This is a genomic window from Curtobacterium luteum (assembly GCF_014646995.1).
GTDB lineage: Bacteria > Actinomycetota > Actinomycetes > Actinomycetales > Microbacteriaceae > Curtobacterium > Curtobacterium luteum.
Genome location: NZ_BMOI01000018.1, coordinates 1 through 57671, shown reverse-complemented (window position 1 = coordinate 57671; position 57671 = coordinate 1). Strand labels below are relative to the sequence as shown.

At 72.2% G+C, this 57671-nt stretch carries 44 protein-coding genes, 2 tRNA genes and 3 pseudogenes (1 of these 49 running past the window's edge); 20 read left to right on the top strand and 29 right to left on the bottom strand.

From position 1 onward, the window contains the following. Nucleotides 1-784, top strand: the 3' portion of a protein-coding gene (locus IEY20_RS16075) for a LacI family DNA-binding transcriptional regulator (RefSeq protein WP_175328580.1). The gene continues 233 nt to the left of window position 1, outside the view; the window shows 784 of its 1017 coding nt (coding positions 234-1017); its start codon lies off the left edge, out of view; it ends in the stop codon at nt 782-784. Between the two features lie 128 nt (nt 785-912). On the opposite strand, the gene IEY20_RS16070 is transcribed toward IEY20_RS16075, so the two are convergent. Together IEY20_RS16070 and IEY20_RS16065 are read right to left on the bottom strand one after the other, a co-directional pair. Further along, nucleotides 913-1566, bottom strand: coding sequence for a spermidine/putrescine ABC transporter substrate-binding protein (locus IEY20_RS16070; protein WP_175328579.1), 654 nt, complete (start codon nt 1564-1566; stop codon nt 913-915). A 442-nt stretch (nt 1567-2008) separates the two neighbouring features. Further along, entirely contained in the window at nt 2009-2956 is a 948-nt protein-coding gene (locus IEY20_RS16065) for a DUF3097 domain-containing protein (protein ID WP_031273537.1), read from the bottom strand. 83 nt (nt 2957-3039) lie between these two features. Between IEY20_RS16065 and IEY20_RS16060 the strand changes: the two genes are divergently transcribed. The 7 genes from IEY20_RS16060 to IEY20_RS16030 all read left to right on the top strand — a co-directional run bounded on the left by IEY20_RS16060 (nt 3040) and on the right by IEY20_RS16030 (nt 11445). Continuing rightward, a complete protein-coding gene (locus IEY20_RS16060) occupies nt 3040-4089 on the top strand; it encodes a zinc-dependent alcohol dehydrogenase family protein (protein ID WP_175328578.1) in 1050 nt (349 codons plus the stop codon). Nucleotides 4090-4271: 182 nt separating this feature from the next. Further along, nucleotides 4272-5525: an ROK family transcriptional regulator gene (locus IEY20_RS16055; RefSeq protein ID WP_022903719.1), complete on the top strand. Its 1254-nt coding sequence runs from the start codon at nt 4272-4274 to the stop codon at nt 5523-5525. Nucleotides 5526-5699: 174 nt separating this feature from the next. Continuing rightward, complete coding sequence (locus tag IEY20_RS16050; RefSeq protein WP_175328577.1) at nt 5700-7040, top strand: extracellular solute-binding protein; 1341 nt, start codon at nt 5700-5702, stop codon at nt 7038-7040. Further along, nucleotides 7040-8095 carry a carbohydrate ABC transporter permease gene (locus tag IEY20_RS16045; protein WP_204620480.1) on the top strand — a complete coding sequence of 352 codons (1056 nt, stop codon included), beginning with the start codon at nt 7040-7042 and terminating at the stop codon, nt 8093-8095. The genes IEY20_RS16050 and IEY20_RS16045 overlap by 1 nt, the downstream gene beginning before the upstream one ends. Next, a complete protein-coding gene (locus IEY20_RS16040; RefSeq protein WP_175328576.1) occupies nt 8095-9015 on the top strand; it encodes a carbohydrate ABC transporter permease in 921 nt (306 codons plus the stop codon). The genes IEY20_RS16045 and IEY20_RS16040 overlap by 1 nt, the downstream gene beginning before the upstream one ends. Before the next feature lie 7 nt (nt 9016-9022). Then, complete coding sequence (locus tag IEY20_RS16035) at nt 9023-10387, top strand: 6-phospho-beta-glucosidase (protein WP_175328575.1); 1365 nt, start codon at nt 9023-9025, stop codon at nt 10385-10387. Beyond that, entirely contained in the window at nt 10384-11445 is a 1062-nt protein-coding gene (locus IEY20_RS16030) for an N-acetylglucosamine kinase (RefSeq protein ID WP_229728124.1), read from the top strand. Before IEY20_RS16035 ends, IEY20_RS16030 begins: the two co-directional genes overlap by 4 nt. A 206-nt stretch (nt 11446-11651) precedes the next feature. Here IEY20_RS16030 and IEY20_RS16025 read toward each other — a convergent pair whose 3' ends face one another. From IEY20_RS16025 to mnmA, 9 genes and pseudogenes are all read right to left on the bottom strand, one after another. Then, nucleotides 11652-12371, bottom strand: coding sequence for a methyltransferase domain-containing protein (locus tag IEY20_RS16025; RefSeq protein WP_268239171.1), 720 nt, complete (start codon nt 12369-12371; stop codon nt 11652-11654). Continuing rightward, the gene (locus IEY20_RS16020; protein ID WP_175328574.1) at nt 12368-13522 is read right to left on the bottom strand and encodes a type III polyketide synthase; all 1155 of its coding nucleotides are present in this window, start codon (nt 13520-13522) and stop codon (nt 12368-12370) included. Before IEY20_RS16020 ends, IEY20_RS16025 begins: the two co-directional genes overlap by 4 nt. 100 nt (nt 13523-13622) lie before the next feature. Continuing rightward, nucleotides 13623-15128, bottom strand: a complete 1506-nt coding sequence (gatB, locus tag IEY20_RS16015) for an Asp-tRNA(Asn)/Glu-tRNA(Gln) amidotransferase subunit GatB (RefSeq protein ID WP_175328573.1) — start codon at nt 15126-15128, stop codon at nt 13623-13625. Beyond that, on the bottom strand, nt 15128-16672 hold the full coding sequence (gatA, locus tag IEY20_RS16010) for an Asp-tRNA(Asn)/Glu-tRNA(Gln) amidotransferase subunit GatA (RefSeq protein ID WP_175328572.1): 1545 nt from the start codon (nt 16670-16672) through the stop codon (nt 15128-15130). The genes gatB and gatA overlap by 1 nt, the downstream gene beginning before the upstream one ends. A 12-nt stretch (nt 16673-16684) precedes the next feature. Further along, nucleotides 16685-16984 (bottom strand): Asp-tRNA(Asn)/Glu-tRNA(Gln) amidotransferase subunit GatC, encoded by a 300-nt coding sequence (gene gatC / locus IEY20_RS16005; RefSeq protein WP_175328571.1) that lies wholly within the window; start codon nt 16982-16984, stop codon nt 16685-16687. A 171-nt stretch (nt 16985-17155) separates the two neighbouring features. Continuing rightward, the gene (locus IEY20_RS16000; protein ID WP_175328570.1) at nt 17156-19528 is read right to left on the bottom strand and encodes a transglycosylase domain-containing protein; all 2373 of its coding nucleotides are present in this window, start codon (nt 19526-19528) and stop codon (nt 17156-17158) included. A gap of 230 nt (nt 19529-19758) precedes the next feature. Beyond that, nucleotides 19759-21051 (bottom strand): alpha/beta hydrolase, encoded by a 1293-nt coding sequence (locus IEY20_RS15995; RefSeq protein ID WP_175328569.1) that lies wholly within the window; start codon nt 21049-21051, stop codon nt 19759-19761. A 251-nt stretch (nt 21052-21302) separates the two neighbouring features. Next, the gene (gene ligA / locus IEY20_RS15990) at nt 21303-23678 is read right to left on the bottom strand and encodes an NAD-dependent DNA ligase LigA (RefSeq protein ID WP_175328568.1); all 2376 of its coding nucleotides are present in this window, start codon (nt 23676-23678) and stop codon (nt 21303-21305) included. Between the two features lie 101 nt (nt 23679-23779). Continuing rightward, nucleotides 23780-24886, bottom strand: a pseudogene (gene mnmA / locus IEY20_RS15985) (tRNA 2-thiouridine(34) synthase MnmA). Nucleotides 24887-24924: 38 nt separating this feature from the next. Between mnmA and IEY20_RS15980 the strand changes: the two are divergent. The 3 genes from IEY20_RS15980 (at nt 24925) to IEY20_RS15970 (ending at nt 27244) form a co-directional block, all read left to right on the top strand. After that, on the top strand, nt 24925-26235 hold the full coding sequence (locus IEY20_RS15980) for an MFS transporter (protein WP_175328567.1): 1311 nt from the start codon (nt 24925-24927) through the stop codon (nt 26233-26235). A gap of 106 nt (nt 26236-26341) precedes the next feature. Continuing rightward, a tRNA-Leu gene (locus IEY20_RS15975) sits at nt 26342-26421 on the top strand. Nucleotides 26422-26548: 127 nt separating this feature from the next. Beyond that, nucleotides 26549-27244 carry a DedA family protein gene (locus IEY20_RS15970; protein WP_175328566.1) on the top strand — a complete coding sequence of 232 codons (696 nt, stop codon included), beginning with the start codon at nt 26549-26551 and terminating at the stop codon, nt 27242-27244. A 167-nt stretch (nt 27245-27411) separates the two neighbouring features. Here the strand turns inward: IEY20_RS15970 and rdgB are convergent, their stop codons facing one another. The 3 genes from rdgB to murI are packed head-to-tail and all read right to left on the bottom strand — an operon-like array spanning nt 27412 to nt 29581. Continuing rightward, the gene (rdgB, locus tag IEY20_RS15965) at nt 27412-28008 is read right to left on the bottom strand and encodes an RdgB/HAM1 family non-canonical purine NTP pyrophosphatase (protein WP_175328565.1); all 597 of its coding nucleotides are present in this window, start codon (nt 28006-28008) and stop codon (nt 27412-27414) included. Continuing rightward, nucleotides 28005-28739, bottom strand: a complete 735-nt coding sequence (gene rph / locus IEY20_RS15960; protein WP_175328564.1) for a ribonuclease PH — start codon at nt 28737-28739, stop codon at nt 28005-28007. The genes rdgB and rph overlap by 4 nt, the downstream gene beginning before the upstream one ends. Beyond that, nucleotides 28736-29581 carry a glutamate racemase gene (murI, locus tag IEY20_RS17210; protein ID WP_031273766.1) on the bottom strand — a complete coding sequence of 282 codons (846 nt, stop codon included), beginning with the start codon at nt 29579-29581 and terminating at the stop codon, nt 28736-28738. Before murI ends, rph begins: the two co-directional genes overlap by 4 nt. A gap of 535 nt (nt 29582-30116) precedes the next feature. On the opposite strand from murI, the gene IEY20_RS15950 reads away from it, so the two are divergent. Further along, a complete protein-coding gene (locus tag IEY20_RS15950) occupies nt 30117-31367 on the top strand; it encodes a nicotinate phosphoribosyltransferase (RefSeq protein ID WP_217504345.1) in 1251 nt (416 codons plus the stop codon). Between the two features lie 24 nt (nt 31368-31391). On the opposite strand, the gene IEY20_RS15945 is transcribed toward IEY20_RS15950, so the two are convergent. From IEY20_RS15945 to IEY20_RS15935, 3 genes are all read right to left on the bottom strand, one after another. Beyond that, the gene (locus IEY20_RS15945) at nt 31392-31652 is read right to left on the bottom strand and encodes a DUF3039 domain-containing protein (protein ID WP_022904204.1); all 261 of its coding nucleotides are present in this window, start codon (nt 31650-31652) and stop codon (nt 31392-31394) included. Between the two features lie 239 nt (nt 31653-31891). After that, a complete protein-coding gene (locus tag IEY20_RS15940; protein WP_175328561.1) occupies nt 31892-33463 on the bottom strand; it encodes an ABC transporter permease in 1572 nt (523 codons plus the stop codon). Beyond that, nucleotides 33439-34773: an ABC transporter ATP-binding protein gene (locus IEY20_RS15935; protein WP_229728121.1), complete on the bottom strand. Its 1335-nt coding sequence runs from the start codon at nt 34771-34773 to the stop codon at nt 33439-33441. Before IEY20_RS15935 ends, IEY20_RS15940 begins: the two co-directional genes overlap by 25 nt. Before the next feature lie 322 nt (nt 34774-35095). Here IEY20_RS15935 and IEY20_RS15930 point away from each other — a divergent pair, with 322 nt between their 5' ends. The 4 genes from IEY20_RS15930 to IEY20_RS15915 all read left to right on the top strand — a co-directional run bounded on the left by IEY20_RS15930 (nt 35096) and on the right by IEY20_RS15915 (nt 37845). Beyond that, the gene (locus tag IEY20_RS15930; protein WP_022904207.1) at nt 35096-35791 is read left to right on the top strand and encodes a phosphocholine cytidylyltransferase family protein; all 696 of its coding nucleotides are present in this window, start codon (nt 35096-35098) and stop codon (nt 35789-35791) included. A gap of 86 nt (nt 35792-35877) precedes the next feature. Next, entirely contained in the window at nt 35878-36657 is a 780-nt protein-coding gene (locus tag IEY20_RS15925; protein WP_022904208.1) for an ABC transporter permease, read from the top strand. Further along, entirely contained in the window at nt 36657-37427 is a 771-nt protein-coding gene (locus tag IEY20_RS15920; protein ID WP_175328560.1) for an ABC transporter ATP-binding protein, read from the top strand. The genes IEY20_RS15925 and IEY20_RS15920 overlap by 1 nt, the downstream gene beginning before the upstream one ends. 115 nt (nt 37428-37542) lie before the next feature. Beyond that, a complete protein-coding gene (locus IEY20_RS15915) occupies nt 37543-37845 on the top strand; it encodes a hypothetical protein (RefSeq protein WP_175328559.1) in 303 nt (100 codons plus the stop codon). Nucleotides 37846-37983: 138 nt separating this feature from the next. On the opposite strand, the gene IEY20_RS15910 is transcribed toward IEY20_RS15915, so the two are convergent. The 5 genes from IEY20_RS15910 to IEY20_RS15890 form a co-directional block, all read right to left on the bottom strand. Next, nucleotides 37984-39216 carry a CDP-glycerol glycerophosphotransferase family protein gene (locus tag IEY20_RS15910; protein WP_188889308.1) on the bottom strand — a complete coding sequence of 411 codons (1233 nt, stop codon included), beginning with the start codon at nt 39214-39216 and terminating at the stop codon, nt 37984-37986. Nucleotides 39217-39224: 8 nt separating this feature from the next. Further along, entirely contained in the window at nt 39225-40130 is a 906-nt protein-coding gene (locus IEY20_RS15905) for a glycosyltransferase family 2 protein (protein ID WP_175328557.1), read from the bottom strand. Then, nucleotides 40130-40948, bottom strand: a complete 819-nt coding sequence (locus IEY20_RS15900) for a CDP-alcohol phosphatidyltransferase family protein (protein WP_175328556.1) — start codon at nt 40946-40948, stop codon at nt 40130-40132. The genes IEY20_RS15905 and IEY20_RS15900 overlap by 1 nt, the downstream gene beginning before the upstream one ends. A 5-nt stretch (nt 40949-40953) precedes the next feature. Then, nucleotides 40954-41997 (bottom strand): glycosyltransferase family 2 protein, encoded by a 1044-nt coding sequence (locus tag IEY20_RS15895; RefSeq protein WP_175328555.1) that lies wholly within the window; start codon nt 41995-41997, stop codon nt 40954-40956. Nucleotides 41998-42150: 153 nt separating this feature from the next. Continuing rightward, nucleotides 42151-44226, bottom strand: coding sequence for a S1C family serine protease (locus IEY20_RS15890; protein ID WP_188889306.1), 2076 nt, complete (start codon nt 44224-44226; stop codon nt 42151-42153). A gap of 185 nt (nt 44227-44411) precedes the next feature. On the opposite strand from IEY20_RS15890, the gene IEY20_RS15885 reads away from it, so the two are divergent. Beyond that, nucleotides 44412-45614, top strand: a complete 1203-nt coding sequence (locus IEY20_RS15885) for an aminotransferase class I/II-fold pyridoxal phosphate-dependent enzyme (protein WP_188889304.1) — start codon at nt 44412-44414, stop codon at nt 45612-45614. A gap of 48 nt (nt 45615-45662) precedes the next feature. On the opposite strand, the gene IEY20_RS15880 is transcribed toward IEY20_RS15885, so the two are convergent. The 5 genes and pseudogenes from IEY20_RS15880 to IEY20_RS15865 all read right to left on the bottom strand — a co-directional run bounded on the left by IEY20_RS15880 (nt 45663) and on the right by IEY20_RS15865 (nt 51126). After that, a complete protein-coding gene (locus tag IEY20_RS15880; protein WP_175328553.1) occupies nt 45663-46478 on the bottom strand; it encodes a carbon-nitrogen hydrolase family protein in 816 nt (271 codons plus the stop codon). Nucleotides 46479-46589: 111 nt separating this feature from the next. Continuing rightward, nucleotides 46590-46666, bottom strand: a tRNA-Met gene (locus IEY20_RS15875). A 64-nt stretch (nt 46667-46730) separates the two neighbouring features. Further along, a complete protein-coding gene (locus tag IEY20_RS17205; RefSeq protein ID WP_229728119.1) occupies nt 46731-46877 on the bottom strand; it encodes a hypothetical protein in 147 nt (48 codons plus the stop codon). A gap of 458 nt (nt 46878-47335) precedes the next feature. After that, nucleotides 47336-49732: pseudogene (locus IEY20_RS15870) on the bottom strand (UPF0182 family membrane protein); the annotation flags it as partial. 284 nt (nt 49733-50016) lie between these two features. Next, complete coding sequence (locus IEY20_RS15865) at nt 50017-51126, bottom strand: YlbL family protein (RefSeq protein ID WP_175328552.1); 1110 nt, start codon at nt 51124-51126, stop codon at nt 50017-50019. A gap of 104 nt (nt 51127-51230) precedes the next feature. Between IEY20_RS15865 and IEY20_RS15860 the strand changes: the two genes are divergently transcribed. Together IEY20_RS15860 and IEY20_RS17200 are read left to right on the top strand one after the other, a co-directional pair. Further along, nucleotides 51231-52628, top strand: coding sequence for a zinc-dependent metalloprotease (locus IEY20_RS15860; RefSeq protein WP_175328551.1), 1398 nt, complete (start codon nt 51231-51233; stop codon nt 52626-52628). 120 nt (nt 52629-52748) lie between these two features. Continuing rightward, a pseudogene (locus tag IEY20_RS17200) lies at nt 52749-53552 on the top strand (TOMM precursor leader peptide-binding protein); the annotation flags it as partial. Here the strand turns inward: IEY20_RS17200 and IEY20_RS15855 are convergent. Together IEY20_RS15855 and nudC are read right to left on the bottom strand one after the other, a co-directional pair. Further along, on the bottom strand, nt 53533-55281 hold the full coding sequence (locus IEY20_RS15855) for an ATP-dependent helicase (protein ID WP_175328550.1): 1749 nt from the start codon (nt 55279-55281) through the stop codon (nt 53533-53535). The pseudogene IEY20_RS17200 and the gene IEY20_RS15855 sit on opposite strands and share 20 nt — an antisense overlap. Next, nucleotides 55278-56213, bottom strand: coding sequence for an NAD(+) diphosphatase (gene nudC, locus IEY20_RS15850; RefSeq protein WP_175328549.1), 936 nt, complete (start codon nt 56211-56213; stop codon nt 55278-55280). The genes IEY20_RS15855 and nudC overlap by 4 nt, the downstream gene beginning before the upstream one ends. 95 nt (nt 56214-56308) lie before the next feature. On the opposite strand from nudC, the gene IEY20_RS15845 reads away from it, so the two are divergent. Further along, the gene (locus IEY20_RS15845; RefSeq protein ID WP_188889302.1) at nt 56309-57307 is read left to right on the top strand and encodes a phosphotransferase; all 999 of its coding nucleotides are present in this window, start codon (nt 56309-56311) and stop codon (nt 57305-57307) included. Nucleotides 57308-57671: the final 364 nt, after the last annotated feature.

The window sequence follows — 57671 nt, the reverse complement described above, 5'->3', positions numbered from 1 at the left end:
GATGGTCTACACCGCGCTGCACGCCGTGATGGAGCGCCGCGCGTCGGAGCTCGGGTACCGCGTCGTCACCACCACCGGCGTCGGCCGGGTCGAGGACGAGAAGTCCGCCCTCGCAGCACTCGTCTCGATGCGTGTGGACGGCCTCGTGGTGTGCTCCGGACTGCTGCCCGCTGCCGAGATCGCCGAGTTCGCTCCACGCATCGCGACCGTCGTGGCCGGCCGGCCGGAACTGCACCCGGCGCTGTCGAGCGTCTACTGCGACGAGACCGACGGTGGCACGCAGATCGCCGACACGGTCGCCGCCGCCGGGCACGAGACAGTCGTAGTGCTGACCGTCCCACAGGACAACGCCCTCACGCAGTACGCCCGGTCGCAGGCGATGGTCGCGCGGCTCCGCGGCCGGGGCGTGGCCGTCGTGGACATCGACGCGAGTTTCGTCCGACCGCCGGCGGACGTCGCCGCGGACGTCGCCGAGGTCGTGCGGGAGTCCGGGGCCACGGCGCTCATGTGCCCGACGGACCGTCTGATGCTCGACGTCTGCGACGCGCTGCACCGGCTCGGGGTCGAGGTGCCCCGTGACGTCTCGGTCACCGGCTTCGACGGCGTCTACCCCCTCGCGAACGACTGGATCGGGTTCACGACGCTGGCGCAGCCGATCGAGCGCATCGGGCGCGAGGCGATCGACCTCGTCGTCGGGCGCATCGACGACCCCACGAGTGCGGTCGAGCACCGGTCGCTCCGCGGCACCGTGATCTCCGGTCGGACGCTGCTCCCCCGGCGCTGACCCCGGGCGCAGCACGCCGGCGCTGACCCCGGCCCCGTCGCCCGTCAGGACGGCGCTCGCCGCACGTCAGAACGATCCGGGCTGCGCCGGCCGCACGTCAGAACGGTCCGGGCTGCGCCCGCCGCACGTCAGAACAAGCCGTCGCGCCGCTCCTCGCCGAAGCCGTCGAAGCCGCGGAACATGTCGGACACGAGGGCCTCGATCTGCGGCTCGACCAGCCGTTCGACCGCCTCCGCGATCCGTGGCCGGTGCTCGACGAGCGCCAGGCAGACAGCCGTGCCGGTCGCTCGGGCGCACTCGTCCGAGAGCTCGATCTCGTGTCGGAGCGCCGCCTTCGCCTCGTCCGAGAGGGGCTCCCGGGGCGCCTGCTCCCCCGCCCCCGTGCCGGTCAGTTCCCCGAGGGTGAACAGGAACGGCGACCCGGGCGACGGCTCCGGGTCGACGTCGAGGCCCTGGAACTCCGGCGACAGCCCCTCGGTCGGTTGGTAGCCCGCCTCCCGCTTGCGCGCAGCCGCCCGTTCGAGTTCCCGCTGCAGCAGGGGCAGGTTCTTCGCCGTGTAGTCGTCGACGGCGTCCTCGATGATCGTCGAGATCCGGCCGATCAGTGCGTGCTGGACGGCGTGCGGGACGTCGGGGCCGAACCCCGCGGCGCGGGCGATCGGCGAACCGGTGCACTTCCGGCAGATCCTCGTTCGCGGGCGGGCGGTGCCGATCTGCCACCGCGGCAGCCACCGCAGCCACACGTCGACGGCGCTGCGCACGCGACCGTCGATGCCGTCCATCCCCCAAGACTAGGCCGACGCACCCGAGCCGGCAGGGACCGACGCGACGCGGATCCGCGCCCGCCGCCGGCTCCCGCCCCGTGGTGAGCGCCGCCCCGCAGGGTGCGACTACCGCCCGGCACGGTGCGAGATCCCGCGCACCGTGCGAGGTCGTTCGGCTCGCACCGTGCGGGAAACCTCGCACGCTCCGCCCGGCAGGCAGCGGCCTGGAGGCACGGCACACGTCCCCGAGGCGGGCTCCCGTAACGGGACGCGCGCCGCCTCGCACGGTGCGACCACCGCCCGGCACGGTGCGAGGTCCCGCGCACCGTGCGAGGTCGTTCGGCTCGCACCGTGCGGGAAACCTCGCACGCTCCGCCCGGCAGCGGCCTGGAGGCACGGCGCACGTCCCCGAGGCGGCCCCCGTAACGGGACGCGCGCCGCCCCGCAGGGTGCGAGGTCGTCAGGCCCGCGGCTCCGTCACGAAGTCGATGAGCTCCTCGACGCGGCCGAGCAGCTGCGGCTCGAGGTCGGCGAACGTCCGCACCTGCCCCAGGATCCGCTGCCACGCACGCGCGATGTCGGCCTGCTCGGAGTACGGCCACCCGAGGTGCTGGCAGATGCCCTTCTTCCACTCGATCGAGCGCGGGATCGTCGGCCACGCCTCGAGGCCGAGCCGCGCGGGCTTCACCGACTGCCAGACGTCGACGAACGGGTGCCCGACGACGAGGACGTGGGCGCCCCACTTGCCCTGCATGACCGCGGATGCGAACCGGGACTCCTTCGACCCCGGGACGAGGTGATCGACGAGGACACCCACCCGCCGATCGCGCGACGGCTGGAACTCGTCCAGCACCGAAGCGAGGTTGTCGACGCCGGAGAGCTCCTCGACGACGACGCCCTCGACGCGGAGGTCCGACCCCCAGACCTTCTCGACGAGCTCGGCGTCGTGCTTGCCCTCGACCATGATCCGCGACGGCAGCGCCACTCGCGCGCGTTGCTGCTCGACCGCGAACGAACCGGACGCGGTGCGGAGGCGACCGCCGTCGGACGCGTGCCGGACCGCCGGGGCCGCACCGGGCCTCCCGGCCATGGTTGCAGCCGCGGCAGACCGCCCAGCCGCACCGGTCCCGCCGCTCGCCCGGCGCCCGACCGGCGCCTGCGGCCGTCCGAGCGTGACGAGCTCACCCTCCAGCAGGAACTGCCCCGTGAACGGGAACGAGCGGGTGCGGCCCTTCCAGTCCTCGAGCTCGACGTTGCCCGCCTCGAGCCGCACGACGGCCCCGGCCCAGCCCGTCGCCGGGTCCTCCAGGACCATGTCGCGCTCGAGCGGCACCTGCCGCACCTTCTTCACGCCCCGCGAGCGCCAGTCGCCCGAGAGGACGTCGTTGCCGTACCGGTCGTCGTCCACCCGCAGGAGCGTAGTGTCGATGCGGCCCCGGACGACGTCGACCGGCCGATCACCCCACATCCACCCGACGGAAGAGGCACACCGTGCGCGCAGCGATCATCCACGCCCCCGAGGACATCCGTGTCGAGGACCGCGACCAGCCGACCATCATCACCCCGGACGACGTCGTCGTGCGGGTCGTCGCGGCCTGCGTCTGCGGGTCCGACCTCTGGCCCTACCGCGGGGTGACCGAGACGAAGCGCCCGCGCCCGATCGGCCACGAGCTCGTCGGCACCGTCGTCGCGGTCGGCGACGACGTGACCGACCTGGAGGAGGGCGACTTCGTCATCTCCCCCTTCACGATGAACGACGGCACCTGCCAGGCCTGCCGTCACGGCATGACCACCGGGTGCGACCACCTCTCCGGCTTCGGCGGCAACGACGCCTACGGCCACCCGGTCGGCGGCGCGCAGGCGGAGTACGTCCGCATCCCGGACGCCTCGGCGACGCTCGTCAAGGTCCCGGGCCCGGTCGACCCGGCCCTCGTGCCGTCGCTGCTCACCCTCTCCGACGTCTTCTCAACCGGGCACCACGCAGCGGTGTCGGCGCAGGTCGGCCCCGGGCGCACCGTCGTCGTGGTCGGCGACGGCGCCGTCGGGCTGTCGGCGGTGCTGGCCTCGAAGCGCCTCGGTGCGGAGCGGATCATCGCGATGAGCCGCCACGCGGACCGCCAGGCCCTGGCCCGCGAGTTCGGCGCGACGGACATCGTGGCCGAGCGCGGAGCCGAGGGCGTCGCGGCCATCCGGGAGCTGCTCGGCGGCGACCTGGCGGACTCGGCGGTCGAGGCCGTCGGCACCGAGGAGAGCATGGACCAGGCGCTGCACTCGGTGCGTCCTGGTGGGGCGCTCGGGTTCGTCGGGGTGCCGCACGGCGTGCCGACGATCGGGACGCGCTACCTCTTCGACACGAACATCTCGATCGCCGGTGGCATGGCCCCGGCGCGGAAGTACATCCCCGAGCTGCTGCCGGACGTGCTCTCGGGCGCGATCGACCCGGGCCGTGTGTTCGACCTCGAGCTGCCGCTCGACGAGACCGCGGAGGCCTACCGGGCGATGGACGAGCGTCGCGCGATCAAGGTGCTGTTGCGGCCGTAGGTGCGGGCAGCGCGGCGGAGTCCGGCACCACCCACGGGACGGGAGGCACGGTGCCGGCCCGCACCGTGCCTCCCGTCCGCGCACCACGACCCCGCGTCTCGTGCGTTCCGCCTCGCGGAACGCATGTTTCGGATCTGTGAACAAACCTTTCAGTAAAGAAGGTTGTCCGTTACAGTCCTCGCATGAGCACTCGCGGACGCACCCCCGGACAGCCCGGACTGCTGCGCGTGCTCAACGACCGCGCGGCGCTCGAGCTCCTCCTCGACGACGGACCGCTCACCCGCAACGAGATCGCCGGACGCACCGGACTCAGCAAGCCGACCGCTGCCGAGATCATCCGCCGTCTCGAGTCGGCCGACCTCATCCGGGCTGCCGGAACCGAAGCGCAGGCCGGTCGCCGTGGCCCGAGTGCCGCCGTGTACGAGGCGATCACCGACCGGGACCTCGCGGTCGCCGTCGACGTCCAGCTCGTCGACGTCCGCTCCACCGTCGTCGACGCCCTCGGCCGCGCCTACCCGGTGGCGACCCACACGATGTCCCCGGACGAGGTCCGTGGTCCGGGCACCGACATCGTCGCGGCAGCGATCACCCGCGCCGCGACGGCCGCGGGCACCGACCCCGACCTCGTCACCGCCGTCGCGGTCGGCGTGCAGGCCTCGGTCGACCACACGACGGACACCCTCATCTTCACCGACGGCCTGCCGGGCTGGCCGCGGGAGCGTGTGGCGGCGACCCTCTCCGCCGAGCTCGGGGTCCGGGTCGTCGTCGAGAACGACGCGAACCTCGCCGCCATCGCCGAACGGAACATCGGCGCCGGCCGGACCGTCGGCTCCTTCGCCCTGTTCTGGATGGCGGAGGGCCTCGGCATGGCGCTCGACCTCGACGGACGCCTGCACACCGGCGCGTCCGGCGCCGCGGGCGAGATCGGCTACCTGGGCGTGCCCGCCGACGCACGCGCCATCGACCCGACGGCCACGATCATCGCGGACCTCATCTCCGAGTCCGCGATCGCTGCGCTGGCCGCCGAACACGGGATCACGGCACCGGACGGCTCCGCGGCCGACTGGCGCGAGGTGCTCCCACAGCTGCCCGGACTGCCGGAACAGCACCCCTTCACGACCGCCCTCGGCGAGCGCATCGGGCACAACGTGCTGCCCGCGCTGGCCGTCGCCGATCCCGAGACGGTCGTGCTGCACGGCCCGACCGGCATCGCGGGCGGTCCCGCCCTGGCCGCCGCCGTGACGGCATGGCTCCGGACCCGCACCCGCTGGTCCACGGCCGTCGTCGCGCCCGGCGTCCCCGACACCCCCGTCCTCCACGGCGCGCGCCACGTCCTCATCGACGTCGTCCGCGCCGCACTCGCCGACCGGGTCGACCGCATCAACGAGGATGCACCCGAACCGGCGAGCGCACCCGACCCGCACCTGCGCACCTGATCCGCGCAGGTGCTCGACCAGCACCACTTCCTCCACCCGCACCACTCGAGGCACCACCACCCGGCCCTGTCCCAGGGCTCTTCGGCGTGCCCGGAAACGGGGGTGACCGCGGTCCGACGACCGCGGTCACCCCCGCGACGGACCACCGGAGCGAGAGCAGAGAGCGAGTCCCACATGTCACTCACCCGTCCGAGGCTCCGGCGCATCGTGACCGCCACCGCCGTCGCCGCCACCGGCGCGCTCGTCATCGCCGGCTGCAGTTCCGGGTCGAGCGCCCAGAACATCGACGAGTCGGCCCCGAAGGACCTCAAGGGCACCGTGTCCCTGTGGCACTTCTTCACCGGGCGCGAAGCCGGCGTCGTGAAGAGCGCCGTCGCGGGCTTCGAGAAGGCCAACCCCGGCGTCACGGTCGACATCCACGCCGGCCAGGACGACGAGAAGCTCCAGAAGGCGATCTCGTCGGGGCAGAACATCGACGTCGGGCTGTCGTACTCCACGGCGATCGTGGGGAGCTTCTGCTCGTCGGGCGCGTTCCGTGACCTCACGCCGTACATCGACCGGGACAAGGTCGACCTGTCGGACATCCCGAAGGCCGTCCGTGGGTACACCGCGTACAAGGGCAAGCGCTGCACGCTCCCGGCGTTGGCCGACGTCAGCGCGCTCATGTACAACAAGGCGGCGTTCGCCAAGGCCGGCATCACGAGCCCGCCGAAGACCCTCGACGAGCTGAAGACGGATGCGCTGCAGCTCACGACGTACAACGCCGACGGGTCGATCAAGCAGCTCGGCTTCAACCCGCTCATCGACTTCTACGAGAACTCGCCCGAGCACTGGGCACCGATGATCGACGGCCGCTGGCTCGACAGCAAGGGCAACAGCGTGATCGGCACGTCCGCCGCGTGGAAGAAGCTCATCACCTGGCAGAAGGACTTCGTCGACGAGATCGGCTACGACAAGCTCAAGGCGTTCACGTCGGGCCTCGGGCAGGAGTTCGCCGCCGACAACGCGTTCCAGACCGGCCAGGTCGCGATGCAGATCGACGGCGAGTACCGCACCGCGTTCATCAAGGACCAGAAGCCCGACCTCGACTACGGCACCGCCCCCACCCCGGTGATGGCGGGCCTCGGCCACTACGGCTCGACGTACATCGCGGGCAACGTCGCCGGCATCGCGAAGGGGTCCGAGCACCCCGAGCTCGCCTGGGCGCTGCTGAAGTACCTGTCGACGAACACCGACGCGCAGGTCACGATGGCGAACGGGCTGAAGAACATCCCGACGATCACCTCGGCGCTCGAGTCCCCGAAGCTGGAGGTCGACGAGAACTACAAGACCTTCGTCGACGTCGCGGGGAACGCAGACACGATGACCTCGCCCGGCACGGCGGACGGTGCCGCCTACATCGGCACGTTCACGAAGTTCTGGCAGGCGTACCAGGAGGACGGCGGGAACCTCGACCAGAAGCTGCAGCAGCTCGACCAGGACATCGACAACGCGAACCAGCTGGCGGGTCCGTGATGACGGACGTCACCAGCCCCGGAACCGACAGCCTGGAGGCGCGGCCCACCCGCGCCTCCCGGCCCGCCTCCCCGAAGGGGTCGGCTCCCACCCCCGCGGCCGGCTCCGCGCGCCCACCGCGTCGGCGCCGCTCCGCCGAGTCCCGACGTCGGCTCGTCGCCCTGACGATGCTTGCGCCGGCCTTGGCGGGCCTGGTGATCTTCTTCGCCTACCCGCTCGTCGCATCGATCGTCTACTCGTTCACGCGGTACAACCAGCTGCAGGAACCGCAGTTCGTCGGGCTCCTGAACTACCGCTTCCTGTTCACGCAGGACCCGCAGATCGGTGCCGCGGTGGTCAACACGATCTGGTTCGTGGTGATCCTGGTGCCGGTGCGCATCGTGTGCGCGCTGCTCGTCGCAGGGTTGCTCAGCCGGGCGAAGACCGCCACCGGGTTCTGGCGGACGCTGTTCTACCTGCCTGCCCTCGTGCCACCGGTCGCGAGTGTCGTCGCGTTCGTGTTCCTCTTCAACCCCGGAACCGGTCCGGTGAACCAGATCCTGCGGTTCTTCGGCATCGACGGCCCGCTGTGGTTCAACGACCCGGCGTGGTCGAAGCCGTCGCTCGTGATCATGGGCGTCTGGGTGATGGGCGACATCATGATCATCTTCCTGGCAGCCCTCCTCGACGTCCCGCGCGACCTGTACGAAGCCGCGTCCCTCGACGGCGCGAACGGCCCGCAGCAGGTCCGGCACATCACCCTGCCGACGATCGCGCCGGTGATCGGGTTCGCGGTCGTGACCGGGGTGATCGCGGCGCTGCAGTACTTCACGGAGGCGGCCGTCGCCTCCGGGGTCGCGTCCGGGAAGGCGACGATCGGCGGAGGGACGGCCGCGCAGCTCGGGTACCCGGGCACGTCGCTGCTCACCTACACCGAGCTGCTCTACCAGCACGGGTTCGCGAACTTCCAGTTCGGCTACGCCTCGGCGATGGCGGTCGTCCTGTTCGTGATCACCGCGATCGTCCTCGTGTTCACGATGCGCCGGATCAGCGTGTTCCGGCCGGAGGAGTCCTGATGACCGCCGTGTCCCAGTCCCCGCTCGCCCGCACTCGCCGTGGCCCCGGCCCCGGCCCCGGCCCCGGCGGGAGTGTGGCCGGCACCGGTCGCGGTCCGCGCCGGAGCCTGCTCGTCTGGATCGCCGAGCACGCGGCCCTCGTCGCGCTCGGCGTGGTGACGATCGCGCCCATCGTGTTCGTGGTGCTGACGTCGCTCATGTCCAGCAACCAGGCGCTGACGGCGTCGATCATCCCGAAGCCGTTCGACGTCGCGAACTACGGCCGGGTGTTCACGGAGCTGCCGCTCGCGCAGTGGTTCGGCAACTCCGCGCTGTACGCGGTGCTCGCGACGGCGTTCATGCTCGTCAGCTCCGTCCCGGCGGCGTACGCCCTCGCCCAGATCCGGTTCCGGGGCGCGAACGCGATCTTCACGGTCATCATCGTGGCGATGCTCCTGCCCCCGCAGGTCACTGCGGTGCCGGTGTACGTCATGTGGTCCGAGCTGCACCTCACCGGCACGCTGTGGCCCCTGATCCTGCCGAACCTGCTCGGCGACGCGTTCAGCATCTTCCTGCTGCGCCAGTTCTTCCTCACGATCCCGAAGGAGTACGGGGACGCGGCACGGATGGACGGCTGCAGCGAGTGGGGCGTGCTCGCGCGGGTCGTGGTGCCGATGGCCCGTCCGGGCATCGCATCCGCGGCGATCTTCATGTTCTTCCACTCCTGGAACGACTACTACGGACCACTGCTCTACGCGTCCGAGAACCAGGCGGCGTGGCCGGTGGCGTACGGCCTCGCGACCTTCCGCGGCCAGCACGGCACCGACTGGTCGATGACGATGGCGATGACCGTCGTCGTCATGGTCCCGGTCGTCGTCATCTTCTTCTTCGCACAGAAGGCATTCGTCGAGGGCATCGCGCTCACCGGCGTGAAGGGATAGCACCACAGTGAAACTCGCAGTCATCGGTGGCGGATCCACCTACACCCCCGAACTCGTGGACGGCTTCGCCCGGCTTCGCGACCAACTGCCGATCGACGAGCTCTGGCTCGTCGACCCGGACCCGGAACGCCGTCGGTTGGTCGGCGGCGTGGCACAGCGGATGTTCGCGCACGCCGGGCACCCGGGGACGGTGCACGTCACGGACGACGTGGTCGCCGGGGTGTCGGACACCGACGCCGTGATGTTCCAGCTCCGGATCGGCGGGCAGGCGGCCAGACAGCAGGACGAGACCTGGCCGCACGAGGCGTGCTGCATCGGGCAGGAGACCACGGGCCCCGGCGGCTTCGCCAAGGCGCTCCGGACGGTCCCGGTCGTCCTCGAGTACGCCGAGCTCGTCCGGGAGCACGCGAAGCCCGACGCCTGGATCGTCGACTTCACGAACCCGGTGGGGATCGTCACCCGTGCGCTCCTCGAGGCCGGGCACCGCGCGGTCGGGCTCTGCAACGTCGCGATCGGCTTCCAGCGCCGGTTCGCCCGTGAGTTCGACGTCGCCCCGGAGGCGGTCCGGCTCGACCACGTCGGGCTGAACCACCTGACGTGGGAGCGCGGCGTGCACGTGCGCTCCGCTGACGGGAGCGAGCGCGACGTGCTGTCCGAGCTCCTCGGCGCCGACGGCGGAGCCCTCGGCACCGGAGCCCTCGGCACTGGAGCCCTCGAGCGGATGGCCGAGAGCGTCCACATGCCCGCCGACCTCATCCGGTTGCAGCACGCGGTGCCCTCGTACTACCTCCGCTACTTCTACGCCCACGACGTCGTGCTCGAGGAACAGCTGCACGAACGCACCCGCGCCGAGGCCGTGATGGACACCGAGCGTGCCCTGCTCACGAAGTACGCGGACCCGTCGGTCGTCACGAAGCCCGCCGAACTCGAGCAGCGCGGCGGGGCGTACTACTCCGAGGCCGCGATCGACGTGCTCTCCTCGATCCTCGGTGACCGCGGCGACGTGCAGGTCCTCAACGTGCGGAACGACGGCACGTTCCCGTTCCTCCCCGACGACCACGTCATCGAGGTCCCCGCACGCGTCACCCGGTCGACGATCACCCCGCTGCCGGTCGAGCCCCTCGCGCCGGACATGGCCGGGCTCGTGTCGCACGTCGCCGGCTACGAACGCCTCGCCCTCGAGGCCGCGGTGCACGGCGGACGCGACCGGGTCCTCCGCGCGATGTGGGCGCACCCGCTGGTCGGGCAGGTCGACAAGGCGGAGCGGCTCACCGACCTGCTCCTCGCCGCAAACGCCGACCTCATCCCCTGGGCGCGCGGCGGCGCTGCGGCCGACGGTGCGTCGGCGAGCACCCTCGCGGGGGCCCGGTGACCACCGCGGACGACGTGGTCCGCGTCCCGAGGGTCCTCGACCTCGAGTCCGACGACGTCGTCCTCGCGGTCGACGGCGGCGGGAGCAAGACCGACGTCGTCGCGATCGCACTCGACGGCAGCCTCGTCGCCCACGCCCGCGGCCCCGGGACGAACCCGCAGACCCGGGGATGGGCCGAGGTCGGTCCGGTGCTCGACGAGGTCCGCGCCCGGGTGCTCGACGAGATCGGCACCCGCGAGGTCCGGACGACCCACGTCTACCTCGCAGGGCTCGACCTGCACGACGAACTCATCGCTGCCGAGGCGGCGCTCGCGCACTGGTCGGAGGACGGCGGCGCCCCCGACGTCCTCGACAACGACCTGTTCGCGCTCCTCCGGGCGGGGACCCTCTCCCCCGACGCCGCCGCGCTCGTCTGCGGCACGGGCATCAACGCCCTCGCCGTCCGGGCCGACGGGGCGACCGTCCGTTACCCGGCGATCGGGGACGTCTCCGGCGACTGGGGCGGCGGCGCCTACCTCGGGAACCGGGCACTCTGGCACGCCGCACGCGCCGAGGACGGCCGGGGCCCGGCGACGGCGCTGATGGACGCGGTCCCCCGGTCGCTCGGGATGCGGAGCGTCCGCGAGGTCACCGAGGGCCTCCACTTCGGCCGCATCGACCCGGGGGCGGTGGGTCGGCTCTGCCCGCTGCTGTTCGAGGTCGCCGGGGCCGGGGACGCGGTCGCGCGGTCGGTCGTCGAGCGGCAGGCCGAGGAGATCGTCCTCATGGCCTCGGTGGCCCTCGAGCGGCTCGGGCTCGGCGGCGCGGGGTCCGAGGTGCCGATCGTGCTCGGCGGCGGGGTCCTCGCGGCTCGGCACCCGCTGCTCGTGGAGCCGGTCGTCGCCGGGTTCGCCGAGCGTGTGCCGGGTGCGGTCCCGACGTGGGTCACGGCTCCGCCGGTGCTCGGGGCGGGCCTCGCTGCGCTCGAGTCGGTCGGGGCCGGTCCGGACGCGCTGGACCGCTACCGCGCAGCGGTCCTCGGACGCGAGTTCGCATCGACGGCCGCGCCGATCGTCTGACGACACCACCCACCGGACGGGAGGCCCGTGGCGGCACCGCCACGGGCCTCCCGTCCGTCTGCTCGCGGGTGCGGCGGGCGTGCCCGAGACTCGCGGTACGCGACGGATCGCGCGTCCGTCGGCACGAGATCCGTCGCCCACCCCGAGACTCGGCCCGCCGCGCGCGGCCAGCGCGCCGCGCGCGGCCGGCGCGCCGCCCGCGCGGATCAGCGGTCCCGCACCGCGAGGACGCGGTGCGGGACCGCCGCCTCCGCGACCCATCCGGCCGGCAGTGCTCGGCGGAGTTCGTCGACGGTGAAGCTGCGGCGGATCGACCGAAGCCCGTCGACGCGGACGAACGTGCCGGCGGCGACGAGTGGCGACGCCAGCGCGTAGGACCGGTAGGCGTTCCGGGAACGCCGGATGTCGGAGTGCACCACGCGCGAGGCCGCGAGCCGGGCCGAGTCGGCGAGGAAGGTCGAGCGTGCGGCGTCGTCCAGGTGGTGCAGGACGTGGTTCGACACCACGACGTCGAAGCGCTCGCCCGCCGCGACGAGGTCGTCGCTCGACTGCTCGTGGAACACCACGCCCCGCGTCCGCGACCGGTTCGCCGCGGCGATCGCGCGCGGGTCCGGGTCGACGCCGACGACCTCGACCTCGAAGCCGTCGCTCGCGGCCCAGCGGACCAGCGCTCGGGCGAGGTCGCCACCACCGCAGCCGAGGTCGAGCACCCGCGCACGGCCGTCCACGGGCAGTGCCGGCATCACGTGGGTCCGCCAGACCGTCCTCCACCCGCTGACGAGGGCGTTCACCACCGCGAACCGCCGGAACGTCCGGTCGAGTGCACGGGGGTCGCAGTCGGGGTCGTCCATCAGTTCGCGCAGGTCGAGGTCGCGGACCGACAGGTCGACCGGGAGGCGCGGCTCTGCTCGGTCGCGTCGCCTCACGGCCGGCCCATGGCCGGGTCGGGACCGGTGCCGGTACCGGTGCCTGCGTCTGTGTCTGAGCCTGTGAGCTCCCGCTGGACGACGGTGCAGCGTGCGGCCTCGACGGTGAGCCCGGGGCCAAACGCGAGCGCGATCACCGGTGCTCCGGCGCGGAGTCCGCTCCGGAGGGCTTCGGCGAGCACGAAGAACACGGTCGCGCTCGACATGTTGCCGTGGTCGCGGAGGACCGCCCGGCTCGCGGCGAGCGCCGTCGGCGGCAGGCCGAGCGCCTCCTCGGTCCGGTCGAGGATCGCCCTCCCACCGGGGTGGACCGCCCAGGTGAGGACGGCCGCGGGGCGTCCCTCGCCGAGCAGCGGCGCCACGGCCCGACCGACGTGCTCGCCGATCAGTTTCGGCACGGCCGTGGAGAGGACCATCTCGAAGCCCTCGTCGCCGATGTTCCAGGCCATGTCGTCGACGCCCTCCGCGACGACGCTCGTCGTGAACGCGTCGAGGCGGAGACCCGGTCCGCCGGACGTCACGACCGCAGCGGCGGCGCCGTCGCCGAAGACGCTGTTCGACACGATCTGGTCCGGGTCGTCCGACGCGCGGACGTGGAGCGTGCAGAGTTCGGCGCAGACGACGAGCACGACCGCGTCCGGGTCGGCGTCGACGAACGCGGCCGCGATCCGGAGCGCCGGGAATGCCGCACAGCAGCCCATGAACCCGATGTGCTGCCGGAAGACCGAGGGGCGCAGGCCGAGCTGGTGCACGACGTCGAGGTCCGGGCCGGGCTGGGTGAAGCCGGTGCACGACACCGTGACGACGTGGGTGACCGTGTCCGGGGCCGTCCCCGCGCGCTCCAGCGCGTCGCGGGCGGACGCCACGAACAACGGCGGCGCGAGGACCCGGTAGGCGTCGTTCCGTGTGCCGGTCGACGGCGAGACGAGCGCACCCGCGTCGTCACGGAAGGCGCCGGGCCCCGCTGCCGGGTCGAGCTCGGGGAGCACGGTGTGCCGGGTGTCGACGGCCGACCCGTCGAAGGCCGCCCCGATGATCCGCCGAGCGAGCCGCGAGGCGTCTGCCTGGTCGAGGAAGAGGTCGCGGACGGCGCCCTGGCCGATGCTCGTCCGCGGGACGGCGGTTCCGATGGCGCGGATCGTTGCGGACACGACTCATCCTGTCACCCGGTCGCTGACGCGTCCCCAGGAACGACGGGAGGCACGTGGCGGGGTCGCCACGTGCCTCCCGTCGGGTGGTCCTGCCGGTGCGTCAGCCCTGCTGCGCGCGCTCGAGCACGAGCTCGCGGACGCGGGCCGCGTCGGCCTGGCCCTGCATGGCCTTCATGACGGCACCGATGATGGCGCCGGCGGCCTGGACCTTGCCGTCCTGGATCTTCGCGAGGACGTCGGGCTGGGCGGCGAGGGCCTCGTCGACCGCGGCGGTGAGCGCCGAGTCGTCCGAGACGACCTTGAGCCCGCGGGACTCGACGACCTGCGATGGCGAGCCCTCGCCGGCGATGACGCCCTCGAGCACCTGGCGGGCCAGTCGGTCCGTGAGGTCGCCGGACTCGACGAGCGCGATGAGCTCGGCCACGTGCTGCGGCGACACGAGGTCGCCGGCGGCGGCGTCCTGCGCGTTGGCAACACGGGTGATCTCGCCCGTCCACCACTTGCGCGCTGCCTGCGGAGCCGCGCCGGCGGCGACCGTGCCCTCGACCTCGTCGAGCAGCCCGCCGTTGACGACGTCCTGGAACTCGAGGTCGGCGAAGCCCCACTCGCCCTTGAGACGACGACGACGGGCGACCGGGGCCTCCGGCAGCGCGGCGCGGAGTTCCTCGACGAGGGCCGGGTCGGGCACCACGGGGAGCAGGTCGGGCTCCGGGAAGTAGCGGTAGTCGTCCGCGTCCGACTTCGGACGGCCGGCCGACGTGCGCCCGGTGTCCTCGTGCCAGTGGCGGGTCTCCTGCGTGATGGTGCCGCCGGCCGCGAGGATCGCCGCCTGCCGCTGGATCTCGTAGCGGATCGCACGCTCGACCGACCGGAACGAGTTGACGTTCTTGGTCTCGGTGCGGGTGCCGAGCTTCTCCTGGCCCCGGGGGCGGAGGGAGATGTTCGCGTCGCAGCGGAGGTTGCCGCGCTCCATGCGGGCCTCGGAGACGCCGAGCGCCCGGACGAGGTCGCGGATGACCTGCACGTACGCCGCACCGAGCTCGGGGGCGCGGTGCTCGGCGCCGAAGATCGGCTTCGTGACGATCTCGACGAGCGGGACGCCGGCACGGTTGTAGTCGACGAGCGAGTACTCGGCGCCCTGGATGCGGCCCGTGGCACCGCCGACGTGCGTGAGCTTGCCGGCGTCCTCTTCCATGTGCGCGCGCTCGATCGGCACCTGGAAGATCGTGCCGTCGGCGAGCTCGACCTCGACCTCGCCCTCGTACGCGATCGGCTCGTCGTACTGCGAGATCTGGTAGTTCTTCGGGTTGTCCGGGTAGAAGTAGTTCTTCCGTGCGAAGCGGGAGGACTCGGCGATCGAGCAGCCGAGCGCGAGCCCGAGGCTGATCGAGTACCGGACGGCCTGCTCGTTGACGACCGGCAGCGATCCCGGCAGCCCGAGGTCGACCGGCGTCACGTTCGTGTTCGGCTCGCCGCCGAAGAAGTTCGGTGCGTCGGAGAACATCTTGGTCTTCGTGCCGAGCTCGACGTGCACCTCGAACCCGAGCACCGGCTCGTAGCGTTCGAGTGCCTCGTCGAAGTCCATCAGGGCTTCCTTCTGCGCCATCAGATCACGCCTTCCTGCGCGGCCGACTGCTGGGAGGCGTCCAGGTCGGGGATTCGGTCGATGAGCGGGGCGCCCCACTGCTGTTCGAGGAGCCGCTCGAGGGCCGCGCCGTAGCGGTACAGCCGGGCGTCCTCGCGCTGCGGCGCCATGAGCTGGACGCCGGTGGGCAGGCCGTCCTCGGGCGCGAGGCCGTTCGGGATGCTCATGCCGGGGACGCCCGCGAGGTTCGCCGGGATCGTGGTGAGGTCGTTGAGGTACATCGCGAGGGGGTCGTCGATGCGGTCCCCGAAGGGCAGCGCCGTCGTCGGGGCGGACGGGCTGACGAGGACGTCGACCTGCTCGAACGCTGCCGTGAAGTCGCGCTGGACGAGCGTGCGCACCTTCTGCGCCGACCCGTAGTACGCGTCGTAGTACCCGGCGCTCAGGGCGTAGGTGCCGAGGATGATGCGGCGCTTCACCTCGGGGCCGAAGCCGACCTCACGTGTCGCAGCCATGACGTCCTCGACCGTCGCGCGGTTCTCCGGCGTGACGCGGAGGCCGAAGCGCACGGAGTCGAACTTCGCGAGGTTCGACGAGGCCTCGGCCGGGAGGATCAGGTAGTACGCGCTGATGGCGTACGCGAACGACGGTGCGTCGATCTCGACGATCTCGGCGCCGGCCGACTCGAGGAGCGCGACGGTCTCGCGGAAGCGCTGCTCGACGCCGGCCTGGAAGCCCTCGCCACCGGCGAGTTCCTTCACGACGCCGACCTTGAGCCCGCGCAGCGTGTCCGCCTGCAGGCCCTCGCGCGCGGCGGCCGCCATGGACGGCCACGCACCGGGGATCGAGGTCGAGTCACGCGGGTCGTGCCCGCCGATGACGTCGTGCAGCAGCGCGGCGTCGAGGACCGTGCGCGACACCGGACCGATCTGGTCGAGCGAGGACGCCAGGGCGATCGCGCCGTAGCGGCTCACACCGCCGTACGTGGGCTTCACGCCGACCGTGCCGGTGAACGCACCGGGCTGCCGGATCGAGCCGCCGGTGTCGGACCCGAGCGCGAAGGGCGCCTCGTAGGCCGCCACGGCCGCGGCCGAACCACCGCCGGAGCCGCCGGGGACCCGATCGAGGTCCCACGGGTTGTGCGTCGGGCCGTAGGCCGAGAACTGCGTGGTCGACCCCATGGCGAACTCGTCCATGTTGGTCTTGCCGATCGGGACGAGGCCGGCAGCACGCAGCTTGGCGACCGGGGTCGCGTCGTACGGGGGCCGCCAGCCTTCGAGGATCTTCGAGCCGGAGGTCGTGGGCATGTCCTGCGTGCAGAGGACGTCCTTCACGGCGACGGGCACGCCGGCGAGGGCTCCGAGGTCGTCGCCGGCCGCACGACGAGCGTCGACGGACTTCGCGACGGTGAGGGCGTTCTCGTTGACGTGCAGGAACGCGTGGACGTCGCCGTCGACGGCGGCGATGCGGTCGAGGTGCGCCTGCGTGGCCTCGACGCTCGAGACGTCGCGGGCGACGAGGGCGTCGGCGAGCGCAGCGGCGCTCAGCTTGGTGATGTCGGTCACGGTCGTGGCCCCTTACTGCTCTTCGCCGAGGATCGCGGTCACGCGGAACCGCTCGCCGTCGGAGTCGGGTGCGCCGGAGAGCGCCTGCTCCTGGGTGAGGGTCGCGCCGACCTCGTCCGGGCGGGTGACGTTCTCGAGCGGGACGGGGTGGCTCGTCGCCGGGACGTCGGGCGTCGCCACCTCGGTGACGCGGGCGACGCTCTCGACGATGTGCGAGAGCTCCCCCGTCATCTTCTCGATCTCGTCGGGCGTGAGTGCGATACGCGCGAGGCTCGCCAGGTGGGCGACCTGCTCGCTCGTGATGTCAGGCATGGTGCTCCGTCGATTGCGTTCGTGGGATGCGCACCAGTCTATTGCGGACACTCGCCCCGCCCGCCCGCCGGGGGCGACCCTGTGGACGGACCGGGCCACGGGTCACCCGGTGCAGGAACCGACCGACCGGCGCGACCCGGCGAGGCGGGACCGGGCCGCGCCTCCCGGCCGTCATCCGCCGGACGTACCGCCCTTGCCCGACGTACCGCCCGCGTCCGTCCCGCCGCTCGTCCCGGGCGCTGCCGCAGCGGTGGGCGCAGCCGGTGTTCCCGTCTGCTGCTGCCCCGGCTGCTGCGTCCCCGTCGTCGACTGGTCGCCCGGCGTGGCCGGCGTCCCCGTCCCGTCGCCCGACTGCGATCCGGACGACGACGAAGACGACGAGGACGAGGACGACGACGACGACGACGACGACACGTGCCCGATCATCGCCGGGTCCGGCGTGGGGAGGGCGTCGCCGCCGTAGTGCCCGTCGAGGTAGGTCATCATCTGCTTGCCGACGCCGAACTTCGCGCTGTACCCGGTCGTGCCCTGCAGGAACGGCGTGTTCGCGAGCCCGACGTTCCCCTGCACGTTGCCGATCCAGGTGGCGTTCGTGTACTTCGTGGTCGACGCGACGAGCCAGTTCTGCACGTCGCCGTCGGTCGTCCCGGTCTTCGCGAACTTCGGCGTCGCGTCGCCCGGGTTCGCGCTGGCCGCGGTGCCGTTGCCCTTGAGGACCCCCTGCAGCGCGTAGTCGACCGTCCCGGCGACCGCGGGGTCGACGCCCTGCGTGCAGGAGGACTTCGTCGGCGTGATCTTCGTGCCGTCCGCCTCGGTCACCGAGTCGATCGCGGTCGGGGTGCACACGACACCGCCGTTCGCGAACCCGGCGTACGCCTCGGCGAGGTCGATCGGCGACAGGTTGTTCGTGCCGAGGATCATCGACGGCACGGAGCTGATCTTCCCGCCGTTCGCGAGGTGGATCCCCATGTTGGCCGCGAGCTTGGCGATGGTGCACAGGTCGAGCTGCTTGCCCATCGCCGCGAACGCGGTGTTGATCGACTCGCTCGTCGCGTCCTGCACGGTCATCGAGGACGGCACCGCTTCGGCGTTGGCGACGTCCCAGTTCGGCCCGGCGATGTTCACGCAGGAGTTCGTGAACTCCGAGGTCGGGTACGAGTGCTCGGTCGTGCCGACGCTGTCGCTCAGCGTGTGTCCGGTCGCGAGCCACTCGGCCAGGGTGAACACCTTGAACGTCGAGCCGGTCTGGAACCCGCCGGAGTTCCCGTACGCCGTGTCCGCGCTGTAGTTCACCGCGGTGGTGCCGGGCGCGCTGCTGTCGCCCTGCGTGTAGGCGGTGTTCTGCACCATCGACAGGATCCGTCCGGTGCCCGGTTCGACCGTGACGTTCGAGCCGCCCACGTCGACGCCCGCCATCGTCGCGGGGACGTACGCGGACAGGGACGACTGCGCCTGGCTCTGCAGGTCGAGGTCGAGCGAGGTGTGGATCTGCAGGCCCTTGGTGTCGAGGGTCGCGATGCGCTCGGCCAGGGTCTTCCCGAACGCCGGGTCCTGCAGCACCTCGTCGCGGACGTAGTCGCAGAAGTAGCCGGCGTCGTACGACGTGGCGGCCGTCGAGCACCCGTTCGCGGTCGCGGTGATGTGCGGCTGCACCGGCGTCGCGATCGCGGCCGTCATCTGCGCCTTCGTGATCGAGTGGTGCGCCTCCATGCGGCGGAGGACGTAGTCGCGGCGCTCCTTCGTCAGCGCGTACCCGTTCGCCGTGCCGTTGTCCTTGTCGTTCGGCTCGTCGATGCGCAGGTTCGACGGGTTGTTGAGGATCGCGACGAGCGTCGCGGACTGCACGAGCGAGAGGTCCTTCGCGTGGACCCCGAAGTAGTACTCCGCGCCGGCCTCGGCGCCGTAGACCCGGCCGCCGAGCCCCACGATGTTGAGGTAGCCCGTGAGGATCTGGTCCTTCGAGTACTTCTTGTTGACCGCGATCGCGTAGCGCATCTCCTGCAGCTTGCGCTGCGGCGTCACGCCCGCGGCGTCCTGGTAGCAGGCGTCGACCTTCGCCTGCGTCTGCGCGGCGGTCTTCCCGGTCAGCGACTCGCACTGCTGCACGAGCACGTTCTTGACGTACTGCTGCGTGATGCTGGAACCACCCTGCACGTCGCCGCCGACGGCGGTCGCCGCTGCGCCGCGGAGGGTGCCGATGACGTCGATGCCGCCCTCGTCGTAGAAGCGCGGGTCCTCGGTGTCGACAGCCGCCTCCTTGAGGCTGTCCGCCATCTGCGCGCTCGTGACGTTGGTGCGGTTCTCCGCGTAGAAGGAGGCGATCTTGACCTGCTGGCCGCCCTTGGTCGCGTAGACGGTGGACACCTGCTGCGGCGTCTGGATGTCGAGGTAGTCCGGCAGGTCCTCGAAGAAGGACGCCGCACCGGACGCGCCCTCACCGACCACGGCCACGGCGGGCGTGACGGCGACGGTCACGAGCATGCCCGCGAGCACGGACATGCCGAGGAACGTCAGGAGGGCAGCCGGCCACCGCATCACACGCATGGCGAGCACGCTAGGTGGGTGCCCTGGGTTGGTTCTGGCGCGGAACCACCGCAGACTGCACCGTCGCACAGGTTCCCGCTCAGGCAGCGGGTGGCGCGGCTCGCGCCCCGCACGGGGACGGGGATCCGGACGGGAGGCACGGTGCCGGTCCGTCGGTTCGGTCGGCGGTCACGATCTGGTCACGACGGGACCGCGGCGGTGGCGGTGACCGCTGGTGGCGCCGTGCGCGATCAGTCGCGCGGCTGGAGGTCCTGCGGACGCACGAGGTACATGTCCGGGGTCCCCGGCACGCCGTCGCCGCTGGGCCCCTCGCCGCGGCGCAGCTGCTCGCGCACGAGGTCACCGCGGCCGACCGCGATGAGCGCGACGTCGTGCAGGGAAGCCGTCCCGGGCTTGAGGTAGTCGTTGTGGCCCGAGGGACGGCGGAAGACGTCCCCCGCGGCGTCGGTGTCGGCACTGGCCGCGAGGTCGAGCGATGTCGACCCGAAGGACGCCGACCCGGGATCGGTACCGAAGTACCCGGAGCCCGCGATCGGGTCGCTGTGCGCACCGCCGACGAAGACCTCGCCCGACGTCACCGCCAGTTGCGAGGCGTGCCGCACCGAGCTGCCGGGCGACCCGAGCACCGTGAGGCTGTCCGCCTCCATCCGTCCCGACGCGAGTGCGATGAGCGCCGTGGTCGACCCGTAGGAGTGCGCCACGATGTTGAGCCGCGGCTGCTCGGCACCGCGGACCGTGCGCAGCCCGTCGACGGCCCGTTCGAGCCGCTCGGCGCCGGTCTGCGCGAGCCCGAGCGACAGGATGTTCGACAGGTCCGGCGTGCGGTAGCCCATCCACGCGACGACGGCCACCCCGTTGCCGTGCCCCGGGACGGCGACGGGCGCGAGCGTGGCCTGCTCCGAGGCGAGGTCGTTCGCGGTGTCGGTGAAGTCCGTCATCTGCCCGGTGACGGTGAAGAACATCCCGGGCACGACCACCGTGACGTCGGCCGCCGTGTCGAGGTCGCCGATCGCGATCGCCGCACGCCCTGCGCCCCGCGTGTCCAGGGTGATCAGGGAACGGCGGGGGTCCCCCGGCTCCGACTCGAGCGACTTCCGGACCTGGCCCAGCATCGCGGTCTCGGCGGGCGGGGTCGTCCGATCGGCGAGTTCCGCGGTCATCGTGACGCGGTTCGCGCGGTCCCGCACGTCGTAGGGCACGCCCTCGAGGTTCCCCACGACCGACGGCGCGAGCGTCTCGAGCACCTGGTGCTCGTCGTGGTCGAGTCCGGCCCACCACGTCGCGACCTCGGCGGCGGTCGGCGGGTCGTCCTGCACGGTGGTGACGACGGCGGCGTCCGTGGCGATCCGGCGGAGGTCGGCGGGCGACACCGACACGAGTGCGTCCAGGAGCGCGGCGCCCCGGGCGTGGGCGATCGCATCGACGTCGAGCTGGCCACCGGTCGGCTGCACGAGCGGGACGGTCGGGTCGTCGTGGACGGCGCCGACCGTGTGCACGACGACCGCGGGGACGGACGTGGGCACGGCAGGAGCCTCGACCACTCCCAGCGAGTGCATCGAGGCGGTGAGCAGAGCCGCGGCGATGAGCAGCAATCGGGTCTCCCCCGGGAAGGCCGTCCCGTCGCCTCCCTGCAGACGACGGGTGATGCTCGCTCGAGTCTACGGAAGACGGCCGATCTGGGAACATGCCCGCTGCAACTTGCCCCCCGTTCTGGGTGCACGGCGGGGTGTGCCGCTCCTGGTGGACAGGACCGGCCCGTGCTCCTGAGGGCGGCTCAGCCTTCCGGGGCCCCCTGCTCGTCGGGTGCGGAGGTGTCGGCGGGGGCATCGGTGGGAACGTCCGCGAGGGCGTCCGGGCCCTCGGTGACGAGCAGCCGGAACTGCTCCGCGTCGATGACCCGCACCCCGAGCTGTTCGGCCTTCGTCAGTTTCGAGCCGGCTCCGGGACCGGCGGCGACGAAGTCGGTCTTCTTGCTGACACTCGATGCCGCCTTGCCACCGGCGGCCATGATCGCCTCGAGCGCACCCTCCCGCGTGTACCCCTCGAGGCTCCCGGTGGCAACCACGGTGACCCCGGCCAGGACGCCGCCCTCCGCCGCCGCGGCACCGGGCCCCGGGTGGTCCGGGATCGCGAAGCGCACGCCGGCGGCGGTCCACCGCTCGACGATCTCGCGGTGCCAGTCGACCTCGAACCACGACAGGAGCGCGTCCGCGATGATGCCACCGACCCCGTCGACCGCGGCGAGGTCGTCGCGGGAGGCCGCGCGGACGGCGTCGAGCGACCCGAAGTGCGACGCGAGCGCCCGGGCCGCGACCGGTCCGACGTGGCGGATGTTCAGCGCGACGAGCAGCCGCCAGAGGTCCTTCGTCTTCGCGGCGTCGATGTTCGCGAGCATCTCGAACGCGTTCTTCGACGGGTACCGGCTCGGCTCGCCGGTGTGGTCGGCCCCACGGGCGTCCGGGTCGAACGGGGGATCGGTCTTCTTGCGCGCCCGGCTGAACGGCGTGACGCGCTTCGGGACCCCGGCGTCGTCGACCTTCTGCATGCCGGTCTCAGCGTCGCGGACGATGACCTCGATCGGGACGATGTCCTCCATCGTGAGGTCGAACAACCCGGCCTCGGTCACGAGCGGCGGGGTCTCCGGGTGCAGCGGCTGCGTCAGGGCGGCCGCCGCGACCTCGCCGAGCCCCTCGATGTCGAGGGCGCCCCGCGAGGCGATGTGCTCGACACGACCCCGCACCTGCGCCGGGCAGCTCTTCGCGTTCGGGCACCGCAGGTCCTTGTCGCCCTCCTTGGCGGGAGCGAGCGGTGTGCCGCACTCGGGGCAGTCGGCGGGCATGACGAACTCGCGCTCGGTGCCGTCCCGCAGCTCGACGACCGGGCCGAGGACCTCCGGGATGACGTCCCCGGCTTTCCGCAGCACCACGGTGTCGCCGATGAGGACGCCCTTGGCCTTGACGACGTCCTGGTTGTGCAGCGTCGCCTGCCGCACGACGGACCCGGCGACCTCGGCCGGCTCCATCGACGCGAACGGCGTGGCGCGGCCGGTCCGTCCGACGCTCACGACGATGTCGAGGAGCTTCGTGTGGACCTCTTCCGGCGGGTACTTGTAGGCGATCGCCCAGCGCGGGGCGCGGGAGGTCGAGCCGAGTTCCTCGTGCAGGGCGAGGTCGTCGACCTTGATCACGACGCCGTCGATCTGGTGCTCGACACTCGCACGACGGTCGCCCGTGGACCGGACGAAGCCGAGGACCTCGTCGACGGTGTCGAACACGCGGTAGTGGGTGCTCGTCGGCAGGCCCCAGGTCTGCAGCAGCTCGTAGACCTCGGACTGGGAGCGGGCGTCGGTCTCGCGTTCGAGCTCCCGCACCGGCCACGCCCCGATGCCGTGCACGAGCACCCGGAGCCGCCGCAGTCGGTCGACCATGAGGGCGCGCTTCGCCTCGGACTTGCCCTCCTCCTTCTGGCGGAGCGAACCGGCGGCGGCGTTGCGCGGGTTGGCGAAGACCTTCTCGCCGGCTTCGCGCTGTCGGGCGTTGAGCTCGTCGAACTCGGCGACCGGGAAGAAGATCTCGCCCCGGACCTCGACGAGGGGCGGGTGCCCGGTCCCCGCGAGCCGGTCCGGGATCGTCCCCATGGTCCGGACGTTGCCCGTGACGTCCTCGCCCACGACGCCGTCGCCGCGGGTGGCGGCCGAGACCAGGCGGCCGTCCTCGTAGCGGAGGTTGATCGCGAGTCCGTCGATCTTGAGCTCGGTGAGCCACCGCACGCGCTCGGCTCCGGCGTCGCGTTCGACCTTGGTCGCCCACTCGGTCAGCTCGTCGGGGCTGAAGACGTTGTCGAGGCTGAGCATGCGCTCGGCGTGCTCGACCGGTGCGAACTGGGTCGTCTGCGCCTGCCCGCCGACGGTCTGCGTCGGGCTGTCCTCGGTGAGCAGCTCGGGGTGGAGTTCCTCGATCGCGGCGAGCCGGCGCTGCAGGGCGTCGTAGTCGGCGTCGGACGCGGTCGAGGCGTTGCCCTCGTAGTACTCGTGCCGGAGCTCGGCGATGCGGGCACGGAGCCGGTCGACCTCCCGCGCGGACTGGGCGGCGTCGAGGTCGGCGGGCGCCGTCGTCTCGAACGTGGCGTCGTCGGGCGTGCTGTCGCTCATGCCTCCAGTTCTACCGGCAACCACCGACCGGACGCGCAGGCACCGCCCACCCCGGGAGCGCCGCAGCGCCCACGCCTGCCCGCCGTGCGCGACCGTCGCGCTCAGGCGTCGACCGGCACCGCCGACACCGTGCTGTCGATCGTGCACTGCCCGAGCACCCGCGTGCCGACGTAGACGACCGCCGTCTGCCCGGGCGCGACGCCCGAGAGCGGCTCGTCGACGTCGATCACCAGGTGCCCCTCCGACACCCGCGCCGTCGCCGGCACCGGGTCGGCGTGCGCGCGGATCTGCACGTCGCACGCGAACGGCACCGTCGGGTCCGCCGGCGCCGTGCCCGCCCACGTGAAGCGCGCGCCGGACATCGAGGTGACGTCGAGCGCCTCCTTCGGGCCGACCACGACCGTGTTGTCCTTCGGACGGATCTCCAGCACGAACCGGGGCTTGCCGTCCGGTGCGGGACGACCGAGGTGCAGGCCTCGACGCTGCCCGACGGTGTAGCCGGTCGCGCCCTGGTGCTCCCCCACGACCGTGCCGTCGCGCTCGACGACGTCACCGGGGGCGGTGCCCACGCGGTCCGCGAGCCAGCCGCGGGTGTCGCCGTCGGGGATGAAGCAGATGTCGTACGAGTCCGGCTTCTGCGCCACGGTCAGCCCGCGGGCGGCAGCCTCGGCGCGGACCTCGTCCTTCGAGGGGGTCGCCCCGAGCGGGAACATCGCGTGCTGCAGCTGCTCGGCGGTCAGCACCCCGAGGACGTACGACTGGTCCTTCGCTCACGCCGCCGCGCGGTGGAGCTCCCGCGAGCCGTCGGACCCGGTGACGATCGAGGCGTAGTGCCCCGTGGCGACCGCGTCGAACCCGAGGGCGAGCGCCTTCTCGAGCAGCGCCGCGAACTTGATCCGCTCGTTGCACCGCATGCAGGGGTTCGGCGTGCGGCCGGCCTGGTACTCGGCCACGAAGTCGTCGACGACGTCCTCCTTGAACCGCGCCGAGAAGTCCCACACGTAGTACGGGATGCCGAGCACCGAGGCCGCGCGCTGGGCGTCCATCGAGTCCTCGATCGTGCAGCAGCCGCGGCTCCCGGTGCGGAGCGTCCCCGGCATCCGGCTGAGGGCGAGGTGCACCCCCACCACGTCGTGTCCGGCGTCGACGGCCCGCGCCGCCGCGACCGCCGAGTCGACGCCACCGCTCATCGCTGCCAGTACTCGCATGCATCCAGGGTAAGCACCGGCGTACCGTTGTGCGAACGATGCCCTCCGAGACCCCCGCCTTCGACCTCCGGGCGGTCGTCCTGTCCGGCTTCCTCCCCGCCGCACTCTTCGCCGTCGGCGAGGGAGCGATCATCCCCATCATCCCCATCGCCGCGGACAACCTCGGTGCCGGGCTCGCGTTCGCGGGCTTCGTCGCGTCGCTCATCCTCGTCGGCGAGCTCATCGGCGACGTGCCCTCGGGCGTCGTCGTCGGACGGATCGGCGAGCGGAACGCGATGATCGGCGCGGCCGCGGTGTCCGTGGTCGGCCTCCTGGTGTGCACGTGGGCCCCGAACCCGTGGGTGCTCGCCGTCGGCGTGTTCCTCGTCGGCGTCTCGACGGCGGTGTTCGCGCTCGCCCGGCACGCGTACATGACGACCGCGATCCCGGTGCACGTCCGGGCCCGGGCGCTGTCCAGCCTCGGCGGCGTGTTCCGCTTCGGCTACTTCGTCGGGCCGTTCATCGCGGCCGGGGTCGTCCACCTGACGGGCACCACGCAGAGCGCGTTCTGGATCCACATCACCTGCTGCCTGCTCGCGGCCGTGGTGCTCCTCGTCATCCGCGACCCGGCGACGGGCGCACGCGGCTTCCGGAAGCCGCACCGCGCCTCCAGGCCGACCGCGCCAGACGCGACCACAGCGACCGCCGCGACCACAGCGACCGAGCCGCCTGCCGACACCGGCGCACAGTTCGTGCAGGACGAAGCGCACGGCCTCTTCCGCACCATCCGCACGCACCGGAAGGTGCTGCTGCGCCTCGGCAGCGGCGCCGGCCTGATCGGCGCGCTCCGCGCCGGGAGGCAGGTCATCCTGCCCCTCTGGGCCGTGAGCGTCGGCCTCGACGACTCGACCGCCGCGCTCGTCATCGGCATCGCGGGGGCCGTCGACTTCGCACTCTTCTACACGAGCGGGCAGATCATGGACCGGTGGGGACGGCTCGCGAGCGCCCTGCCGTGCATGATCGGCCTCGCCCTGAGCTACTTCCTGCTCGCCTGGTCCGGACACCTCGACACCCGGGTCGGCTGGTTCGTCGCGATCGCGATCGGGATGTCGCTCGCGAACGGCGTCGGCTCGGGCATCCTCATGACGCTCGGGGCCGACCTCGCCCCGCGGGACCACCCGGCGCCGTTCCTCGGTGCGTGGCGCTTCACGGGCGACTTCGGCTCGGCGGCGGCGCCGCTGCTCATCTCCGGGGTCACCGCCGTCGCCTCCATCGCGGTCGCGAGCGGCGTCATGGGCGTGCTCGGGCTCGTCGGCGCGGGGGTGCTGCTGCGGTACGTCCCGCGGTACCTCCCCCGACGGCTGCGCTGACGGGTGCTGCGCGCGACGTCCGTCGCGTCCGGCGGACCGTCCACCCGGCCTGGAGGCACGGTGTGCGTCCGCCCCGCCGGCACCGCTCGGTAGACTGCCGCTGCTCGCGGGAGTGGTGGAATTGGTAGACACGCAGGATTTAGGTTCCTGTGCCCCGGCGTGAGGGTTCGAGTCCCTCCTTCCGCACGACAGACGGTTCTCCGCACGATGCCCGCGAACTCATACCCTCGGCGGATGGTCCGGACACCCGGGGACGGTACCCTCGCATCAGCGGGGTCGTCCTCGTGTCCCCGCCCGCCCGACCGGAAGAACCATGCACTCCGTCGCTCTCGCCCTGATCCCCTGGCTGGATCCGCAGTACATCCTCGACCACTTCGGGGCCGTCGCCGTGCTCGTCGTCTGCGCGATCATCTTCGCCGAGACCGGCCTGCTCGTCGGGTTCATCTTCCCGGGCGACAGCCTCCTCGTCATCACCGGCCTCTTCGCGTTCGACCGCGGCGGTGCGATCGGCGGCATCCCGATCTGGGTCGCGGCCCTCATGATCGCGGCGTCGGCGTTCCTCGGCGGTGAACTCGGGTACTACATCGGCAAGAAGGCCGGCCCGCCGATCTTCGAGCGCAAGGAGAGCGGCCTGTTCTCCAAGGCGAACGTCGACCGGACGAACGCGTTCTTCCACCGGTTCGGACCGCTCGCGGTGATCCTCGCCCGCTTCGTGCCCGTCGTGCGCACGTTCCTGCCGATCGCGGCCGGTGTCGGCCGGATGAACTACAAGAAGTACTCGCTCTACAACGCGGTCGGCGCCGTCATCTGGGGCGTCGGGGTCACGTTCCTCGGCTTCGCCCTGGGGACGATCCCCGTCGTCGGGGACCTGGTCCGGAACTACATCGACGTCATCCTGCTCGCCGCGGTCGTCGTCACCGTCGTGCCGATGGCACTGACCTTCATCCGCAACTCCCGCAAGGCCAAGCACGCCGAGGAGCAGCAGCAGGCCGAGGTCGAGCCGCAGTAGCACGCGGGCGCGCGTTCGCCTCCGCACGTTCGCCTCCGCACGTTCGCCTTCGCGGGCGCCCCTTCGCACAACCAAAGTCACCCCGAACCGCGTGATCACGTGGTTCGGGGTGACTTTGGTTGTGCGCGGGCGGTCGGCACCGCGTGCCGCGCACCGCGACCGCGCGACTACTCCGCGCCGAAGTACTCCCGCACGATCGGTGCGATGCCGCGGAACGCCTTCGACCGGTGGCTCAGCGCGTTCTTCTCGTCGCGGGTGAGCTCCGCCGAGGTCCGGTCGGCGTCGTCCGGCCGGAACACCGGGTCGTACCCGTGCCCGCCGTCACCGATCGGCTCGGTCGTGACCTCGCCGTTCCACACCGCCTCGAACACGTGCTCGGTGCCGTCCGGCGTCACGAACGCCGCGGCGCAGACGAAGGCGGCGGTCCGCTCCACGACGCCCTCGAGGTTCTGCAGCAGCAGCGCGATGTTGTCCGCGTCGACCCGGGTGCCGGCGTACCGGGCCGAATGGATGCCGGGGGCGCCGTCGAGTGCGTCCACCGCGATGCCCGAGTCGTCAGCCAGTGCCGGCAGCCCCGTGTGCGCGACCGCGGCACGCGCCTTGATGAGCGCGTTCGCGGCGTACGAGTCGCCGTCCTCGACCGGCTCCGGGCCGTCGTAGCCGACGAGCTCCACGCCCGCCCCGAGGGCGTCGCCGAGGATGTCCCGGAGTTCGACGAGCTTGCCGGCGTTGTGGCTGGCGAGGACGACGCGACGCTCGGTCACGAGGTCAGCCCCAGCACCTCGCGCTGGATCGCGGCGAGCGACGCGTTGCCCGCGAGCCCCAGGTCGAGCAGCGTGTTGAACTCGTCGCGGTCGAACGGCGCGTGTTCGGCGGTGCCCTGGACCTCGATGAACTTCCCCGAGCCGGTGGTGACGATGTTCATGTCGGTGTCGGCCGCCGAGTCCTCGGTGTACGCGAGGTCGAGCATCGGCTCTCCCTTGACGATGCCGACCGAGATGGCCTGCACGCTGTCGGTCAGCGGGGTGGCCTTCTTGGCGATGAACCCCCGGTCGCGGCCCCACTCGATCGCGTCCGCCATGGCGACGTACGCGCCGGTGATCGATGCCGTCCGGGTCCCGCCGTCGGCCTGCAGCACGTCGCAGTCGATCACGAGGGTGTTCTCGCCGAGTGCCTTGGTGTCGACGACGGCCCGGAGGGAACGGCCGATGAGCCGGGAGATCTCGTGGGTCCGCCCGCCGACGCGGCCCTTGATCGACTCGCGCTGCATCCGCTCGTTCGTCGAGCGCGGCAGCATCGAGTACTCGGCGGTGACCCACCCGGTGCCCTTGCCGGCGAGCCAGCGCGGGACGCCGTTCGTGAAGGACGCCGTGCAGAGCACCTTGGTGTTGCCGAACGCGATGAGCGCGCTGCCCTCGGCCTGCGTGCTCCACCCCCGCTCGATGGTGACGGGGCGGTGGTCGGAGGCGCTGCGGCCGTCGATGCGGGTGCTCATGGGGTCCTTTCGGTGTGGGGCAGCAGGATGGCCCCGGTCTGGAGGTGGCCGACGCTCGAGACCTCGGGTCCGAGGAAGCGCCGGGCGAGCCGGATGAAGCCGTTCTTGTCGTCGCCGGTCGCCTCGAAGGCGTAGGTCGGCGGCTCCGGTGCGGTGCGTTCGAGTCCGTGTTCGACGAGGCGCCGGTAGACGTCGTTCGCGGTCTCCTCGGCGCTCGAGACGAGCGTCACGTCCGGGCCCACGACGTACTGGATCGCGGCGGACATGAGCGGGTAGTGCGTGCAGCCGAGCACGAGGGTGTCGACGTCGGCGGCCCGGATCGGTGCCAGGTACTGCTCGGCGACCGTGCGGAGCGCCGGGGACGAGGTGTCGCCGGCCTCGACGAACTCGACGAACCGCGGGCAGGCGGCGAGCGACAGGGTGACGTCGGCAGCGACCGCGAAGGCGTCCTCGTAGGCGCGCGAGGCGATGGTGCCGACCGTGCCGATCACGCCGACGCGACCGGTGCGGGTCTGCTTGACGGCGGCTCGGGCGGCGGGCTGGATGACCTCGACCACCGGGATGCCGTACGCCTGCTCGTACCGCTCACGGGCGTCGCGGAGCACCGCGGAGGACGCTGTGTTGCACGCGATGACGAGGGCCTTCACGCCCTCCTCCACGAGGTCGTCCATCACCTCGAGGGCGTAGCGGCGGACGTCCGCGATGCGCTTCGGGCCGTACGGCGAGTGCAGCGTGTCCCCCACGTACCGGATGCTCTCCCGCGGCAGCTGGTCGATGATCGCCCGCGCCACCGTCAGCCCACCGACCCCGCTGTCGAAGACTCCGATCGGTGCATCCGTCACGGTGACCAGCGTACCGACGCGAGCCGACCGTCCGACACGGCCCGTGCCTCCCGTCCGGCGCCGCACCGTGCGGGGCCCGCGCGGCTCCTGCCTCGCACCGTGCGAGGCAGGCCCCGCACGGTGCGAGGTTCCCCACACCGTGCGACCCGCGAAAGGTGCCACCGTGCGCGGAACCTCGCACGCTCCGTCGCCCCGCGACCGCGCCTCGCACCGTGCGAGGTGCGCCCGGCGCTCCCCTCGCACCGTGCGAGGGGGCGCCGCACCGTGCGAGGCCGCACACACCGTGCGACCCGCGAAAGGTGCCACCGTGTGCGAAACCTCGCACGCCGCCCTGGCGCCACAGCCCGACCACCCGGCTGCGGCCGGCGCCAGCGCCCGACGCGGCCCGAGCGCCCGACGCGGCCCCAACACCCGACACAGCGCCAGCGTCCGACGCGACCCGACCACCCGACGCAACCCGCGCCTCCCGACCGACCCCTGCCGTAGTGTCGGGGAGGTGACCAGCGCGCTCCTCACGGACCAGTACGAACTCACCATGGTGGACGCCGCACTGAAGGACGGCACCGCCGACCGTCGGTGCGTGTTCGAGGTGTTCACCCGACGGCTGCCGGACGGACGCCGCTACGGCGTCGCGGCGGGCCTCGGCCGGTTCCTCACCGCACTCGGCGACTTCCGCTTCGGTGACGAGGAGATCGGCTTCCTCCGCGACCGCGGCGTCATCGACGCGGGCACGGCACGCTGGCTCGCCGACTACCGCTTCACCGGGAACGTCCGCGCCTACCGCGAGGGCGAGGTCTTCTTCCCGAACTCGCCCGTCCTCCAGATCGAGGGCACCTTCGCCGAGGCCGTCGTCCTCGAGACCCTCGCACTGAGCATCTGCAACGCGGACTCCGCGATCGCGAGCGCCGCCGCGCGCATGGTGTCCGCCGCCGACCACCGCCCCCTCGCCGAGATGGGCTCCCGCCGCACGGGCGAGTGGAACGCGGTCGCCGCCGCCCGCGCCGCGTACATCGCCGGGTTCGGCGCGACGAGCAACCTCGAGGCCGGTCGCACGTGGGGCATCCCGACGATGGGCACCGCCGCGCACGCGTTCACGCTCCTGCACGACTCGGAGGAGGCCGCGTTCCGCTCCCAGCTCGACGCCCTCGGCGAGGGGACGACCCTCCTCGTCGACACCTACGACATCGAAGCGGCCGTGGAGACCGCGGTCCGCCTCACCGACGGCAAGCTCGGTGCCGTGCGCATCGACTCCGGTGACCTGCCGTCCGTCGTCGCCGCGGTCCGCGCGCAGCTCGACCGGCTCGGCGCCACCGGGACGAAGATCACGGTGACGAACGACCTCGACGAGTACACGATCGCGGCGCTCCGGGCAGCGCCGGTCGACTCCTACGGCGTCGGCACCTCGGTGGTCTCCGGTTCCGGGCACCCGGCTGCCGGCATGGTGTTCAAGCTCGTGGCACACCGCGACGCGGCCGACGAGGCCTGGGTCCCGGTCGCGAAGAAGTCCGCCGACAAGGCGTCGACCGGCGGCCGCAAGGAGGCCGGACGGCGGCTCCGCAACGGCGTGGCCACCGCCGAGGTGGTCCTGACCCAGGGCGCGGTCGGGCCGGACGAACGGCCGCTGCTCGTCCCGGTGGTCACGGACGGCGAGGTCGACCCAGCCTTCCTCGGGAGCGCCGGCGTGGAGGCGGCCCGCAAGCACCACCGGATGGCGAAGGCCGAGCTCCCTGCCGATGCTGCTCGCATCGGACGGGGCGACCCGGCCATCCCCACGCTGGTCATCTGACCGGCGATCGTGTCGTTCGGCGGACTACTCCGCCTTCATGCGCTCGTAGATCTTCTTGCAATCGGGGCAGACCGGGAACTTCTCCGGGTCGCGCCCGGGGATCCACTTCTTGCCGCACAGCGCCTTGACGGGCTTGCCGCTGAGCGCCGACTCGAGGATCTTGTCCTTCTTCACGTAGTGCGAGAACCGCTCGTGATCGCCGGGCTCGATCCCCTCGTCCTCGAGGAGCTTCTCGAGCTCGCGGTCCATCACGTCGAGGCCGCCACCGGGTTCCGTCATGCTCATGGGTCCAGGGTACGACGCGCGCGTCCGGGCCGCGACGGACGGTCGGCCGGGAGGCGCGGGGCGGGGCCGCCACGCGCCTCCCGGCCGTTGTCCGGTGCCGTCGCGCCGGGGGCGACCGTCGGGTCGCGTCGGTCGGCGGCTGCGCTGCGCCGGGGGCGACCGTCGGGTCGCGTCGGTCGGCGGCCGCGCTGCGCCGGGGGCGACCGTCGGGTCGCGCCGGTCGGCGGGTCCGCCGGGCGTCAGTTGCGCTGGGCGGCTGCCAGCAGGTCCGGCCCTCGGCGGTCGAAGGCGCGGCCACCGACCGCCACGCCGACCACCAGGACCAGCACGCCGACGGCCGCACCGACGACGACCGTCGCGACCGCCCACGGGTCGGGACCGTCGCGGAGGGCGAGGACGCCGAGCCATCCGGCCGGCACGGAGCACAGCACCGTCCCGATCACCATGACCGACTGTGCGACGGTCGCGGTGACCCCGGCCGCCTGCGGCTGCTGGAAGGGGTGGTCGCCCGGCCGGACCGTCGGGTACGGGAGCAGGACGGACACGACGCTCGACAGCCCGAGGCCCGACAGGAGCGCGGCGGCGCCGACCCCGGTCAGCACCGGGAACGCGATCCAGTCGCCGAAGAGCCACGCGGACACGGCCGAACCCGCGACGAGCGCCGGGAGCCCGACGGTCAGGACGGGGACGACCCGGCCGAGGCGGTCGCTCCACCCGGGCGCGCCGGAGGCGACGTGCAACCACACGGCGGTGTTGTCGTACGACACGTCGTTGTGCGGCAGGAACCCGGCGATGAGCGCCATCAGCGGCAGCGGCACGAGCGCGGTCCAGTGCCAGGGCACGCCGGCGACCCCGAGCGGGATGACGACGATCGGGACGAACACGAGGACGAGGTACGAGGTCCGGTAGCGGGGGTCACGACCCCAGTAGGTCAGGGCGCGTGCCGCGACCGCGGCGACCGGTGTCGACCCGAGGCGGTCGAACCACCCGAGCCCGCGGTACCGGCGGCTCCGCGTCCGGGTCTCCACGGTCTCGAGCGCATGTCCTACCTGCGCCCACCACGCCCAGGCGAGGAGGGCGAGGACAGCGACCGCGACGAGGAGCTTGAGGAGCCCGGTACCGACGTCACCGACGGCGACGTCCGCCGGGACGGCCCACGCCGCACCCCACGGCGTCCAGCCCGCGATGCCCGCGACCCGCTGCGTCTCGACACCGACCGGGTCGATCCAGCCGCTGTCGAGGAGGAGCGACACGGTGGGGATGCCGAGCACCACGATGACGAGCGCGACGAGCCAGCCGGCGTCCCGGGTCCGGTGCTGGCCGATGAGGCGGGAGCCGGCCGTGCACCCGACACGGACGAGCAGTGCGCAGGTCGCGATGGCCAGCAGGCCTCCGACGACGCCGAGCACGGCGGTGCCGCCTCCGCGCATCCAGGTGACGGACTGCCCGACGGCGACGATCGCCACGGCGACGACCGGCACACCGACGAGTCCCGCGACGAACAGGCCGACCGTGAGGTCCTTCCGCCCGATCCCGAACACGGCGAAGCGCCGCGGGTCGAACTGGTCGCTGCGACCGACCACGAGCGGGACGACCGTGAAGCCGAACGTGGCGAGTGTGCCGACCGGCACGACGACGGCCCTGGCCGATTCGGGGTCGGCCGTGCGGAGCCCTGCGGCCACGACGGCGATGCCCACCGCGACCAGCAGCCCCACGAGGCTGCCGAGCACGACCAGTACCGAGCGCCGGGCGCTCCCCCGGACCTCGCCGGCGAGCAGGTCGGCCCTCAGCCGGAGAAGCTGTGCAACCATTCCATGCTCTCTGCGACGACGCGGCCGCCCGCGAGTTCGACGAACTTGTCCTCGAGGCTCTTGCGCCCGCGGACCTGCGCCATCGTCCCCGATGCGAGGACCTTGCCGCCGACGATGATCGCGACCGAGTCGCACGTCCGCTGCACCAGTTCCATCGAGTGGCTGGAGAGGACCACCGTGCAGCCACCGGCGGTGTAGCGACGCAGGATCTCGGTGATCGTGGCCGCGCTCACGGGGTCCACCGACTCGAACGGCTCGTCGAGGACGAGCACTCGCGGCGAGTGGATGAGCGTCGCGGCGAGGGCGATCTTCTTCGCCATGCCGACCGAGTAGTCGGCGACCTGGCGTCCGAGGGCCTCGCCCAGTCCGAAGGCCTCGGCGAGGTCGGCACTGCGCTCACGGGCTGTCGCGCCGTCGAGGCCACGGAGCGTGGCCGAGTAGTAGAGCAGCTGGCCACCGGTGAGGCGGTCGAACAGGCGCAGCCGGTCCGGCAGGACGCCCAGGCTGCGCTTGGCCGCGGTCGGGTCGGCCCAGACGTCGTGGTCGAGCACGGTCACCGTGCCGGCGTCGGGACGCAGCAGGCCGGTGACCATCGAGAGCGTGGTGGTCTTGCCGGCGCCGTTCGGGCCGACCACACCGAAGATCGACCCCTGGCGGATCTCGAGGTCCACCTCGTCGACGGCGAGGGTGTGGCCGTACCGCTTGACGAGGCCCTCGGCGCGGAGCACGACCGGCTGCTTCGGTGCCGCGGCCTGCGGGCGCTTCGCGGCGGGGCTGCGCGGTGCGCGCTTCTTCGTCGGGACGGTGGCCGCGGCGGTCGACTCGGCCGCCGCCGCTCCGGCCGGGTCCGACCCGGGCCGGGCCGCGTCGGGCCGATCCGAGTCCGATCGGTCCGTGTCGGGCCGGCCGCCGTCGATCCGGGCCCCCGCGCCGGCGGGTCGCTTCGCGCGGCCCTTGCCACCGCGCTGGTTCCCCGGCCGCTTCGCGCTGGCGGTCGGGACGCGATCGGCCGCCGCGGAACCGCCCGTGGACGCCGTCGCCGCGGGCGACGTCTCCGAACCGGTCGTCGTGCCGGTGCCGGTCGTGTCCGTACCCGGCTCGGTGGGAGCCGTGTCCGTGGCGATCGTCCCCGCGTCCGTGCCCGCGTCGTCGGTCATCTCGTCGTCGACGGGAGCGCCACGCGCTTCCCCGTCGTCCGTGTCGCTGTCGTGCGGCGTGTCACCGTCGTCCCCCGTGTCGCTGTCGGCCTCGGTCAGCCAGGCAGCGTCGGACGTCGCGTACACGTCCTCGTCGTCTGTTCCTGCGGCCATCGCCCCACCGTACCAACCGTCTGCCACAGGGTGGCGACCGCCCCGGTCCCGCCCCGCGCGTCGCCCGGTCGAGGGTCACGATCCGGGAACGAAGCCCCGCGCGGTGTACCCCGGAAGGCGCTCGTTCCGTATCATTCACCAGGGCACGCCGAAGTGTTCACCACTTGGAAACCCGCCCGGGCCGGCCAACGTGATGCAGCCCGCGCTGGGAGTCTGATCCGAGAAGCGAGGGTTCACGGCCGACCCCGATCCGGCGGGAGCAGACTCGACGAGGCCCGCCCGTGCCCCACAGGCGCGCGGGCGGACACCAGAAGGGACCAGCATGACCACGCAGATCGTCATCCTCGCCGCGGGGATGGGCAGCCGCCTCGGGCGCAGCCTGCCGAAGCCGCTGACGGAGCTCTCCGACGGCCGCACCATCATGCAGCAGCAGTTCGACAACATCCGCGCCGCGTTCGGTTCGAGTGCTCGCGTGACGATCGTCGTCGGCTACAAGTCGGAGTACATCGTCGAGGCCTTCCCGCAGGCGAACTTCGTCTACAACGAGTCCTACGACTCCACGAACACCTCGAAGAGCCTGCTCCGTGCGCTCAAGGCCACGGGCAAGAGCGGCGTGCTGTGGATGAACGGCGACGTCGTCTTCGACCCGCGCGCCCTCGTCCGGGCCGCCGACATGATCGACGAGGACCGCTCGTTCGTGAGCGTCAACACCGAGAAGGTCTCCGACGAAGAGGTCAAGTACACGGTCGACGCCGAGGGCTTCATCGAGAAGCTGTCGAAGCAGGTCGTCGGTGGTCTCGGCGAGGCCGTCGGGATCAACTACGTCTCCGCCGCCGACAAGCAGGCGCTCATCCGCCAGCTGGGCCGGGTGGACGACCAGGAGTACTTCGAGGGCGGCATCGAGGCTGCCATCGCCGAGGACGGGCTACGCTGGTCGCCGGTCGACATCTCGGACCTCTACGCGGTCGAGATCGACTTCGCCGAGGACCTCGAGCGCGCGAACAACCTGTTCGCCTGAACGGCCCCCACCCCCTCGGCGGTTCCGCCCGGAGGGAAACCGTGACCACAGCGAGTGCGCCGACCGTGCCCGCGGCTGCTGCCCCCATGGCCAGCCGCAGCGCCGGTCGGCGCTACCGTCATGCGCTCTGGCTGCTGACCGTCCGCGACCTGCGCGTGCGGTACTCGACGTCGGCGCTCGGGTACTTCTGGTCCATCCTCGACCCGCTCGTGATGTCGGCCATCTACTGGTTCGTCTTCACACAGGTGTTCCACCGCGGCAAGGTCGGCGAAGAGCCGTACATCGTCTTCCTGCTCTCCGCGCTTCTGCCGTGGATGTGGTTCACGGGGGCGGTGTCCGACTCCACCCGTGCGTTCACGAGCGAGGCGAAGCTCATCCGCTCGACGACCATCCCGCGGAGCATCTGGGTGGCCCGGATCGACGCGTCGAAGGGCATCGAGTTCGTCCTGAGCCTGCCCGTCCTCGCGATCTTCGTGCTCGCGACCGGGGCACGCGTGCACTGGGAGGTCCTGCTCTACCCGCTCGCGATCGTCCTGCAGTGCGGGCTCATCTACGGGCTCGGCCTCATCGTCGCACCGCTCGTGGTGTTCTTCCGCGACCTCGAGCGCGCCGTGAAGCTCGTCCTGCGGTTCCTCTTCTACGCGTCGCCGATCATCTACGGCACGTCCGCACTGCCCGAGCGCTTCCGCGACCTCATGGCGCTCAACCCGCTGTCCGGGATCATCGGGATCTACAGGTCCGCGTTCTTCCCCAGCCAGCTGCACTGGCTCGAGGTGGCGAGTTCGACCGTGGTCACGGTGGTCGTGCTGCTGATCGGGCTCGTCGTGTTCCGGCGCAGCGAGCACCGCGTCCTCAAGGAGCTCTGATGACGGCCACCGACCAGTCCCGACCGAGCACGACCACGACGCCCGTGATCAGCGTCCGCGGAGCCGGCATCCGGTTCAAGCGGAACCGCCGTGCGAGCCGCAGCTTCAAGGACCTCTTCGCGGGCCGTGACCGCCGCAAGCGCGCGGACGAGTTCTGGGCGCTCCGCGACGTCAGCTTCGAAGTGCAGCCCGGCGAGGCCATCGGTGTCGTCGGCCGCAACGGCCAGGGCAAGTCGACGCTGCTCAAGCTGGTCGCCCAGGTGATGCTCCCCGACGAGGGCCGGGTCCACGTCGGCGCCGGAGTCGCTCCCCTCATCGAGATCACCGGCGGGTTCGTCGGGGACCTCACGGTGCGCGACAACGTCTACCTCACGGCCGGACTCCACGGGATGTCGCGGGCCGAGATCCGCGACGCGTTCGACGAGATCATCGAGTTCGCCGAGATCGGCGACTTCGTCGACACCCCGTACAAGCACCTGTCCAGCGGCATGAAGGTCCGCATCGCGTTCTCCGTCATCTCGCGCCTCGACGAGCCGGTGCTGCTCGTGGACGAGGTCCTCGCGGTCGGCGACAAGGGGTTCCGCGAGAAGTGCTACAAGCGCATCGACGAGCTCCTCGCCGGCGGCCGCACACTGTTCTTCGTCTCGCACAGCGACAAGGACCTGCGACGCTTCTGCGACCGCGGGCTGTACCTCGACAAGGGTCGACTGCAGTTCGACGGCACGATCGACGAGGCGCTCGAGCGGTACAACGCCGACACCGCGTCCTGACCGCCCGCGCGACGCTCCTCCACAACGGGCCGCGCCCCGGCCCCCTCCACAGCCCGGTCGGACCGACGGCCTCCCGGGGGCGTCGGCGTCGGCACCCCCGCCTAACGTGTCCGGCATGCACCCCACCACCACCGCGTACCGCGTCCCGTTCCACGTCGACCGCCGTGATGCCCCGCGCCGCTACCGGCTGGTCAACACCGGCACGGAACCGGTCGACGGGCTGACGCTGACGCACCTCGGCTCGGGCTACTGTCCCCCGCTGGGCGTCCGTCGTCTCGAGCCCGGTCGGGCGCTGTCGATCGCCGTGTTCGGGGCGGCACCGGACGACACCGGCGTGGTGGTGCTCCGGTGGCGGCGTCCGGACCGGAGCGAGTACCTCTGGCGGGTGCCGCTGGTGGCGGAGTCGACCGGTCGATGAGCGGGACGTGCCGGGCAGGGGCCCGCGCCCGGGAGCACGCCGGGGCACACGCCACACGCCGTCAGCGCGCCCCTGCCCGACCTTGTCCAGGGTGGTCGCCCCGTGCCCGTCGACGCACGGCGCGGTCGCCCCTGCCCGTCAGCGCCCGACGTGCTCGGCCGCGACCGTTCGCCAGCGCTCGAGCAGCCGCTCGATCGCGCCGTGGAAGCGAGCCGTGGCCGCACCGGGGGTGGTGTCCCCGAAGTACCGCTCGACCCAGTGCCGGAGCCGCGCGAGTTCCTCCGCGTCGTGCGCCGCGGCGTCCACCCGGGCGACGACGTCCTCGGCCTCGGCGGCGAGCAACCAGTTGGCGTCCCCGAGGTAGCCGCGCTCGTCGACGTCCGCGTCCGGAGACACCGGCCGGGTCACGATGAGTGGCTTCCCGACGGCGAGCCGGTCGTAGATCATCGCCGAGATGTCCGTGATCGCGACGTCCGCCCCGGCGATCTGCCACCCGAGCCCGGGTCCGTCGTCGTACACGTGGTGGGCGGCCGGGTCAGCGGCGTTCGCGGCCGAGATCGCCGCGATGATGCGCTCGTGCGCAGCCTTGTACTCGGGATCGAGCACCCCGGAGCGCGGGTGCGGCCGGTACACGAGTCGGTGTGCGGGCGACGCGAGCACCCGGTCGGCGATGGTCGTGCCGTGGCTGGCGATCGATCCGTAGGCCGCCGCAGCACGGTCGCCCTCCCACGTCGGCGCGTAGAGCACGACGGTCCGCCCGTCCGCCGGCCAGGGCACGTCGGCCGCGAAGTGGTCCGCCTGGGGCCGGCCGATCGCGATGGTCCTGGCGTCGAGGTCGTAGTCCCAGAGCGCTGCGGTGAGCCGGTCACGAGCGGCGTCGCCGGCGATCAGGGCGTAGTCGTACGCCTTGAACTGGTTCGTCGTCATGTACATCTTGTCGCTCTCGCCGTGGTTCACGAAGACGTGCCACATGCGCCCGTACCGCATCATCTGGAAGTTGCGGGCGTTCTGGTTGACGTAGAGGACGATCTTCGGCGCCTGCTCGTCGACGAAGCGCTCGAGGTCGACGACCTGTCGCGCGTAGACCGCGGGCACGGGCGACTCGTCGAGCAGCGCGAGCATGGTGCCGGGGCTCCGGGAGATGATCGCGACCGGGTGCTCGGCGTGCAGCTCGGCCAGGGGGCCGTACCACTGGCGCACCTGGTACATGTTCACCGGGCCGTCGGCGAAGTACACCGCGATCTCGACGGACCCGGGAGCGAGAGGCGGCTGTGTCCGGAGCCGCCGCGCCAGCTGGTTCCGGCTCTGCCGCGACCGCAGGAGTCGTTGCACGAGCCGGAACGCCGTGCGCACGTCGCTGGGGATCGACATGGGTCTCCTCAGATGATCGGGGGCCGGCCGGCGAGCGTCATCCGCCCGATGGTCAGCCAGCCCATGGTCGAGGCCGGTCCGCAGTCCGTCGTCCATCCCTCGCGGACCCCGCCGAACCACGTCGCCAGCCGGCGCGGGTGTCGCCACCACCGGGCGACCTGGATCGCGGCCCAGGAGCCGACGTAGAGCGGCTGCAGCACCGTCGGCAGGTTCCGCCGGGCCAACCAGACACGGTTCCGGGCGTTCAGCCGGTAGTACTCGCGGTGCCGGGCCGGGTCGATCGCCGGGTGGTGGGCGACGAGGTCGCCGGCGTACCAGGTGCGGCGGCCGGCGTCCCAGACCCGCCACGCGAGCTCGATGCCCTCGTGCGCGTAGAAGTAGGGCGCTCCCCAACCGCCGACCGTGCGGTACACGTCCATCGGCAGGACCACCGCCCCTTCCCACACCGAGAACACGGGCGAGGAGTCCGACGCCCGGCCCTTCCGGATGCGCGGGATCCATCGCGTGGGGTTCGCCGCGCCCGACGGGTCGACGACCTGCGGCTGCACCAGGCCGAGCGACGGGTCGTGCTCGAACAGCGCGATCGCGTCGCGGAGGAAGGTCGGCGACGGCACCGAGGCGTCGTCGTCGAGGAAGAACACGTAGTCGCCCTCGACCGCCTCGGCGCCGGCGTTCCGACCCGCGGGGATGCCGACGTTCTCGGGCAGTGCGAGCGCACGCACCCCGTCCGGCAGCCCGGTCGGCTCCCACCCGTTGCCGACGCAGACGACGTCGAGGTCCACGTCCTGCTGCGCGAGCACGCTCTCGAGCCCCCGGCGCAGGTCGTCCGGACGGGTCCCCTGCGACAGGCTGACCACGGCCACCCGCGGGCGCGCACGGTGCAGGACTGCGTGGCGGCGGGTGGTGCCCGGCATCACGCCCGCACCCGCTTCGACGCGATGATCGCGAGGAAGTGCCCGATCGTCGCGAGGACGGCGAGCGGCAGGAGGGTGCCGACGAGGATCCGCGACGCGAGCGTGTCGCCGATGACGAGTCCGAGCAGCGCGAAGACGAAGGCGAGGATCGACAGCTCCACCGAGTGGTACAGGCGGTGGAACGGCAGGAAGCGCGCGAGCCGACGGAGCGAGGCCAGGCGGCGACCGGACGGCGCGGTCGACGCGTCACGGCGGTCGACGAGCTTCTCGAGCCCGGCGTTCGCGCGGGCGACGTGCACCATGTCGTTGAGCGCCTTGTTGAGGACGATCACGAGCCCGAGCGCGCAGCCGATCGTCGTCCACATCCAGTCGGCGTCGTGGATCGGCCACGTCGCCGCCCGGATGCCGAGTGCGACGGGGATGAGCCCCTCGGTCGTGTAGTGGCCGACCTTGTCGAGGAACACGCCGGCCGGCGAGTGGGTGCCGCGCCAGCGGGCGACCTCGCCGTCGCTGCAGTCGACGAGCATCTGCAGCTGCCCGAGCACGAGCGCGAGTGCCGCGCCCCAGATGCCGGGGACGAGCAGCGCGGCAGCGACGCTCCACCCGACGAGGATCATCAGGCCGGTGACCTGGTTCGCGCTCACCCGGGTCTTCAGCAGCACCCACGTCAGGTACGGCGACACGTCGCGCAGGTACAGCGAGGCTGTCCAGTGCTCCGCGTTCGCCCGCATCCGGACCGCGTCCGGCTGCGCCACGGCGCGGAGTTCGGCGATGGAGGTCGGTCGGCCCGTGCGGCCGGTGGCGGTCTCGTCGGTCATGGCGGTCACCGTCCCGTGTGCGTCGTGAGGTCGGACGTCCTGGTGAGGAAGCCGATGATGAACCCGATGCCCCAGCCGACGTGGATGCACGGCAGCACCACGAGGAGCCAGAGGAGTGTCCTGGGTCCGGAGCGCCGCGCCACTGCGACCGCTCCGAGCACGACGAAGAGCAGGTAGACCGCGGGGACCACGAACCCGAGCAGCGCCCACGCCGCCCCCGTCCCCGTGGCGGCGCCGATGATCCCGACGACCCCGGCGACGATGCCGAGCGCCATCGCCGCCACCATCGCCGGGGGCACGAAGTAGCGCAGGCCGTTGTTCGCCGGGAACCGCCGCGCGAGTTCGCCCCGCCACAGCCCCGTCGCCACGAACTGGCGCACGAGCCGCTTCAGGCTCGGCCGCGGGCGGTACGTCACGACGAGCTCCGGCGTGAACCACACGGTCCCGCCGGTCTGGCGCAGCCGCCGGTTGAGCTCCCAGTCCTGGCCGCGCTTGATGCCCTCGTCGAACAGGCCGACCTCGAACAGGCGGTCGCGTCGGAACACCCCGAGGTACGCCGTCTCGGCCGGCCCGGCCTGACCACCGACGTGGTGCGGAGTGCCCCCGAGCCCGACACGGCTGCCGTAGGCGAGTGCCACGGCACGTTCGAAGGGCGTGCGGCCCTCGGCGTGCATGATCCCGCCGACGTTGTCCGCGCCGGATTCCTGCAGCACCCGGACCGCCACACGCGTGTAGTCCCGCGGCAGCACCGAGTGCGCGTCGACGCGGACCACGACAGGGTGCTCGGAGGCCCGGATCGCGACGTTCAACCCGGCGGGCGTCGACCCGACCGGGTTCTCGATCGCGCGGATCCGCGGGTCGGCGGCGCTCATCTCGGCCACGAGCTCGTTCGTGCCGTCGATCGACGGCCCGAGCGCGAGGATGACCTCGAACGGACCGGCGTAGTCCTGGTCGAGCAGACTCTGCACGGCAGCACGGACCTCGGTGACCTCGTTCAGCACGGGCATCACGTACGAGACGCCCGGCAGGGGCTGTCCGTCTGGCTGCATGCGTCCCTCGGGGTGGTGGCTGGTGCGCGGGGCGCACCGCGAGCGGTGCCGCCCCGCAGAGCGACCATGAGCCTATCAAGACGGCCACGCCGGGACGGACTGGAGGCTCGGCGCACGTCGTGCACCGAGCCTCCAGGCGGTCTGTTGGTCGCGTCAGCCCTTGCTGTCGTAGGTCCCGAGGGTCACGTCGGCCGTGTACGACTTGCCACCGCGCAGGTAGGTGATCTCGGTCTTCGCGCCGCCCGCGAAGAACCGGACCTGGGCGGTGAGGTCGGTCGCGTCGGAGACCGACGCCGAGCCGATCTTCGTCACGACGTCCCCGGCCTTCAGGCCGGCCTTCGCCGCCGCACCGTTCGACGTCACCGACTTGATGAGCGCGCCCATCTGCGTCGCGTTCGACGCGTCGGCCGCGTCACCGACGCTCGCGCCGAGGAGACCGTGCGTCGCCGAGCCGTTGTCCTTGATCTCGTTCGCGACCCGCTTCACGAGGTTCGAGGGGATCGAGAAGCCGACGCCGATGCTGCCGGACTGCGAGTCCGACGACGAGGAGCTGCCGGCGGACGCGATCGCGACGTTGATGCCGATGAGCTTGCCCTTCGAGTCGAGCAGCGCACCACCCGAGTTGCCGGGGTTGATCGACGCGTCGGTCTGGATCACCGGCAGCGACACCGTGGAGCTCGCCGAGGAGCTCGAGCCGTTGTCGCCGTTGCCCCAGAAGTCGAACGGGCCGCCCTGGCTGCCGTTGCCGCCCTCGTTCGAGTCGCCGCCCTGGCTCGGGGCGCTCGACGTGACCTGGATGCTGCGGTCCAGCGTCGACACGATGCCGTCGGTCACGGTGTTCGACAGCCCGAGCGGTGCGCCGATCGCGACCGCGGTGTCGCCGACGTTCAGGTCCGACGAGTCGGCGAACGTGATCGGCTTCAGGTCCGTGGCGTCGATCTTGATCACCGCGAGGTCGACGGTCGGGTCGGTGCCGACGAGCTTCGCGTCGTAGATCTTGCCGTCCGAGGTCGTCACGGTGATCTTGCCGTTGCCGCTGTCACCGTCGAGCGTCACCACGTGGGTGTTCGTGACGATGTAGCCGTCCTTGCTGAACACGACGCCCGAGCCCGTGCCGGCCTCGTTGCTCGCGGAGACGTTGATCGTCACCACGGACGGGGTCGCCTGCGCGGCCACCGCGGTGACCACGGTGGCGTTGTTGTAGTCGTTCACCGTCAGGTTGCCGCCCTGCGCGGAGCTGCTCGTCGGGGTGCCGCCCGTGGCCGAACCCGAGCCGGCGAGCCACCCGGCACCGCCGCCGACGAGACCGCCGATGACCGCCGCCGCGATGAGCGGGACGAGGAGGCGGTTGCGGCCCTCGGTCCTGGTGCCCGCGGGGGCCGCCGTGGCGGAGTCGGCGAAGTACTGGCCGTTGCGCTGGTTCGAGCCGTCGACGTCCCCGAAGGACGACGCGGACGCCGGAGCGTCGGTGGCCGAGCCGGGAGCCGGGGCGGACGCGGCGGAGGGCGATGCGGCCGAGGAGGGCTGCTGCGCGCACTCGCCGTAGCGGGGGCGGTCCTGCTGGCCCTGGCCGTACTGGCTGCCGGCCTGGCCGTACTGGCTCGGCTGGCCGTACTGGTTCGGCTGGCCGTACTGGCTGCTGCCCTGGCCGTACTGGCTCGGCTGGCCGTACTGGCTGGAGCCCTGCCCGTACTGGCTCGGCTGGCCGTACTGGCTTGGCTGCCCGTACTGGCTGGAGCTCTGCCCGTACTGGCTGCCGCCCTGGCCGTACTGGCTCGGCTGGCCGCTGCCCTGGCCGTACTGGCTCGGCTGGCCGTACTGGCTGCCGCCCTGGCCGTACTGGCTCGGCTGGCCGTACTGGCTACCGCCCTGGCCGGAACCGGACTGGTCCTGCTGCCCGTAGGCGGAGCCGTGCGCTCCGTAGGGGCTCTGCTGGCCCGACTGGCCGTACTGGCCCGTCTGTCCGCCGCTGCCCTGGCCGTACTGGCCCGCGCCTGCGGCGGGGTACGGCGCCGTGTACTGCGACGTCGCCTGCTCGCCCGCGCGCGGGAACACGTCGGTCTCGTTCGCGGTGGCTGGCTCGATCACGTCGGTGTGGTCTGCTGCCTGGCGGTCGTCAGCCGCGAGGGAGTCGTTCGGCGCGGACGTGGTGCCCTCGGCGGACGTGGTCTCGTTCGTCTCGTCCGGACGGCGGTCGTCGTCCTGCCCGTGGGGCGTGTTGTCGCTCATGCTGGACGTGCTCCTTTCAAGCACGTGCAGTCTGTCGCACCGACCTGAGCGCCGGTACCGGCCGGGCTGCACGTGACCTATGGCGATCGTATGCGTGCGCTGAGGACGTCCGCCGCGGTCCTGGTCCGGCCCACCGCTAGGTTGGGTGACGTCCGGCACGTTCGACCCGCAGCGGAGGGACCATCATGCGACTCGAGGGACCCTGGCTGCGCGCGGCCGAGGGAGCGATGCTCCTGGGACCGGACGGCGTCCCCGCCCCCACCGTCTTCGCCGAGATGAGCGCCCTCGCCGCCGCGACCGGGGCGATCAACCTCGGCCAGGGGTTCCCCGACGAGGACGGACCGCGGGAGGTCCTCGAGGCCGCCGTGCAGGCCATCCGCGACGGCGCGAACCAGTACCCGCCGGGGCGTGGGATCCCGGACCTCCGTGCGGCGATCGCCGAGCACCAGGCGCGCTGGTACGGCCTCGACGTCGACCCCGATCGCGAGGTCCTGGTCACCGCCGGCGCCACCGAGGCGCTGGCGGCGACGCTCCTCGCCCTGGTCGAACCCGGCGACGAGGTGATCACCTTCGAGCCCTTCTACGACGCCTACGGGGCGCTCGTCCGGCTCGCCGGCGGGACGCACGTCACGGTGCCGCTCACCGCGCCGGACTTCCTGCCCGACGAGACGACGCTCCGCGCGGCCTTCTCGGACCGGACCCGCGTCGTCCTCGTGAACACGCCGCACAACCCCACCGGCCGCGTCCTGCCGCCCGAGGTCCTCCGCACCGTGGTCGAGCTCGCCGAACAGTACGACGCCGTGGTGGTCACCGACGAGGTCTACGAACACCTCACCTTCGCCACGCCGCACGTGCCGAGCGCCACCCTCCCGGGAGCGCGCGACCGCACCGTCACGATCTCGAGCGCTGGGAAGACCTTCAGCACGACCGGCTGGAAGATCGGGTGGCTCACCGCTCCCCTGGCGCTCGTCGACGCGATCACCACCGTCAAGCAGTTCCTGACCTTCGTCAACGGTTCGCCGTTCCAGCCCGCGGTCGCCGCCGGGCTCCGACTGCCGACCGAGGTCTTCACCGGCATCGCGGCCACGCTCGCCGCGAAGCACGAACTCCTCGCCGACGGGCTGCGCCGTGCCGGGTTCGACGTCATGCGACCGGACGGCGGGTACTTCGTCATCGCCGACGCCGCGCCCCTCGGCTTCGCGGACGCGCGCGAGTTCTGCCTCGCGCTCCCCGGACGGGTCGGCGTCGTGGGTGTGCCGGTGTCCGCGTTCGTCCGACCAGACCACCAGTCGGGCTACCGATCGCTCGTGCGCTTCGCGTTCTGCAAGCAGCGGCCGGTCCTCGAGGACGCAGCCGCCCGCCTCGCGGCGCTCACGCCGACCGCCTGACCGCCGGACTGGAGGCACGGATCGCCTCCGCCTCGCCGGCGGCGTCCGTCAGTCGCGCGGCACGACCTCGTACCGGCGGAGCGCGAGGGACGGGTTCACCGACCGCACCGCCGTGGTGACCTCGGTGTCGATCGTCGCCACGAGCAGCCCCGGGGTCGCGCCGGCAGCGCCGACCGCCACGCCCGCCGGGTCGAGCACGACCGAACCGCCCACGCCGATCGGCGGCGTCTGACCGACGCCGACCACCCACACGGTGTTCTCGATCGCGCGCGCCGTGAGGAGGGTCCGCCAGTGGTGCTCCTTGCCCGGTCCGCGCACCCACTCGGCGGGCAGCACGACCACGTCGGCGGCGCCGTGCTCCGGCGCGGCCAGGCGCCGGGTGACCTCGGGGAACCGCAGGTCGTAGCACGTCTCGAGCCCGACCCGCACGCCGTCCAGCTCGAAGACCGGGAGCTGCTCCGGGTCACCGGCGTCGATGCGGTCGGACTCGCGCGACCCGAACGCGTCGTAGAGGTGCACCTTCCGGTAGGTCCCGACGAGCGAGCCGTCGGGCCGGACCGCGACGAGCGTGTTCCGGAAGCGTGCGGGGTCGTCGGCCGTCTCGGCGACCCCGACCACGAGCGTGAGGCCGGTGTCCACCGCGATCGCCCGGAGTTCGGTGACGAAGGGCCCGTCGAGGGCCTGCGCCGCGGCGACGAACCGGTCGTCGATGTCGGCCGTGAAGTAGGAGCTGTACTCCGGCGTCACGAGCAGCTGTGCCCCGCGCTGCACGGCCTGCTCCGCGAACCGCCGGATCGTCGCGGCGTTCGCCACGGGGTCGTCCACGGGAGCGAACTGCGCGGCCGCGATCGTCAGGGTGCCCATGCCGCGAGCGTACCGGCGGCGGACTCCGGCGCGACCGTGGCCCGGCGGCGAGGACGGCCCGGGAACGACGAAGGCCCCGGTCCGAGTGGACCGGGGCCTTCGTGTGACGCTTGGTTGCGGGGGCAGGATTTGAACCTACGACCTCTGGGTTATGAGCCCAGCGAGCTACCGAACTGCTCCACCCCGCGGCACATCCAGTAGCCTAGCGGGGCCCGTGGCGGGGTGCAAATCGAGCACCCCGCCCTCGGCGTGTCAGTTCCCGCCCTCGGCCTTCGTCGCGGCCTCGATGGCGTCCTGCAGGCGCTGGTCGGCCTCGGCGGCGGCGACCAGGTCGTTCTTCGCGTAGGCCTCCTGGCGGTCGGCGAGCGCCTGCTTCGCCTCCTCGAGCGCCTTCTGCAACGCAGCGTTGTCGGTGCTGCCCGAGCTCGAGCCCGAACCGCTGCCGGAACTCGACCCGGAACCGGAGCCGCTGCCGGAACTCGACCCGGAACCGGAGCCGCTGTCGGACGAGCCCGAGCCGGACGAACCCGAACCCGAGCCCGACGAGCCCGAGCCGTCGGAGACCCCTGGTCGCCGGCGTTCGCACCCGAGTTGCCGCCGAACAGCGTGTCGAGCGCCTGGTCGAGCGTGTCCTCGAACGCGATCTTGTCACCGAAGGCCACGAGGACCTTCTGCAGCAGCGGGTAGGAACCGCTCGACGTCGACTGGACGTACACGGGCTGGACGTAGAGGAACCCGCCACCGACCGGCAGCGTGAGCAGGTTGCCCTGCTTCACCGTCGAGTTGCCGCGCTTCAGGATGTTCAGCTCGGCCGACACGTTCGTGTCCGAGTTGAACAGGTTCTGCACCTGCAGCGGACCGGGGATGTTGTCCGTCTTCGGCATCGTCAGCAGCGTGAGCTTGCCGTAGCCGGACGCCTTCTTGCCCGTGCCGGCGCCCCCGGCGTCCGAGTCGACCGCGAGGTACCCGGTCAGGACGTTCCGGCTGTCCGCGCCCCGACCCGACTGCTGCGGGATGTAGGTCGTGTAGAGCGAGTACTTCGTCTCGGACCCCGGCACCTTCATCGTCAGGTAGTACGGGTCCTGCAGGTCCTCGGCGTTGGTCGTCGTCGTGGTCTGCGTGCCCAGGCCGTTCGTCGTCGTGTTGGTGATCGCGGACGAGCCGGAGGACGAGTCGCTGTTGGCTTCCTTCGTCGGTTCCTGCGGCGTCTGCCACGCGTCGTCACCCGAGTAGAACGAGTTCGCGTCGGTGACGTGGTACGTCGCGAGGATCGAGCGCTGCACCTTGAACAGGTCGGTCGGGTACCGCACGTGGTCGAGGAGCTCGGCACTCATCGCGGACACCGGCTTCAACGTGCTCGGGAAGATCTTCTGCCAGGTCTTGAGGATCGGGTCCGTCGTGTCCCACGCGTAGAGCGTCACCTTGCCGGTGTAGGCGTCGACCGTGGCCTTCACCGAGTTCCGGATGTAGTTCACCTGGTCCGTGCTGTAGGCCGACGACTCCGCGCCGCTGATGCTCGCCTGCAGGCTCGCGCTCTGCGAGTACGGGTACGCGTTGGTGGTCGTGTAGCCGTCGACCACCCACACGATCCGGTGGTCCACGATCGCCGGGTAGGCGTCCTGGTCGGTCTGCAGGTACGGCGCGACCTTCTGGAGCCGCTGGATGGGGTTGCGGTCGTAGAGGATCTGCGAGTCGGCGTTCACACGCTGCGACAGCAGGATCTGCTCCGACTGGAACTTCGCGGCGTAGACGAGCCGGTTGAAGAAGTTGCCGATGCTCGGCCCACCGTCCGCGGCGTACGTCGTCGTGGCGTTCCCGCCGTTGCTGGCGTCGTCGCTCTCCTCCGAGCCGGACGGGTAGTCGAGCTCGATGTTCTTCGAGCCCTTCGGCGCGCCCACGATCGAGTACTGCGGCGAGTTCTCGCCGAAGTACACGCGCTGCTGGAAGTCGCCGAGGGCGCCGCTGGACGGGATGCCGGACTCGAGGAAGACCGGCTTGCCGTCGCTCGCGCGCTGGTTGCCGTACGCCGCGGCCACGCCGTAGCCGTGCGTGTAGACGAACGTCCGGTTGTACTGCGTGTTCGTCTTGGCGCTCAGCCCGTCGAGGTTGATGTCACGGACCGCGATCACAGTGTCCTCGGTCTGCCCCTTGATGTCGTAGCGGTCGACGTCGAGGGTGTCCGGGAACTTGTAGTACTGGCGGTACTGCTGGAGCTGGCTGAAGGTGTCCGAGACGATCTTCGGGTCGATGAGGCGGATGTTCGCCGTCGTCTGCGCGTCCGACGCCAGTGCTCCCGAGGACGCGCTCGTCTTCGCGTCGTAGTTCTGCTCCTCGGTCGACGCGACCCCGTAGGCGTCACGCGTCGCGTCGATGTTCCGCTGGATGTACGCCGACTCGTACGAGCCCTCGGAGGGCTTCACCTGGAGCCGCTGGACGATCCACGGGTAGATGCCGCCGACGACGATCGCGGCGACGAGGAGCAGCCCCGTGCCCACGATCGAGATGCGCCAGCGACCGATGACCGCGGTCACGATGAAGAGGATCGCGACGATCGCGGCGATTCCAGCCATGATCTCGCGGCCGGGGATGACCGCGTTGACGTCGGTGTACTGCGCACCCGTGATGAGCGAGTTGTTCTTCGCGAGGGTCGCGTACTGGTCGAGCCAGAGGCTGACGGCCTGCAGCGCGATGTAGACGGCGGCCGTGACCGCGAGCTGCACGCGGGCCGCGCGGGAGATGCGGACCTCGCGCCCGCCGAAGCGCATCGCGCCGTACAGGTACAGGGCGGCGAGCGCCGCGAGCCCGGCGATGAGCACGACCGCCGAGGCGTACGCGACGATCGAGCGCCAGAACGGCAGCTCGAAGACGTAGAACCCGATGTCGAGGCCGAACTGCGGGTCCTTCTTGCCGAACGAGGTCCGGTTGAAGTACTCGAGGACCATGCTCCACCGGCCGGAGGTCGACAGGCCAGCGAAGACGCCGAGGACGACCGGGATGCCGATCATGACCGCGCGGCGCAGCGGCTCGATGACCTGCTGGTAGCGGTCGAGCTGCGAGTTGAGCTTCGCGTAGACGGGACGGAACCGGAACGCGAACGCGATGCTCAGGTAGACCGGCACCGCCATGCCGAGGAACCCGGCGACGAACATCGACGTCCCCGCGATCCACCGCGTGGTCAGGACCTGCTGGAACCCGAGCTGCGCGAACCACGCGTAGTCCGTGTAGAGGCTCGCGAAGATGAAGAAGGCGATCACCAGTGCAGCCAGCACGATGATCGTGACCACGATCGGGACCCGCGGCGAACGCCGCCCAGAGGAGGATGGACCCGAGGTGGACGAGGTGGTCGTCACTTGATGTGCTCCAGACGTGTCGGACCGGCGGGCCCGGCGCGGCGGGCCGTCAGTGCGTCGATCCTATTGGTCACTGCCGACAGTGAAACTGTGCGGGGACTCAGGAAGGTGATCCGGGCCTCCCGGCGGGCCGCCTGGAGGCGCGGATCGCGACGTGCGCGCACGTCGCGTGGAGCGCGTGGCCGTTCCTACGACGTGCAGCGTGCGAGCTTCGCGGTGCTCTTCCCGGACGCGATGGTCTGCAGGTCGGTGACCGCCTGGTCGAGCGTGGCGACCTTGTAGACGTCGAGCCCGTCGGGCACGTGTCCGACCACCTCGTCGCAGTTGTCGGCGGGGGCGAGGAAGATCGTCGCTCCCGCTTCCTCCGCGCCGTACATCTTCTGGCGGATGCCGCCGATCGCGCCGACCTCGCCCTGCGCGGTGATCGTGCCGGTGCCCGCGACGTGCTTCCCGCCGTTCAGCTTGCCGGGGGTGATCTCGTCGATGATCCCGAGCGCGAACATCATGCCGGCGGACGGGCCGCCCACGTCCTGCAGGGTGATCTTCACGTCGAAGGGGAAGTCGTAGCGCTCGGTGACGCCGACGCCGAGGAGCGCGGTGCCGTCCTGCTCGCGCGGGGTGACCCGGACCTGCCGCTCCTTCCCGTCGCGCTCGATCGTGATCGTCGCCGGGCTGCTCGTCCCGTGCTTCGCGACCGCGGTGCGGAGGCTCGATGCGTCGACGTCCTCGGTGAGCTGCGTCCCGTCGAAGGCGCGGATGACGTCACCCTTCTCGATCGTACCGTCGGCGGCCGACCCCTTCTGGACGGTGCCCACCTCGAGTTCGGTCGGGACGGGGATGTCCTGCTGCACGAGGGCTGCGGCGACGGCGGACTGCTGCGACTGCTGCATGTCGGCGGTGTCCTGCTGGCTGACCTGCTCGTTCGTCGATCCCGGAGGGTAGATCGCCGAGGCCGGGATCACGGCCTCCGACTTCGTGAAGAGCGCCCGGATGACGCTCGTCCAGCTCGGCCGGTGCGTCGCGTCGCCTTGGACGCCGACGGTGAGCATGTCGAGCGCGCCCGAGGTCGGGTAGGTCTCGCGGCCCGAGATCTGGATGAGCTCGACGTCCTTCGCGTCCTTGCCCTCCCCCTGCCGCTGCGTGCCGATGGTGTTGTAGACCGGGCCGGGGACCTCGATGAGGTACGGGCTCGGCAGGAAGCTCGCGAGCAGGCCGAGCACGACGGCCCCGATGACGAACGCCCAGCCGAGCGTCCGGGCACGGGATCGACGGCGGGGCTCGGGGGCGAAGAGCGTCACGCAGGGTCCTTCCACGGGGGTGTTCGCCCTCGGCGCAGCGGTTCGGGCGTTCCCACGGGAGCGTCCCAGGTCGGTGCCCGTGAGCAGCGGTTAGCGTAGTCGCCATGCCTGATGAACCGCAGCCGGGGCCGGACGACGATTTCCAGGAGATGCTGCGCAAGCTGCTGTCCGGGGAGGGCCAGATCGACCCGTCGCAGCTCGCCGGTGCGGCCGGGCTCCCGAACGACCCGGCGTTCGTCGCGAACCTGATGAGCCAGCTCCAGCGGGCCGCGCAGTCGGGTGGGGACGGCATCGACTTCTCGGTCACCGCCGAGCGTGCGACGGCGATCGCGCGGGAGGGCGGCCATGCCGTCGACCCCGCGACGGCGCAGGCGTCCGACCAGGCCTTCCAGGTCGCCGCACTCTGGCTCGACGAGGTCACCACGGTCGCCGAGCTCACCGCCACGCCGAGCCTCTACACCCGCGAGCAGTGGGCGAAGGCGACCGCCCCCGTGTGGACGCAGATCGCCGAGCCGGTGGTCTCGAGCATCGCGGACGCCCTGACCGAGGCGATCGACCAGCGGGCCCCCGAGGAGCTCAAGGCCATGCTCGGCGACGTCTCGAAGGCGATGCGCGGTGTCGGCGGTGCCCTGTTCGCCATCCAGCTCGGCCAGGTCGTCGGCCAGCTCTCGAAGGAGGTCGTGTCCGGCGGCGACGTCGGGGTCCCGCTCCTCGACGAGCAGGTCGCCGCGCTCCTCCCCCAGAACGTCGCCGAGTTCGCCGAGGGACTCGACGTGCCCGAGGACGAGGTCCGGATCTGGCTCGCCGTCCGGGAGCTCGCGCACGCCCGGCTGTTCCGGTCCGCCCGGTGGCTGCGGCTGCACATCATCTCGTCGATCACCGACTACGCGAAGGGGATCCACATCCCCTTCGACCGCGTCGAGGAGCTCGCCGCGGACATCGACCCCACGGACCAGGAGCAGCTCCGCGACGCCCTCGCGTCCGGTGCGCTCATCCCGCCGCGGAGCCCCGAGCAGGACGCGGCCCTCGCACGCCTCGAGACGATGCTCGCGCTCGTCGAGGGCTGGGTCGACACCGTGACCGCGGCGGCGACCGCCCGGCTCCCCCGCGCCGACGCCGTCGCCGAGATGGTCCGTCGTCGCCGTGCCTCCGGTGGACCGGCGGAGTCCGCGTTCGCGACGCTCGTCGGCCTGGAACTGCGGCCCCGCCGTCTGCGCGAGGCCGCCGCGATGTGGCAGCGCGTCACCGACGAGCTCGGTGCCGAGGGCCGCGACGCCCTGTGGTCACACTTCGACGCGGTGCCGACCTCGGAGGACATCGACGCCCCGGACGCCCTGGTGCTCCGGCTGAAGAACCCGGGCTTCTCGGCCGAGGACGACGAGTTCGACAAGGCGCTGCAGGACCTCCTCGACGACAGCACGGGCTCGCGGCCGCGGGAGGACGAGCAGGGTCGGGTCGAGGACGGCGACGGGTCCGACGACGGGTCCGCTCCGCGGGCCTGACGTCCGGGGCCTGGCGTCCGGAGGCCCGGGGGCCTGACGCCCGGGGGCCGGCGTCCGGGGGTTCTCCACAGATCGGTGCCGGTCGCCCCGGACGGCCCCGTGCTGCGGGACGGTGGGTGCATGGGCATCCGCATCGACCCGACGCTCGAGTTCGTCTGGCGCGACCCGGCGACCGTGCAGCTCGGCGTCGACCCACCGCGCGCCGTCGTCCCGGTCCCGACCACGGCCGAGGAACGGTTCCTCTGCGCCCTCCGACACGAGACCGGTCGCGATGCCCTGACCGCCCTCGCCCACGCCTCCGGGTGCCGGCCGGAGCTCGCGGCCGCGGTCCTCGCCGCAGCGTCCCCCGCGGTGGTCGACGTCCTGCCGCCGACGCGCCCACGGGTGCAGGTCCACGGCGCGGGGCCGCTCGCCGACACGGTCGCCGCCCAGTTCGAGGGCGAGGGCGTGGAGGTGCTCCGGACGCTCCCGCCGGCGGACGGCACGGGCGTCGAGCACGGTGCGGGTGCGGCGCCGCCAGCGGACGACGCCCAGTTCGCCGTCGTCGTCGCCGAACACGTCGTGGACCCGGCCCTCCGCGCAGCGTGGTCCCGCCGTGACGTCCCGCACGTGGCGGTGGTCGTCGGCGACGGCAGCGTCCGGGTCGGCCCTGTCGTGACGCCGGACGCCGGGCCCTGCCTGCAGTGCGTCGAGTACGACCGTGCCGACGACGACCCGGCGTGGCCGGTGCTCGCCGCACAGGTGTGGGGCCGCAGCGCCGCCCCGCTCGGTCCCTGGCGGACGGCCGCGGTCGCGGCGACGACGGTGGCGATCGTCCTCGCACGGGTGCCGAGCGCCGCCGTCGCCCGGCAGCGACCCGACGACGACCAGGACCAGCTCGTCCTCGACCGGTCGGACCTGTCGGTCACGCGCCGGACGCTGCTGCCCCATCCGCGCTGCGCGTGTCGAGGGCTGCCAGGAACCGACTCGGAGTCCGCGTCCCCCCGCGGACCGACCCCTGTCGCGACCACGTCACCGTCACCGACCGACGGGCCCGCGTGAGGCCGACGTAGAACAGGCGGCGCTCCTCGTCGACCTCGGCGTCCGTGGTCGCGTGGGAGATCGGCAGGAGCCCCTCCGCCGCGCCCGTGATCACCACGTGCGGCCACTCCAGGCCCTTCGAGGAGTGCAGGGTGGCCAGCGTGACCGCGTCGAGCTCGGGCTCGTGGTGCGTCGCAGCGCGGTCGACCAGGTCCTGGGTGAACTGCTGCATGGTCGTGCCGGCCGGGGCGTCCTCGGCGAGGCCCATGATCGCCTGCAGCGCCTCCCACTGCTCGCGGACCGCTCCCGTCCCCTCCGGCGGGGTCGGCGTCCAGCCGCTCACCTGCAGCACCAGACCGACGCGGCGGGTCAGTTCGTCGTCGGTCTGCCGGACCGCCTCACCCCGCATGTGGTGCACGGCGAGCTTCACCTCGGGGCGGTCGAAGAACCGCGTGCCGCCCTGCACCCGGTAGGGCACGCCGGCGCGGCCGAGCGCCGACTCGAGGGCGGCGGACTGCGCGCCGACGCGGAAGAGGACCGCCACGTCGCCCCATGCGGACCCGCCGGCGACCAGGTCCGTGATCGTGCGGGCGACCGTCTGCGCCTCGTCACCGTCGTGCACGCACGCGAGGACCGTCGGTTCCGGACCGGGCGCGGTGCTCTGCGCGACGAGGTCGAGCGCACCCGGACGGCCGCGCATGAGCGTGTTGGCGGCGTGGACGACCTCGCGCGTCGACCGGTAGTTGCGCTCGAGCCGCACGACCGAACCGCGTGGGAACTCCGAGCCGAACCCGAGCAGGAACCCGCTCGACGCCCCGGCGAAGGAGTAGATCGTCTGGCTGGCGTCACCCACCACGCACACGTCGTCACGACCGCCGAGCCAGGCCCGCAGGAGCGCGTGCTGCACGGGCGAGACGTCCTGGTACTCGTCGACGACGAAGAACCGGTACTGCTGCCGGACGTAGGACGCGACCCGCGGTTCCGACTCGACCATGCCGAGCGTGGCGAGGAGGACGTCCTCGAAGTCGAGCTGCCGGCGGTCGTCCTTGAGCTGCTCGTACGAGCGCATGAGGTCGACAACCCGGCGCGGGGAGGTGTCCCGCGGCATCGTCCGGTCCGCTGCAGCGGCTTCGTACTCCTCGAGCGTCAGCATCTGCACCTTGCGCCACTCGACCTCGGCCGCGAGGTCGCGCAGCACCGGGGTGTCGACGTGCAGGCCGACGGTGTCCGCCGCGTGCGCGATCACCCGGCCCTTCTTGTCGACGAGGCGCGGTGCGTGGCCACCGACGGTGTCCGGCCAGAAGTAGCTGAGCTGCGCCATCGCCGCCGAGTGGAAGGTGCGCGCCTGGACCGTCCCCGCCCCGAGCGCGCGCAGGCGGGAACGGAGCTCCCCCGCCGCGCGGGTCGTGAAGGTCAGCGCCAGGACGTGGTTCGGCGAGTAGGTCCCGGTCGCGACCCCGTACGCGATCCGGTGCGTGATGGCCCGGGTCTTCCCGGTGCCGGCGCCGGCGAGGATCGCGACGGGGCCGAGCAGTGTCCGTGCGACCGCCTGTTGCTCCGGGTCGAGCGCGGCGAGGAGCTCCTCGGCGGACGGCCCCGCGGCACCCGCGGGCGGTGCTGCGGCGCCGCTCACGGCAGGTCCAGCGGGCCGCCGTACCACTCCTCGATGATGGCGCGGGCGATGGAGGTGCGGCCGGGCAGCAGGAGGGTGTCCCCGGCGCGCTCCCGGATCTCGTCGCGGGAGAACCACCGGACGTCGAGGATCTCGACGCCGTCGGGGCGGGCTGTGCTCGGGTCGCCGTCGACCGCGCGGGCCCGGAAGCCGAGCATCAGCGACGCGGGGAACGGCCACGGCTGCGACCCGAGGTACTCCGGCTCCTCGACGCGGACACCGGACTCCTCCCAGACCTCGCGCCGCACGGCGTCCTCGAGGGACTCACCCGGCTCGACGAACCCGGCGAGCAGCGAGTACCGGTCCTGGTCCCACGCCGCGTTCGAGCCGAGGAGGATGCGGTCCTCGGCGTCGGTCACGCCGACGATGATCGCGGCGTCGGTGCGCGGGAAGAGCTCGTGCCCCTCGGGGTCGCGGCGGACCCAGCCACCCGTGGTGACCGACGCCGGGGAACCGGTGCGGGGCGAGAAGCCGTGCACGGCGTGCCAGTTCGCCATCGCGACCGCCTCGACCGCGAGGCCCTGGTCGCGCGCGGACAGCTCCGTGCCGAACATCCGGAGGCTCTCCCAGGCGTCCTCGTCCGGTTCGATCGCGCGTGCGGTGTCCGGGTCGACGAAGGCGGCGACGAATCGGGTGCCGGCCGGGGCGTCGGCGGCGTCGGTGATCGCGCGGCCGAGGTACAGCAGGACGGTGTCCTCGGGGACGTCCGCGGCGGACACGAAGCGCAGCGTGCCGTCGGCGTTCCGGAGCATCTCCGAACCACGGAGCGGGAGGTACCGCGTGGCCGGGTCGTCGCGGAGCACGCTGTCGAGGTCCGGCGTCGTGCGGAACTCCGCGTCGCGGTCGAGTTCGTTCCGGGACAGGGGCAGTCTGGCGGCGAACTCGACGGTCACGGCGGAGGGCTCCTCAGATCAGCGGCTTCGGCCGGGAGTGCCCGGGTCAGCGTGGCGTGCCCGGATGGCGACGACACGGACCTACCCTGATGGGCATGGCGGGATCCCAGTTCACTCTAGCCGCGTTGGCGACGACGGCCGTGCCCGGGCTCGTCGTCACGGGGACACGCACGCTCGGCTCCGCGGCGTCCGGGGACTACGAGTCCGCGGTCCTCCGCGACGCCGACGGCGCCGCACTCGCGATCCGCCGGCCCCGCAACCAGCGGGCCGAAGCGCGCCAGTCGGCCGACCTCGTCGCGATCCGGGCGCTGAGCGCCGGGATCCGCACGCGCCTCCCGTTCGCCGTCGCCGAGTACCGCGGACAGGCCCCGATCGGGTCGACGCGCGCCATCGTGACCACCTACGTCCCCGGCGCCCACCCCGCGCTCCGCGACCTCGCCGACCGCCCCGGTCTCGCCGACTCGGTCGGCCGTGCGGTGGCGGCGGTCCACCAGCTGCCGACGAGCTTCGTCACCGACGCCGGCCTCCCGTCGCTCACCCCGTTCGAGGTCCTCCGGTCCGCGGTCTCCGTCATGGACCGCGCGGTCGCCACCAAGCTCGTCCCGGCCGCGCTCAAGGAGCGGTGGGAGGGCGCGGCCCGCGACCAGCAGCTGTGGCAGTTCACGCCGACGGTCGTGCACGGCTCGGTGGGCACCGAGGCGCTCCTCGTGGACGGCGACGCCGTGACCGGGGTGCTCGGTTGGGGCGAGCTCCGGCTCGGCGACCCCGCGAAGGACCTCGCGTGGGTGCTCGCCGGGCGGAAGGACGCGTTCGACACGGTCCTCAGCGCGTACGAGACGAACGGCGGCGGCCGTGACCGGCAGCTCGCGCAGCGTGCACGGGTGCACCACGAGCTCGAGACGGCGCAGTGGCTGCTGCACGGCGTGCAGGTGAAGAGCACCGAGGTCGTCGACGACGCGGTCGCGATGATGCACCGGTTGGTCGACGCGGTCCACGCGCCGACGGCAGCGCCACTGCAGTCGGTGTCCCCGGAGACCATGGAGATCGGCGAGGTCGAGCAGCTGCTGTCGTCGACCGAGCGTCGGCACGGCTGACCCCGGTCGCGCTCGCGTCCAACGGTCACGACTCCCCGCTCACCTCCGGCGACCGGTCACGACTCATCGCCCCGGACGCCCCTGACCGACGGTTCGTGACCGCTCGGCGACCTGCGCACGGCACGTCGCGACCGGCGCGGGTGCGGGCATCACCCGTCCGCTGGACGGTCACGACTCCCCGCTCACCTCCGGCGACCGGTCACGACCCGTCGCCCCGGACGCCCCTGACCGACGGTTCGTGACCGCTCGGCGACCTGCGCACGGCACGTCGCGACCGGCGCGGGCGCGGGCATCACCCGTCCACCGGACGGTCACGACTCCCCGCTCACCTCCGGCGACCGGTCACGACCCGTCGCCCCGGACG

Bases quoted from the DNA above. Each gene is read 5' to 3' on its own strand.
- IEY20_RS15895 (WP_175328555.1), bottom strand. From the start codon at position 41,997: ATGCAGCCAGACGGACAGCCCCTGCCGGGCGTCTCGTACGTGATGCCC.
- IEY20_RS15890 (WP_188889306.1), bottom strand. From the start codon at position 44,226: ATGAGCGACAACACGCCCCACGGGCAGGACGACGACCGCCGTCCGGAC.
- ligA (WP_175328568.1), bottom strand. From the start codon at position 23,678: ATGAGCGACAGCACGCCCGACGACGCCACGTTCGAGACGACGGCGCCC.
- IEY20_RS15860 (WP_175328551.1), top strand. From the start codon at position 51,231: ATGCCTGATGAACCGCAGCCGGGGCCGGACGACGATTTCCAGGAGATG.
- rph (WP_175328564.1), bottom strand. From the start codon at position 28,739: ATGAGCACCCGCATCGACGGCCGCAGCGCCTCCGACCACCGCCCCGTC.
- IEY20_RS15885 (WP_188889304.1), top strand. From the start codon at position 44,412: ATGCGACTCGAGGGACCCTGGCTGCGCGCGGCCGAGGGAGCGATGCTC.
- IEY20_RS16000 (WP_175328570.1), bottom strand. From the start codon at position 19,528: ATGCGTGTGATGCGGTGGCCGGCTGCCCTCCTGACGTTCCTCGGCATG.
- IEY20_RS15910 (WP_188889308.1), bottom strand. From the start codon at position 39,216: ATGTCGATCCCCAGCGACGTGCGCACGGCGTTCCGGCTCGTGCAACGA.
- gatB (WP_175328573.1), bottom strand. From the start codon at position 15,128: ATGGCGCAGAAGGAAGCCCTGATGGACTTCGACGAGGCACTCGAACGC.
- IEY20_RS15980 (WP_175328567.1), top strand. From the start codon at position 24,925: ATGCCCTCCGAGACCCCCGCCTTCGACCTCCGGGCGGTCGTCCTGTCC.
- IEY20_RS15925 (WP_022904208.1), top strand. From the start codon at position 35,878: ATGGCCAGCCGCAGCGCCGGTCGGCGCTACCGTCATGCGCTCTGGCTG.
- gatC (WP_175328571.1), bottom strand. From the start codon at position 16,984: ATGCCTGACATCACGAGCGAGCAGGTCGCCCACCTGGCGAGCCTCGCG.
- IEY20_RS15845 (WP_188889302.1), top strand. From the start codon at position 56,309: ATGGCGGGATCCCAGTTCACTCTAGCCGCGTTGGCGACGACGGCCGTG.
- IEY20_RS15900 (WP_175328556.1), bottom strand. From the start codon at position 40,948: ATGACCGACGAGACCGCCACCGGCCGCACGGGCCGACCGACCTCCATC.
- IEY20_RS16050 (WP_175328577.1), top strand. From the start codon at position 5,700: ATGTCACTCACCCGTCCGAGGCTCCGGCGCATCGTGACCGCCACCGCC.
- IEY20_RS15920 (WP_175328560.1), top strand. From the start codon at position 36,657: ATGACGGCCACCGACCAGTCCCGACCGAGCACGACCACGACGCCCGTG.
- IEY20_RS15945 (WP_022904204.1), bottom strand. From the start codon at position 31,652: ATGAGCATGACGGAACCCGGTGGCGGCCTCGACGTGATGGACCGCGAG.
- IEY20_RS15935 (WP_229728121.1), bottom strand. From the start codon at position 34,773: ATGGCCGCAGGAACAGACGACGAGGACGTGTACGCGACGTCCGACGCT.
- IEY20_RS16040 (WP_175328576.1), top strand. From the start codon at position 8,095: ATGACCGCCGTGTCCCAGTCCCCGCTCGCCCGCACTCGCCGTGGCCCC.
- IEY20_RS15915 (WP_175328559.1), top strand. From the start codon at position 37,543: ATGCACCCCACCACCACCGCGTACCGCGTCCCGTTCCACGTCGACCGC.
- IEY20_RS15930 (WP_022904207.1), top strand. From the start codon at position 35,096: ATGACCACGCAGATCGTCATCCTCGCCGCGGGGATGGGCAGCCGCCTC.
- IEY20_RS16045 (WP_204620480.1), top strand. From the start codon at position 7,040: ATGACGGACGTCACCAGCCCCGGAACCGACAGCCTGGAGGCGCGGCCC.
- IEY20_RS16055 (WP_022903719.1), top strand. From the start codon at position 4,272: ATGAGCACTCGCGGACGCACCCCCGGACAGCCCGGACTGCTGCGCGTG.
- IEY20_RS15950 (WP_217504345.1), top strand. From the start codon at position 30,117: ATGGTGGACGCCGCACTGAAGGACGGCACCGCCGACCGTCGGTGCGTG.
- IEY20_RS15905 (WP_175328557.1), bottom strand. From the start codon at position 40,130: ATGCCGGGCACCACCCGCCGCCACGCAGTCCTGCACCGTGCGCGCCCG.
- IEY20_RS15940 (WP_175328561.1), bottom strand. From the start codon at position 33,463: ATGGTTGCACAGCTTCTCCGGCTGAGGGCCGACCTGCTCGCCGGCGAG.
- IEY20_RS15880 (WP_175328553.1), bottom strand. From the start codon at position 46,478: ATGGGCACCCTGACGATCGCGGCCGCGCAGTTCGCTCCCGTGGACGAC.
- IEY20_RS15970 (WP_175328566.1), top strand. From the start codon at position 26,549: ATGCACTCCGTCGCTCTCGCCCTGATCCCCTGGCTGGATCCGCAGTAC.
- IEY20_RS16070 (WP_175328579.1), bottom strand. From the start codon at position 1,566: ATGGACGGCATCGACGGTCGCGTGCGCAGCGCCGTCGACGTGTGGCTG.